At 69.2% G+C, this 56,869-nt stretch carries 48 protein-coding genes, 1 tRNA gene and 10 pseudogenes (2 of these 59 cut by a window edge); 32 read left to right on the top strand and 27 right to left on the bottom strand.

All coding sequences use genetic code 11. The features are described from left to right. The 5 genes and pseudogenes from hfaB to MU852_RS18005 all read left to right on the top strand — a co-directional run. A protein-coding gene (gene hfaB / locus MU852_RS15210) for a holdfast anchoring protein HfaB (RefSeq protein ID WP_249750258.1) crosses the window boundary here: on the top strand, nt 1–924 show its 3' portion. The gene continues 102 nt to the left of window position 1, outside the view; the window shows 924 of its 1,026 coding nt (coding positions 103–1,026); its start codon lies off the left edge, out of view; it ends in the stop codon at nt 922–924. After that, nucleotides 851–2,115, top strand: a pseudogene (gene hfaD / locus MU852_RS18315) (holdfast anchor protein HfaD). The gene hfaB and the pseudogene hfaD overlap by 74 nt, the downstream one beginning before the upstream one ends. A gap of 107 nt (nt 2,116–2,222) precedes the next feature. Then, complete coding sequence (locus MU852_RS15195; protein WP_249750257.1) at nt 2,223–2,738, top strand: M16 family metallopeptidase; 516 nt, start codon at nt 2,223–2,225, stop codon at nt 2,736–2,738. Beyond that, a pseudogene (locus tag MU852_RS15190) lies at nt 2,735–4,651 on the top strand (M16 family metallopeptidase); the annotation flags it as partial. The gene MU852_RS15195 and the pseudogene MU852_RS15190, both read left to right, overlap by 4 nt. Next, complete coding sequence (locus MU852_RS18005) at nt 4,597–5,127, top strand: insulinase family protein (protein ID WP_347342403.1); 531 nt, start codon at nt 4,597–4,599, stop codon at nt 5,125–5,127. The pseudogene MU852_RS15190 and the gene MU852_RS18005, both read left to right, overlap by 55 nt. 131 nt (nt 5,128–5,258) lie before the next feature. Here the strand turns inward: MU852_RS18005 and MU852_RS15180 are convergent, their stop codons facing one another. Beyond that, entirely contained in the window at nt 5,259–6,155 is an 897-nt protein-coding gene (locus tag MU852_RS15180) for a hypothetical protein (protein ID WP_249750254.1), read from the bottom strand. A gap of 293 nt (nt 6,156–6,448) precedes the next feature. Here MU852_RS15180 and ileS point away from each other — a divergent pair. The 3 genes and pseudogenes from ileS to MU852_RS15165 all read left to right on the top strand — a co-directional run bounded on the left by ileS (nt 6,449) and on the right by MU852_RS15165 (nt 11,445). Further along, nucleotides 6,449–9,363, top strand: a pseudogene (ileS, locus tag MU852_RS15175) (isoleucine--tRNA ligase). A gap of 422 nt (nt 9,364–9,785) precedes the next feature. Beyond that, nucleotides 9,786–10,691, top strand: a pseudogene (locus MU852_RS15170) (NAD(P)H-dependent flavin oxidoreductase); the annotation flags it as partial. A 61-nt stretch (nt 10,692–10,752) separates the two neighbouring features. Then, entirely contained in the window at nt 10,753–11,445 is a 693-nt protein-coding gene (locus MU852_RS15165) for a TorF family putative porin (protein WP_249750253.1), read from the top strand. Here the strand turns inward: MU852_RS15165 and MU852_RS17570 are convergent. Further along, nucleotides 11,442–11,843, bottom strand: a complete 402-nt coding sequence (locus tag MU852_RS17570; protein WP_283843660.1) for a mechanosensitive ion channel family protein — start codon at nt 11,841–11,843, stop codon at nt 11,442–11,444. The genes MU852_RS15165 and MU852_RS17570 overlap by 4 nt on opposite strands. Then, entirely contained in the window at nt 11,825–12,157 is a 333-nt protein-coding gene (locus MU852_RS17565) for a mechanosensitive ion channel family protein (RefSeq protein ID WP_283843659.1), read from the bottom strand. The genes MU852_RS17570 and MU852_RS17565 overlap by 19 nt, the downstream gene beginning before the upstream one ends. On the opposite strand from MU852_RS17565, the gene MU852_RS17560 reads away from it, so the two are divergent. Further along, nucleotides 12,144–12,602, top strand: coding sequence for a hypothetical protein (locus tag MU852_RS17560; protein ID WP_283843658.1), 459 nt, complete (start codon nt 12,144–12,146; stop codon nt 12,600–12,602). The genes MU852_RS17565 and MU852_RS17560 overlap by 14 nt on opposite strands. A gap of 137 nt (nt 12,603–12,739) precedes the next feature. On the opposite strand, the gene MU852_RS15155 is transcribed toward MU852_RS17560, so the two are convergent. After that, on the bottom strand, nt 12,740–13,903 hold the full coding sequence (locus MU852_RS15155) for a cystathionine gamma-synthase (RefSeq protein ID WP_249750252.1): 1,164 nt from the start codon (nt 13,901–13,903) through the stop codon (nt 12,740–12,742). A gap of 4 nt (nt 13,904–13,907) precedes the next feature. Next, nucleotides 13,908–15,308 carry a pyridoxal-phosphate dependent enzyme gene (locus tag MU852_RS15150; RefSeq protein ID WP_249750251.1) on the bottom strand — a complete coding sequence of 467 codons (1,401 nt, stop codon included), beginning with the start codon at nt 15,306–15,308 and terminating at the stop codon, nt 13,908–13,910. Between the two features lie 103 nt (nt 15,309–15,411). On the opposite strand from MU852_RS15150, the gene rnr reads away from it, so the two are divergent. Continuing rightward, complete coding sequence (rnr, locus tag MU852_RS15145; protein ID WP_249750250.1) at nt 15,412–17,742, top strand: ribonuclease R; 2,331 nt, start codon at nt 15,412–15,414, stop codon at nt 17,740–17,742. Nucleotides 17,743–17,881: 139 nt separating this feature from the next. Continuing rightward, nucleotides 17,882–18,589, top strand: coding sequence for an NUDIX hydrolase (locus MU852_RS15140; protein WP_249750249.1), 708 nt, complete (start codon nt 17,882–17,884; stop codon nt 18,587–18,589). 4 nt (nt 18,590–18,593) lie between these two features. Here MU852_RS15140 and MU852_RS15135 read toward each other — a convergent pair whose 3' ends face one another. Continuing rightward, entirely contained in the window at nt 18,594–19,160 is a 567-nt protein-coding gene (locus MU852_RS15135; protein ID WP_249750248.1) for a hypothetical protein, read from the bottom strand. Between the two features lie 126 nt (nt 19,161–19,286). Between MU852_RS15135 and rpmG the strand changes: the two genes are divergently transcribed. After that, nucleotides 19,287–19,454, top strand: a complete 168-nt coding sequence (gene rpmG / locus MU852_RS15130) for a 50S ribosomal protein L33 (RefSeq protein WP_181543575.1) — start codon at nt 19,287–19,289, stop codon at nt 19,452–19,454. 87 nt (nt 19,455–19,541) lie between these two features. On the opposite strand, the gene MU852_RS15125 is transcribed toward rpmG, so the two are convergent. The 3 genes and pseudogenes from MU852_RS15125 to MU852_RS15115 form a co-directional block, all read right to left on the bottom strand. Next, a complete protein-coding gene (locus tag MU852_RS15125) occupies nt 19,542–19,997 on the bottom strand; it encodes a VOC family protein (RefSeq protein WP_249750247.1) in 456 nt (151 codons plus the stop codon). Nucleotides 19,998–20,007: 10 nt separating this feature from the next. Beyond that, nucleotides 20,008–21,370 (bottom strand): annotated as a pseudogene (locus MU852_RS15120) (PleD family two-component system response regulator). Next, nucleotides 21,367–21,732 carry a response regulator gene (locus MU852_RS15115; RefSeq protein WP_249751978.1) on the bottom strand — a complete coding sequence of 122 codons (366 nt, stop codon included), beginning with the start codon at nt 21,730–21,732 and terminating at the stop codon, nt 21,367–21,369. The pseudogene MU852_RS15120 and the gene MU852_RS15115 overlap by 4 nt, the downstream one beginning before the upstream one ends. 107 nt (nt 21,733–21,839) lie before the next feature. Between MU852_RS15115 and MU852_RS15110 the strand changes: the two genes are divergently transcribed. Beyond that, entirely contained in the window at nt 21,840–23,108 is a 1,269-nt protein-coding gene (locus MU852_RS15110) for a DNA polymerase IV (RefSeq protein ID WP_249750246.1), read from the top strand. A gap of 3 nt (nt 23,109–23,111) precedes the next feature. Here the strand turns inward: MU852_RS15110 and MU852_RS15105 are convergent, their stop codons facing one another. The 5 genes from MU852_RS15105 to MU852_RS15085 are packed head-to-tail and all read right to left on the bottom strand — an operon-like array spanning nt 23,112 to nt 27,173. After that, on the bottom strand, nt 23,112–23,906 hold the full coding sequence (locus tag MU852_RS15105; protein ID WP_249750245.1) for an MBL fold metallo-hydrolase: 795 nt from the start codon (nt 23,904–23,906) through the stop codon (nt 23,112–23,114). Continuing rightward, on the bottom strand, nt 23,903–24,688 hold the full coding sequence (locus MU852_RS15100) for a TatD family hydrolase (protein WP_249750244.1): 786 nt from the start codon (nt 24,686–24,688) through the stop codon (nt 23,903–23,905). Before MU852_RS15100 ends, MU852_RS15105 begins: the two co-directional genes overlap by 4 nt. Then, complete coding sequence (locus tag MU852_RS15095; protein ID WP_249750243.1) at nt 24,688–25,680, bottom strand: DNA polymerase III subunit delta'; 993 nt, start codon at nt 25,678–25,680, stop codon at nt 24,688–24,690. The genes MU852_RS15100 and MU852_RS15095 overlap by 1 nt, the downstream gene beginning before the upstream one ends. After that, a complete protein-coding gene (gene tmk / locus MU852_RS15090; RefSeq protein WP_249750242.1) occupies nt 25,677–26,309 on the bottom strand; it encodes a dTMP kinase in 633 nt (210 codons plus the stop codon). The genes MU852_RS15095 and tmk overlap by 4 nt, the downstream gene beginning before the upstream one ends. A gap of 48 nt (nt 26,310–26,357) precedes the next feature. Further along, nucleotides 26,358–27,173, bottom strand: coding sequence for a septal ring lytic transglycosylase RlpA family protein (locus MU852_RS15085; RefSeq protein ID WP_249750241.1), 816 nt, complete (start codon nt 27,171–27,173; stop codon nt 26,358–26,360). Between the two features lie 95 nt (nt 27,174–27,268). On the opposite strand from MU852_RS15085, the gene MU852_RS15080 reads away from it, so the two are divergent. The 8 genes and pseudogenes from MU852_RS15080 to MU852_RS15045 all read left to right on the top strand — a co-directional run bounded on the left by MU852_RS15080 (nt 27,269) and on the right by MU852_RS15045 (nt 37,265). Then, a tRNA-Ser gene (locus MU852_RS15080) sits at nt 27,269–27,358 on the top strand. 265 nt (nt 27,359–27,623) lie between these two features. Next, nucleotides 27,624–29,897: a beta-glucosidase family protein gene (locus MU852_RS15075; protein WP_249750240.1), complete on the top strand. Its 2,274-nt coding sequence runs from the start codon at nt 27,624–27,626 to the stop codon at nt 29,895–29,897. Between the two features lie 47 nt (nt 29,898–29,944). Then, nucleotides 29,945–30,301, top strand: a complete 357-nt coding sequence (locus tag MU852_RS15070) for a hypothetical protein (RefSeq protein WP_249750239.1) — start codon at nt 29,945–29,947, stop codon at nt 30,299–30,301. Continuing rightward, complete coding sequence (locus tag MU852_RS15065; protein WP_249750238.1) at nt 30,232–32,433, top strand: outer membrane beta-barrel protein; 2,202 nt, start codon at nt 30,232–30,234, stop codon at nt 32,431–32,433. Before MU852_RS15070 ends, MU852_RS15065 begins: the two co-directional genes overlap by 70 nt. Next, the gene (locus tag MU852_RS15060; RefSeq protein WP_347342402.1) at nt 32,331–33,107 is read left to right on the top strand and encodes a TonB-dependent receptor domain-containing protein; all 777 of its coding nucleotides are present in this window, start codon (nt 32,331–32,333) and stop codon (nt 33,105–33,107) included. The genes MU852_RS15065 and MU852_RS15060 overlap by 103 nt, the downstream gene beginning before the upstream one ends. A gap of 73 nt (nt 33,108–33,180) precedes the next feature. Further along, nucleotides 33,181–34,697, top strand: a pseudogene (locus tag MU852_RS18310) (tryptophan halogenase family protein). A gap of 20 nt (nt 34,698–34,717) precedes the next feature. After that, nucleotides 34,718–36,250 (top strand): tryptophan halogenase family protein, encoded by a 1,533-nt coding sequence (locus MU852_RS15050; RefSeq protein WP_249750237.1) that lies wholly within the window; start codon nt 34,718–34,720, stop codon nt 36,248–36,250. Between the two features lie 67 nt (nt 36,251–36,317). After that, nucleotides 36,318–37,265 carry a LacI family DNA-binding transcriptional regulator gene (locus MU852_RS15045; protein ID WP_249750236.1) on the top strand — a complete coding sequence of 316 codons (948 nt, stop codon included), beginning with the start codon at nt 36,318–36,320 and terminating at the stop codon, nt 37,263–37,265. A 100-nt stretch (nt 37,266–37,365) separates the two neighbouring features. Here the strand turns inward: MU852_RS15045 and MU852_RS15040 are convergent, their stop codons facing one another. Continuing rightward, a complete protein-coding gene (locus MU852_RS15040) occupies nt 37,366–37,602 on the bottom strand; it encodes a hypothetical protein (protein ID WP_249750235.1) in 237 nt (78 codons plus the stop codon). 211 nt (nt 37,603–37,813) lie between these two features. Beyond that, the gene (locus MU852_RS15035; RefSeq protein ID WP_249750234.1) at nt 37,814–38,191 is read right to left on the bottom strand and encodes a hypothetical protein; all 378 of its coding nucleotides are present in this window, start codon (nt 38,189–38,191) and stop codon (nt 37,814–37,816) included. 451 nt (nt 38,192–38,642) lie between these two features. Between MU852_RS15035 and MU852_RS15030 the strand changes: the two genes are divergently transcribed. Together MU852_RS15030 and MU852_RS15025 are read left to right on the top strand one after the other, a co-directional pair. Continuing rightward, nucleotides 38,643–39,248, top strand: coding sequence for an LOG family protein (locus tag MU852_RS15030; protein WP_249750233.1), 606 nt, complete (start codon nt 38,643–38,645; stop codon nt 39,246–39,248). Between the two features lie 93 nt (nt 39,249–39,341). Beyond that, on the top strand, nt 39,342–39,647 hold the full coding sequence (locus tag MU852_RS15025; protein ID WP_249750232.1) for a DUF8200 family protein: 306 nt from the start codon (nt 39,342–39,344) through the stop codon (nt 39,645–39,647). A gap of 18 nt (nt 39,648–39,665) precedes the next feature. Here MU852_RS15025 and gltX read toward each other — a convergent pair whose 3' ends face one another. The 3 genes and pseudogenes from gltX to MU852_RS15010 all read right to left on the bottom strand — a co-directional run bounded on the left by gltX (nt 39,666) and on the right by MU852_RS15010 (nt 42,242). After that, a complete protein-coding gene (gltX, locus tag MU852_RS15020) occupies nt 39,666–41,000 on the bottom strand; it encodes a glutamate--tRNA ligase (protein WP_249750231.1) in 1,335 nt (444 codons plus the stop codon). A gap of 220 nt (nt 41,001–41,220) precedes the next feature. After that, nucleotides 41,221–41,634: an RNA polymerase-binding protein DksA gene (gene dksA, locus MU852_RS15015; RefSeq protein WP_249750230.1), complete on the bottom strand. Its 414-nt coding sequence runs from the start codon at nt 41,632–41,634 to the stop codon at nt 41,221–41,223. Nucleotides 41,635–41,802: 168 nt separating this feature from the next. Continuing rightward, nucleotides 41,803–42,242, bottom strand: a pseudogene (locus tag MU852_RS15010) (flagellar assembly protein FliX). Between the two features lie 179 nt (nt 42,243–42,421). On the opposite strand from MU852_RS15010, the gene MU852_RS15005 reads away from it, so the two are divergent. From MU852_RS15005 to MU852_RS14990, 4 genes are all read left to right on the top strand, one after another. Then, a complete protein-coding gene (locus MU852_RS15005) occupies nt 42,422–43,537 on the top strand; it encodes a flagellar basal body P-ring protein FlgI (protein WP_249750229.1) in 1,116 nt (371 codons plus the stop codon). A gap of 2 nt (nt 43,538–43,539) precedes the next feature. After that, a complete protein-coding gene (locus tag MU852_RS15000; protein ID WP_249750228.1) occupies nt 43,540–43,839 on the top strand; it encodes a rod-binding protein in 300 nt (99 codons plus the stop codon). Next, nucleotides 43,836–44,273: a flagellar basal-body protein FlbY gene (locus MU852_RS14995; protein WP_249750227.1), complete on the top strand. Its 438-nt coding sequence runs from the start codon at nt 43,836–43,838 to the stop codon at nt 44,271–44,273. Before MU852_RS15000 ends, MU852_RS14995 begins: the two co-directional genes overlap by 4 nt. A 66-nt stretch (nt 44,274–44,339) precedes the next feature. Beyond that, nucleotides 44,340–45,908, top strand: a complete 1,569-nt coding sequence (locus MU852_RS14990) for an EAL domain-containing protein (RefSeq protein WP_249750226.1) — start codon at nt 44,340–44,342, stop codon at nt 45,906–45,908. Here the strand turns inward: MU852_RS14990 and MU852_RS14985 are convergent. Together MU852_RS14985 and MU852_RS17555 are read right to left on the bottom strand one after the other, a co-directional pair. Further along, nucleotides 45,905–47,473: an ABC-F family ATP-binding cassette domain-containing protein gene (locus tag MU852_RS14985; RefSeq protein WP_249750225.1), complete on the bottom strand. Its 1,569-nt coding sequence runs from the start codon at nt 47,471–47,473 to the stop codon at nt 45,905–45,907. The two genes, MU852_RS14990 and MU852_RS14985, sit on opposite strands and share 4 nt — an antisense overlap. Beyond that, nucleotides 47,439–47,573: a hypothetical protein gene (locus tag MU852_RS17555; RefSeq protein WP_283843657.1), complete on the bottom strand. Its 135-nt coding sequence runs from the start codon at nt 47,571–47,573 to the stop codon at nt 47,439–47,441. The genes MU852_RS14985 and MU852_RS17555 overlap by 35 nt, the downstream gene beginning before the upstream one ends. A 148-nt stretch (nt 47,574–47,721) precedes the next feature. Between MU852_RS17555 and MU852_RS14980 the strand changes: the two genes are divergently transcribed. Next, nucleotides 47,722–48,219 carry a group III truncated hemoglobin gene (locus tag MU852_RS14980; protein ID WP_249750224.1) on the top strand — a complete coding sequence of 166 codons (498 nt, stop codon included), beginning with the start codon at nt 47,722–47,724 and terminating at the stop codon, nt 48,217–48,219. A 13-nt stretch (nt 48,220–48,232) separates the two neighbouring features. On the opposite strand, the gene MU852_RS14975 is transcribed toward MU852_RS14980, so the two are convergent. Further along, nucleotides 48,233–48,832, bottom strand: a complete 600-nt coding sequence (locus tag MU852_RS14975) for a hypothetical protein (protein WP_249750223.1) — start codon at nt 48,830–48,832, stop codon at nt 48,233–48,235. Between the two features lie 190 nt (nt 48,833–49,022). Between MU852_RS14975 and uvrA the strand changes: the two are divergent. Then, a pseudogene (uvrA, locus tag MU852_RS14970) lies at nt 49,023–51,954 on the top strand (excinuclease ABC subunit UvrA). Here uvrA and MU852_RS14965 read toward each other — a convergent pair. Further along, nucleotides 51,951–52,148 carry a hypothetical protein gene (locus MU852_RS14965; protein ID WP_249750222.1) on the bottom strand — a complete coding sequence of 66 codons (198 nt, stop codon included), beginning with the start codon at nt 52,146–52,148 and terminating at the stop codon, nt 51,951–51,953. The pseudogene uvrA and the gene MU852_RS14965 sit on opposite strands and share 4 nt — an antisense overlap. A 121-nt stretch (nt 52,149–52,269) precedes the next feature. After that, nucleotides 52,270–52,458 (bottom strand): annotated as a pseudogene (locus MU852_RS14960) (CPBP family glutamic-type intramembrane protease); the annotation flags it as partial. A 172-nt stretch (nt 52,459–52,630) separates the two neighbouring features. On the opposite strand from MU852_RS14960, the gene MU852_RS14955 reads away from it, so the two are divergent. Then, nucleotides 52,631–52,795, top strand: a complete 165-nt coding sequence (locus MU852_RS14955; RefSeq protein WP_249750221.1) for a hypothetical protein — start codon at nt 52,631–52,633, stop codon at nt 52,793–52,795. A 129-nt stretch (nt 52,796–52,924) separates the two neighbouring features. On the opposite strand, the gene MU852_RS14950 is transcribed toward MU852_RS14955, so the two are convergent. Both MU852_RS14950 and MU852_RS14945 read right to left on the bottom strand, forming a co-directional pair. Continuing rightward, nucleotides 52,925–53,707: a hypothetical protein gene (locus tag MU852_RS14950; RefSeq protein WP_249750220.1), complete on the bottom strand. Its 783-nt coding sequence runs from the start codon at nt 53,705–53,707 to the stop codon at nt 52,925–52,927. 117 nt (nt 53,708–53,824) lie between these two features. Next, a complete protein-coding gene (locus MU852_RS14945) occupies nt 53,825–54,163 on the bottom strand; it encodes a hypothetical protein (RefSeq protein ID WP_249750219.1) in 339 nt (112 codons plus the stop codon). Here MU852_RS14945 and MU852_RS14940 point away from each other — a divergent pair. Beyond that, nucleotides 54,141–54,545: a hypothetical protein gene (locus tag MU852_RS14940; RefSeq protein WP_249750218.1), complete on the top strand. Its 405-nt coding sequence runs from the start codon at nt 54,141–54,143 to the stop codon at nt 54,543–54,545. The two genes, MU852_RS14945 and MU852_RS14940, sit on opposite strands and share 23 nt — an antisense overlap. Before the next feature lie 185 nt (nt 54,546–54,730). Here MU852_RS14940 and MU852_RS14935 read toward each other — a convergent pair whose 3' ends face one another. After that, nucleotides 54,731–55,519, bottom strand: coding sequence for a hypothetical protein (locus MU852_RS14935; RefSeq protein WP_249750217.1), 789 nt, complete (start codon nt 55,517–55,519; stop codon nt 54,731–54,733). 76 nt (nt 55,520–55,595) lie between these two features. Between MU852_RS14935 and trmFO the strand changes: the two are divergent. Next, nucleotides 55,596–56,869, top strand: a pseudogene (gene trmFO, locus MU852_RS14930) (methylenetetrahydrofolate--tRNA-(uracil(54)-C(5))-methyltransferase (FADH(2)-oxidizing) TrmFO); it runs 120 nt beyond the window's last position.

Genomic DNA, 56,869 nt, shown 5'->3' with positions numbered 1-56,869 from the left:
CCGTCGGGCCTTTACGCCACGCCGATCGGCAATGCGCCGGTGACGTCGAACCCGACGCCCTACTCCACGGCCCTGTACTGCCTGGCGGACTACGCCCGGCGCTACAATCTGCCCTCGCCGCGCATGGCGGTGGGGCGGATCAGCGACTACACCGGCACCGTCTCCTCGGACGGCGGCCGCCAGATCACCGGCGGCGCCTCCCTGATGGCGACCTCGGCCCTGGCCAAGGCCGGCGCGCGGATCGTCGAACGCTACGACACCTCGGTGTCCGAGCTGGAGCTGCGCTACGCCAACAACAAGCTGATCGGCGACCAGGCCCCGGACGCGCCGGAGGACACCCAGTACCGCCGCATCCTGGCCGGCCAGGTGCCGGGCTCGGACTTCTACGTCGTCGGCGGCGTGACCGAGGTGAACTACAACATCCGCTCGGGCGGCTTCGACGTCGCCGGCGGCGAGGTGGACAGCGACACCCCCGGTTCGGGCATCGTCACCCACCGCGTCTTCGTCATGAACATCGCCATGGATCTGCGGTTGGTCCAGACCACCACGTTAGAGGTGGTCGACGTCGTCTCCTACCAGAAGCAGATCATCGGCCGCGAGATCTCGGCCGGCGTGTTCGACTTCCTCAACGGCAACGTCTTCGACATCTCGGCCGGCACGGGCGGGTTCGAACCCGTTCAACTGGCCGTGCGCGCCCTGGTGGAACGCGCGACGGTGGAGTTCATGGCCAATCTCTATGGCGCGCCAGGCCCCGAGATCTGCCTGAACCCGGCGAACGATCCCCTGGCCGATTCCACGGTCGGCCCGACCGGCGGCTACTACCCCGCCTATCCCAACACGGACACGAACAATGGCCAGACACGCGCCGATCCGTCTCGCTGGCATGATCGCCGCGACGGCGACGTTCGCGGCAGCCGCTACTGAGGCGTCCGCCCAGCAGGCGGCGGTCTGCGATCCGCTGACCGGCGCAGCCTGTTCCAGCAACCAGGTCCAGACCGGCGACGTCCTGTCGTCGGTTAATCTCGACGTGGCCGTCGGCCAGCTTCAGGTCTCGGTCGAGACCCAGGGAAATGTCCTGCGCGGCGGCGTGGAGGGCGCGTCCGGGGCCATGATCTCGCGCCAGGACAACCGCGGCCTCGTTCGCGGCGACGTGGTCGTGGCCGTGTCCGGCGCCGAGAACGGCGCGGCGGTCGACACCCACGTGCGGGGCAATAATTTCGAGGCCTATACGGGCGACGCCGTCTTCACCGTGGACGCGGCCCAGGTCGCCGCCGGCCCGGCCGTCCAGGCCAGCACCGATATCCAGGCCGGCGACAGCGCCATCACCGGCGGCGGCTATGTGTCCACCTCGGCCACGGCCAACAACGTCGCTGTCGGCGGCCCCCGCTCCCAGGTGCTCGGCGCCATCGACCAGACCGCCCAGACCACCGTCTTTTCCGAAACGGTCGCCGACATCCGCTACGTCCCGGCGACGGCCTCCTTCTCCAGCCGCGCGACCGCCAACTCCGCCCAGGCCGGCACGACGGGTTCGTCGCACCAGAATCTGTCCATCCGGCAGGAGAACCGCCCCTCGACTACCGTCGCGCAGACCGACGTCTATATCGACAACGCCTGGGACGTCTCGGCCGATGCTCAGGCCCGCGGCAACTACGCCAACGCCGGCAACGAGGGCGGTTCGATGGTGATCCGGGCCGACCAGTCCAACGCCGGCGCGTCCGGGCCGAGACGCGCCTGCGGACCGACCTCTACGGCGCCGCCGTCGCCTCCGCGCGGGCCGTGGCCAATGAGACCGTCGCCGGCAACGACGACATCTACCTGTCGCTGGACAACACCCAGATCAACACCGGCGGCGTCGAGGCCGTCGCGACCTTCCAGGGCAATACGGGATATGACGCCTATGTCGGCGCGGACGCCATCGGCAACGCCGTCAGCGGCTACGTCTGCTCCACCTGCGGCGGAGAGGTGAACGTCGCCAACACCCAGGTGAACTCCGGCGACGTCTCGGCCGTGGTCAACGTCGGCGCGGGCCGGACGGGCGGAAGCCGCGCCGCCGTCGTCGGCGCCAACGCCGCGGGCAACAGCGCCACCTTCTACGTCTCGCGACCCGGCGGCTGATCGGCGCCGTCGTTCGCGACGATCCACGGCGCGCTTGCCGCCGTCCGTCGTCTCGCCTACTCCCTCAGGGCCGCTCCATCGGGGGTTGCGGCCTGGGGAGTGAACTGATGCGTTCTGCACGCCGCCTGCTTCTTGTCGCCGTCTCGGGCTTGGCCCTGACCACGGGAGCCTTCGCGGCGCCCGCCTTCGCCTTCGACCAGGCCGCGCCCGCCGCCGCGACGACGGCGCAGGTCGCGCCCTCCGACCCCTGGCCCCAGGCGGCCAGCGACATTCCCGCCGACCCCGCGGTGCGATTCGGCCTGCTGCCGAACGGGATGCGCTACGCCCTGCTTCGCAACGCCACGCCGCCGGGTCAGGCCTCGTTCCGCCTGCGGATCGACGCCGGCTCGCTGATGGAGACCGACGAACAGAAGGGCCTGGCCCACTTCATGGAGCACATGGCCTTCAACGGCACCAAGGACATCCCCGAGAACGAGATGCTGCGCATCCTCGAACGTCTCGGCCTGGCCTTCGGCGCGGACACCAACGCCTTCACCAGCTTCGACCAGACCGCCTATGTGCTGGAACTGCCCAACACCAGGGACGAGACGGTCGACCCTCCCTGCACGTGCTGCGTCAGATGATGGGCGACGCCCTGATGGCGCCGGACGCGATCGACGCCGAGCGCGGCGTCATCGTCGGCGAGGAGCGCACCCGCAACACCCCGCAACTGCGCGTGCTCAAGACCCAGCTGGGTCTGCTGGCGCAGGGCCAGCGCCTGGCCGAACGTCTGCCCATCGGCGACCTGGACATCATCCGCACGGCCCCGCGCGAGCGGTTCGTCGCCTTCTATGACGCCTACTACCGTCCCTCGCGCGCGACCTTCATCGCCGTCGGCGACTTCGATGTCGATGCGATGGAAGCCAAGATCCGCCAGGCCTTCGGCGACTGGACGCCCAAGGCGGCCGACGGCCCCGAGCCCGACCTGGGAACCGTCGCCCCGCGCCAACCCGAGACCGCCATCATCGTGGAGCCGGGCGTGCAGTCGACGATCCAGATCAACTGGATCAAGGCGCCCGACCTGACGCCCGATACGGTGGCCCAGCGCACCGTCGACCTGCGCCGCAGCCTGGGCCTGGCCGTGCTGAACCGCCGGCTGGGCGAGATGGCGCGCGCCGACAACCCGCCCTTCCTCGGCGCCGGCGGCTCGTATCAGTCGCTGTTCAACAGCCTGGACGCCGGCACGATCGCCGTCAGCTTCAATCCCGGCGAATGGAAGCGCGCCCTGGAAGCCGTGGAGCAGGAGGGCCGCCGTCTGGCCGAGCACGGCGTCACCGACGCCGAACTCCAGCGCGAGATCACGGACTATCGCACCGCCCTGCAGAACCAGGTGGCCGCCGCGGCCACGCGCTCCACGCCCGCCCTGGCCAACAGCCTGCTGGGCGCCGTGAACGACGACGAAGTCTTCACCACCCCGCAGGAAAGTCTGGCCCTGTTCGAGGCCGGGGTGAAGGATCTGACCGCCGCCCAGGTCAACGCCGCCGTCGCGCCGGTGTTCGAGGGCCAGGGGCCGCTCGTCCTGTTCTCGTCCCCCGTCCCGGTCGAGGGCGGCGAGGCCGCCGTCACCGCCGCCTTGGAGGCCTCGCGCCAGGTTCCCGTCAGCGCGCGCGCCGAACAGGCCGCCCTGGAATGGCCCTACACCGACTTCGGCGCCGCCGGCGTTCCCGCCGAACGCACCGAGGTCGCCGACCTGGGCGCCACCCTGGTGCGCTTCCCCAACGGCGTGCTGCTGAACATCAAGCCGACCGACTTCCGCGACGACCAGATCCTGGTCAGCGCGCGCACCGGCATCGGCGAACTGGGCCTGCCCGCGGACCGGGTCACCGCCCTGTCCCTGGCGAACCCGGTCCTGACGCCCGGCGGCGTGGGCAAGCTGACCCTGGACGAGATGACCCGCGTGCTCAGCGGCCACGTCTATAGCGCCACGGCCCAGCTGGGCGGCGACGCCTATGTCTTCAGCGGCGCCACCCGGCCCGAGGACCTGCAGCTTCAGATGCAGGTCCTGGCGGCCTATCTGACCGATCCCGGCCTGCGCGCCGCGCCGTTCGAGCAGATCAAGGCCTTCTTCCCGCAACTGCTCCAGCAGTTGAGCGCGACCCCCGCCGGCGTGTTCCAGCGCGACGGCTCCGGCCTGCTGGCGTCGGGCGACCGTCGCGAGACCCTCCCGACCGCCGAGGAGGTCGCGGCCATGAGCATCGACGAGCTGCGCGCCGGCGTGCCCGCCGCCCTGGCCCACGGCCCGATCGAGATCACCGTTGTGGGCGATGTCGACGTGGACGCCGCCATCGCCGCGGTGGCCTCCACCTTCGGCGCCCTGCCCGCGCGCGGCCCGGCGCCGACGCCCGCCCCGGCCTCGGCCCAGCGCCGCTTCCCGGCGCCGGACGCCGCGCCGGCCCGGCTGACGCACGACGGCCCCGCCGACCAGGCCCTGGGCTTCGTCGCCTGGCCGACCACCGACCAGATCGGCGACCGCACCGCCGCGCGCCAGCTGTCGATCCTGTCCGACGTCCTGCAGCTGCGGCTGAACGACGAGATCCGCGAAAAGCAGGGCCTGGCCTGGCCTATTCGCCCAACGCCGGCTCGAACAGCTCGGACATCTATCCCGGCTATGGCTATGTCTCGGTCACGGCCCAGACGCCGCCCGAGGCCCTGCCCAAGCTGTTCGAGACGGTGGACGCCATCGCGGCCGACCTGCGCGACACGCCCGTCAGCGAGGACGAGCTGAACCGCGCCCGCCTGCCCGCGGTCGAGCGCATCCGCCGCAGCATGGCCGACAACGCCTACTGGCTGCAGCAGCTGTCCGAAGCCCAGTCCGAGCCCGCCTCGCTGGACCAGACGCGCAACCAGATCGCGGTGCTGGAGGCTGTCACGGCCGCCGACCTGCAGCGGCTGGCCCGTCAGTACCTGACCCCCGCCGCCGCCTGGCGCCTGGAGGTCGTCTCCGACAAGGCGGGCGCCGCCCCGGCTCAATAGGCGACGCACGAAAAAGGCCCCGGTCCAGCGCGGACCGGGGCCAGTCTTCAGGATCGTCGACGGAGAGCCGACGGTCGCATCCTCTCATCCCGCGCGTGAGCCGGGCCTGAACGACGCCGTTCGGCTCCGGTTCAGAAAACCCGGCCGCCGACGCCGCCGTCCAGGGTGATGGTGCCGGTCATGACCGCCGTGCCCTGCACCTGCTCCTCGCGGTATTCGGTGTATTCCTCCTCGCGGTACAGCGTCAGGATCTTGATCCCCGCGCCGTAGCGCCGCAGCAGCGAGCGCTCGTTGCAGTCGCGCTCGGGCTTCTCGGGCCGGCATTCCAGCTTGCCGCCGGCGCCGAACCACAGGGCCTCGTGCTTGCGGCACGTCAGCGTCTCGCCGTGGTCGAAGCTGACGTCGCCATCGTAGTCGGCGATGGTCGCCTGCAGCCAGGTCCCGGCCAGGCAGCGGTACAGTTCGCCCTCGTAGCCCTCGCCGACCTCGCGGTCGGGCCGGACCTGCGAGGCCGGATGCGGCACCTGGCGGTCGTCGATGCAGACCGCCTGGATCACCACCCGCTTCATCATGCTGCGAAAGGCCGTGTAGGGCGTGCGCACGGTCTGCATGGCCATGCCTTCGACCGCCAGACCCTGGATGGTCGTCGGCGCGGGCGATTCGACGCTGACATAGGCCGAGCCCCCGCCGTAGCCGTAGCCATAGCCCGAACCGAAGCCCCGGCTGCTGCTGAATCCGCCCGCGCGCGCATTGACGTAGGAGCTGGCCCCCGCATTGGCGTTGGCGTAGGCCCCGGCGTTGACGTTGACGTTCACGTTCACATTGCCGCCGCCGGGCGGATAGGTCGGCGGATAGGGCGTGCAGCCGCCGTCGCACGACGGCGGGGGCGGAGGAGGCGGCGGTTCGCAGCACGGCGGCGTCGGCGGCTCGCAGCCGGAATCGCACTGCGCCGCCGCGGCGCCGGCCGTCGCCGTGAAGGCGAATCCCGCCCCCAGCGCCAGCATCCAGTTTCTGATCCGCAGCCTCATGGGCAGGGCTCCCGAGCGTGTTCAAGGCGTCGGCCAGGCGCAACCCGGCCGATCATCGTTTAACCAAAACGCCAAAAGCCTTTCGTTTCCGTTGAGACGCCGCCGCTTTCCGGGATGGCGCAATGCCGCACGGGTCTGCTAGACCGCCCGCACAATGACCGTCCGCGTTTTCCTTCGCCTGATTTCGATTAGCCGCCCGGCGTAGCGCCGCAGGGCCTGGCCCAGCGCACGTCGGGACGACCGCCCACCGGGCGAATGAAACAGCGAATGCTCACCCTACGCCGAGACCCTTCATGGCCGACGCCACCGACACCCCCTCTGGCCGCGACTATCGCGACACCGTCTTCCTGCCCGAGACGCCCTTCCCCATGCGCGGCGGCCTGCCGCAGAAGGAGCCGCTGATCCTGGAACAGTGGGGCGACCTCTACGGGACCCTGCGCGCCGAGCGGCAGAAGCAGAACGCCCCTCTCTACGTCCTGCACGACGGCCCGCCCTACGCCAACGGCGACATCCACATCGGCCACGCCCTGAACAAGACGCTGAAGGACTTCGTGGTCCGCAGCCGTTTCCTGCTGGGATACGACGTCGACTACGTCCCCGGCTGGGACTGCCACGGCCTGCCGATCGAGTGGAAGATCGAGGAGCAATTCCGCGCCAAGGGCCGCCGCAAGGACGAGGTGTCCAAGGACGAATTCCGCGCCGCCTGCCGCGACTACGCCGGCAAGTACATCGACCTGCAGCGCGACCAGTTCCAGCGCCTAGGCGTCGTCGGCGACTTCGTCAACCGCTACGCCACCATGGACTTCGCGTCCGAGGCGGCCATCGTCGCCGAATTCCACAAGTTCAAGAACTCGGGCCAGCTCTATCGCGGCTCCAAGCCGGTCATGTGGTCCCCGGTCGAACGCACCGCCCTGGCCGACGCCGAGGTCGAGTATCACGACCACGTCTCGCCCACGATCTGGGTCAAGTTCCCGGTCACGGGCGCCTCGGACGACCATCCGGACGATCTGCTGTCCTTCCGCAGCAGCACCCCGTCCATCGTCATCTGGACGACCACGCCCTGGACCATCCCGGCCAACCGCGCCATCAGCTACGGCCCCGACATCGCCTATGGCCTCTATGAGGTCACGGCCATGGAAGAGGGGCTTGAGTTCGAGCCCTGGGCCAGGCCGGGCGACCGCCTGATCGTCGCCGACAAGCTGGCCGAGGACGTGTTCAAAGCCGCCAAGATCGCCGCCTGGACGCGCGTCTATGACATCAACCCCTCGGGCCTGGAGACCGCCCACCCGCTGGCGGCGCTGGACAGCGGCTACGGCTTCTCCGTGCCGCTCTTGGCCGGCGACCACGTCACCGACGATGCGGGCACCGGCTTCGTCCACACCGCGCCGGGCCACGGCGCCGACGACTTCGAGGTCTGGAAGGCCCACGGCCATCACGAGGTGCCGGACACGGTCGACCCGGACGGCGCCTATTATCCGACCGTCCCCCTGTTCGCCGGCCTCAAGGTGCTGGAGACCGAGGGCAAGAAGACCGGCAAGTTCGGCCCCGCCAACGGCGCGGTGATGGAAAAGCTGATCGAGGCGGGCAATCTGCTGGCGCGCGGCCGTCTGGAGCATTCCTATCCGCACAGCTGGCGCTCCAAGGCCCCCATCATCTTCCGCAACACCCCCCAGTGGTTCATCCGCATGGACGAGCCCTTGAAGTCGGGCGACACCCTGCGCGAGACGGCCCTGAACGCCATCGACGCCACCGCCTTCCACCCCGCCGGCGGCAAGAACCGCATCCGGAGCATGGTCGAGGGCCGCCCCGACTGGCTGGTCAGCCGACAGCGCGCCTGGGGCACGCCCCTGGCCATGTTCATCGACAAACAGACCGGCCAGCCCCTGCATGACGACGCGGTCGACGCCCGCATCGTCGCCGCCGTCGCCGAACACGGCGCCGACGTCTGGTTCACCGCCCCGGACAGCGACTTCTTGGGCGCCCACGACCCGGCCCGCTACGAGAAGGTTCAGGACATCCTGGACGTCTGGTTCGACTCCGGCTCGACCCACGCCTTCACCCTGGACCCGCGCACGGCCGAGCACGGCTACAGTGGAAACCGCCCGGCCCACTGGCCCGCCGACCTCTATCTGGAAGGCTCCGACCAGCACCGCGGCTGGTTTCAGTCCTCCCTGCTCGAGGGCTGCGGCACGCGCGGCCGCGCCCCGTTCAAGGCGGTCCTGACCCACGGCTTCACCCTGGACGAGAACGGGGAGAAGATGTCCAAGTCGCGGGGCAACACCACCGACCCCCTGACCATCATCACGGAGAGCGGCGCCGACATCCTGCGCCTGTGGGTCGCCCTGGTCGACTATTCGGACGACCAGCGGATCGGCAAGCAGATCCTCCAGACCACGGTCGACGCCTATCGCAAGCTTCGGAACACCGTCCGCTATCTGCTGGGCGCCCTGGCCGGCTTCGACGAGGCCGAGCGTCTGACCGACTACGACCAGTTCCCGCCGCTGGAAAAGTTCATCCTGCATCGCCTGTGGGAGCTCGACGCCCAGGTCCGCCAGGCCTACGCCGAATACCGCTTCCAGGACGTGGTCCGCCCGGTGCTGGAGTTCTGCTCGGGCGACCTGTCGGCGCTCTATTTCGACATTCGCAAGGACGCCCTCTACTGCGACCGGCCCGATCGGTCCGCCGTCGCGCCGCCCGCACCGTGATGGACGAGGTCTTCGCCCGTCTGACCGCCTGGCTGGCCCCGCTGACGCCCTTCACGATGGAAGAGGCGTGGACCACGCGCTTCCCCGACGCCGGGACCAACTGCGCCCGCGTCATCCCGGAAACGCCCGGCCAGTGGCGCAACCCCGCCGAGGCCGAACGCTGGGCCGGCGTGGAGACCGTTCTGGAGGTCGTCAACGAAGCCCTGGAGGCCGCTCGCCGCGACAAGATCATCGGCGGCGCCCTGGACGCCTGGCCGACCGTCACCGCCCCGGCCGAGCTCCTCGCGCCGTTCGACGGCCTGGACGCCGCCGAGGTCTTCCGCACCTCCGGCGCCGAACTGGTCACGGGCGGCGAGGCGGTCACGGTCGCGGTCAACCTCGCCGACCACCCCAAATGCGCCCGCTCCTGGCGCCGCGTCCCCGACGTCGGCTCCGATCCCGCCTACCCCGACCTGTCGGCCCGCGACGCCGACGCGGTGCGCTTCTGGGACCAGACGCACTAACCGCTCGACGCATCCCCTCTCCCCACAGGGAGAGGGGCTCAGGCGCAGGCGGGAGCGTGCGAGGTCGATGTCGCCGACCCCTCAGCAACGGCGGACATGACTCCAACGATTTCAACCGATTGCCTGATTGTCGTCGTCTTCAGCCCGCCTGGGTTGGAAACCGTGCCATCCTCCCTTGTCCGGTCGCGCCAGAGGGCTCGTGAAGCATGGTTCACCCTGAGGAAAATCCACGCCCATCGCATTCCGGCGACCCAAGGGATGCTAGGCTCGCGATCGCGCGCTTCGGCGCGGCGGCGCGCATCCGCTCGCCGATTTCACACTATTCATACTGTTCATACCCTCTTTTTCCGCCGCCTGGCCCGATTGCCTTCCCCGGCGACAGCCCGCTATCCGTAGCGAAACGAAACCCATAGGAGACGCCCGTGGCCATTCCCGCTTCGCTGCAGAAGGGCCTGACCCTGCCGGTCATCGCCTCGCCCATGTTCCTGGTGTCCGGCCCGGACCTGGTGGTCGAGACCTGCAACGCCGGCGTGATCGGCACCTTCCCGTCGCTGAACCAGCGCACGACCGAGGGCTATCGGGAGTGGGTGCGCGACATCAAGGCCCGGCTGAAACCCGAGGCCGCGGCCTTCGGGGTGAACCACATCGTCCACCCGACCAATCCGCGCCTGATGGCCGACATGACGGTGTCGGTCGAGGAGCAGGTGCCCCTGATCATCACCTCGCTGGGCGCCGTGCGCGACGTGGTCGATGCGGTGCACGGCTATGGCGGCGTGGTCTTCCACGACATCGCCAATGTCCGTCATGCGCGAAAGGCCGCCGAGGCGGGCGTCGACGGCCTGATCCTGGTCGCGGCCGGGGCCGGCGGTCACGCGGGGATCGTCAATCCGTTCGCCCTGATCAACGAGGTGCGGTCCTTCTACGACGGGACCATCATCCTGGCCGGCGCCATCTCGACGGGCCAGGACGTGGCCGCCGCCCTGATGATGGGCGCCGACTTCGCCTACATGGGCACCCGCTTCATCAACACCACCGAGGCCCTGGCGCCCGAGCCCTACAAGCAGATGATCGTCGACAGCGGCTCGGCCGACATCGTCCATACGCCGGCCGTCTCGGGCATTCCGGCCAACTTCATGGTCAAGTCCCTGGTCGAGAATGGCGTCGACCCCAAGCACCTGCCCGAGCACAAGCTGGACATGGGCGACGAGGCCAAGGCCTGGAAGACCGTCTGGTCGGCCGGCCAGGGCGCGGGGGCCATCCACGACGTCGTGCCGGCCGCCGCGCTGGTGGAACGCCTGCGACATGAGTTCGCTCAGGCCACGGATCAATCGCCATCAAGGCCGGAGCGCGCTAAGGGCACCCGCGCGCCTTTCGCGCGTTGGAGGCTCCATGACCAAGACCGCCCTGCTCTGCCTGCCCGCCTTCGCCCTCGCGACGCTGGCGGCCGCCCCGGCCCTGGCCCAGTCCGCCAGCCCCTGGTCCTTCGAGGTCGGGGCGGGCACCGACAACCGTTCCAAGGGCACGTCCAAGTCGGGCAATGACCCCTATGTCTTCGGCTCGGCGACCTGGGAAAGCGCGGACGGCCGCTTCTACGTCTCGCCCGCCGCCGAGACGATCGATCTGGGCGGTTCGGACGTGGAGGCCGAGATCGCCTTCGGCTATGCGCCCGAGGCCTATGGCTACGTCTTCGACTTCAACGTCGCCTACAAGAACCGGCTGGACGCCGAGGCCGGCTATGACGAGGACACGGTGGAGGTCTCCGGTTCGGCCAGCCGCTCGATCGGCCCCGCCAGCGGCCGGCTTCTGGTGCAGTATTCGCCCGACGCCGCGGGTTCGACCGAGGCCTTCACCTGGGTCGAGGGGCGCGTCGGCTGGTCCTTCACCAACCGCCTGGACGCGACCGTCGCCCTGGGCCGCCGCGAGCAGGACAACGCCCCGGACTACACCGCCTGGAACGCCGGCGTGACCTACGGCCTGACCGACGCTCTGGACCTGGACGTGCGCTGGTATGACACCGACGCCCGCGAGTTCGGCGACCAGTACAAGAGCGCCCTGGTCGCCCAGATCGCCTACGCCTTCTAGGCCGCGCGCAGGGTCTCCAGGGCGCGGGCCACGTCGGCCCCGCCCGGCTGCTGGTACAGGCCCAGTCCGAACTCGGGCAGGATCGCCAGCAGGTGGTCGAAGATGTCGGACTGGATCGCCTCGTACTCGCCCCACGCCACGGTGGAGGTGAAGCAGTAGATCTCCAGCGGCAGCCCCGTCTCGGTCGGCTGCAGCTGGCGCACCAGCAGGGTCATGTCCTTGCGGATGCGCGCGTGGTGGGTCAGGTACTGCTCCACATAGGCGCGGAAGGCCCCGATGTTGGTCGAGCGGCGCATGTTGACCGGATCGCGGCCGTTGGCGACCAGCTCGGCGTTCCACCGCTCAAGCTCCGCCGCCTTGTCGGCTAGGTAGTCGTCGATCAGCAGGAAGCGGCGCATCCGCTCTCGCTCCTCCCCGTCAGGAAGCGCACGCTGGTCTGGTCGATCAGCAGCGACCGCTTGATCCGCCGCCCCCCGCTCTCCTGCATCCCGCGCCAGTTCTTGTAGCTCTCGTTGATCAGCCGCCATGTCGGGATGGTGGTGATCGTCTTGTCCCAGTTCTGGACCTTGACCGTGTGCAGGGCGATGTCGATCACGTCGCCGTCAGCGTTGACCTGAGGCATCTCGATCCAGTCGCCGACCCGCAGCATGTCGTTGGAGTTCAGCTGCACCGACGCCACCAGCGACAGGATGGTGTCCTTGAACACCAGCATCAGCACCGCCGCCAACGCCCCCAGCCCCGACAGCAGCAGCAGCGGCGACCGGTCGATCGGTCGCGATCACCAGGATCGAACCGATGGCGTAGAAGGCGATCTTCAGGACCTGAAGATACCCCTTGATCACGCGGCGGTGCCCGCGCGGCGAGCGCGAATACAGGGTGTTGACCACGTCCATCGCCGCCGCCAGCGCCATCACCACCACGACGATGGCGAAGGCGTTGGCCACATTCTGCGTCAGCTTCACCATGACCGGCGCCAGGTGCGGGACGGCGGCGATCCCCTGATGAACGATGATGGCCGGCGCGATCCGCGCCAGCGTCCCGACCGCCGGCTTCAGCAGGTCGTCCATGTCGGTCCGCCCGCCCCGGTCGATGACCTTGAGCAACAGGCGAATGAGCACGCGTCGAACCAGGAAGTCGGCCAGGAAGGCGGCGAATAACAGGAGACAGAGCCCGATCAGCGTTTCCGCGACCGGGTGCTCCGCCAGGCGATCCCGCATGGCGTTGAAGTCAGGCATGGCCACAGCCTAGGCAATGCCGCCGCGGATTTGAACCCCGTCGCGGCGATGCGCCGCCCTCAGCCCAGCGCCTGGTCCAGATCGGCGATCAGGTCCGCGACATCCTCCACGCCCACGGAGAGGCGGATCAGGCTGTCGGTGATCCCGCCCTTCTCGCGCACGTCCTTGGGCACCGAGGCGTGGGTCATGATCGCCGGGTGGTTCACCAGGCTCTCCACCCCGCCCAGCGATTCCGCCAGGGTGAAGACTTGGACCTGTTCAAGCACCCGCTTTGTCCGCTCCAGGTCGCCGTCCAGGATCACGGTCACCATGCCGCCGAAGCCGCCGTGCATCTGGCGCGCCGCCAGCTCGTGCTGCGGGTGGGCGATCAGGCCGGGATAGATCACCTTGGCCACCCCCGCCCGCGTCTCCAGCCAGCGGGCGATGGTCAGGGCGTTCTCGCAGTGCGCCTTCATCCTGAGCGCCAGCGTCTTCAGCCCCCGGTTGGCCAGGAAGGCGTCGAACGGCCCCATGACCCCGCCGACCGAGTTCTGCAGGAACTTGATCCGCGTCGCCAAGTCCGGATCGGCCGTCACCAGCGCCCCGCCGATGATGTCCGAGTGGCCGTTCAGGTACTTGGTCGCCGAATGCATCACCACGTCCGCGCCCAGGCTCAGCGGCTGCTGGCAGAAGGGGGTGGCGAAGGTGTTGTCGACCACCAGGATCAGCCCGTGCGCCTTGGCCGCCTTGGACAGGGCGGCGATGTCGGCCAGCTTCATCAGCGGATTGGTGGGCGTCTCGACCCACAGCATCTTGGTCCTGGGCGTGATCGCCGCCTCGACCGCGGCGATGTCGCTGAGGTCCACATAGGCGAAGTCCAGGCCCATCGACCGACGGCGCACCCGCTCGAACAGCCGCCACGAACCGCCGTAAAGGTCGTCGCCCGTGACCACGTGGTCCCCTGCGTCCAGCAGTTCCAGCGCCGTCGAGGTCGCGGCCATGCCCGAGCCGAAGCCGAAGCCGTGGGTTCCGCCCTCCAGGTCGGCGATGCAGGCCTCGAACGCCTCGCGCGTCGGGTTCTTGCCGCGCGCATACTCGTACCCCTTGTTCACCCCCGGGCTTTCCTGGGCGTAGGTCGAGGTGGCGTAGATCGGCGTCATCACCGCGCCGGTGGTCGGGTCCGGATGCTGACCCGCATGGATGGCGCGGGTGGAAAAGCCTTGGCTGTTCTTCTTGTCGGCCATGATCTTAGCGGTTCAGGCTGAGGTGGTTGATCAGGTCGGTGCGGGTGATCAGGCCGACGAACGTCTCTCCATCCAGCACGATGGCCACGCGGTCGCGGTCGAAGACGGGGATCAGCGCGTCGAGAGACTCGGACGCCTGGACCGTATCCAGATCGCGCGTCATGGCCGACGCCACCGGCTTGGCGAACCGTTCCTTGCGGGTGATCTCGTCGGTGTTCATGATGTGGACGATGTCGCTCTCGTCCAGGATGCCGACAAGGCGGCCGTCCTCGATGATGGGCAACTGCGACACGTCGGCGCCGCGCATCCGCTTGAACGCCGTGTCCAGGGTGTCGCCCGGTCCGGCCGTGACCACGTCGCCCTTGGCGTATTTGCGGGTGATCAGGTCCGAAAGGTCGCCATGCAGCTCACGCTCGCCCAGCCCCTGATCGGCCAGCCAGGCGTCGTTATAGACCTTGGACAGGTACTTGGCCCCCGTGTCGCAGACGAAGGTGACGCAGGTCTTGGGCTCGGTCTGCTCGCGGCACCAGCGCAGCGCCGTCGCCAGCAGGGTGCCCGACGACGAACCCGCCAGTATGCCTTCCTTCAGCAGCAGCTCGCGCGCGGCGCCGATCGCCTCGGCGTCCGGAATCGAATAGGCGCGGTCGATCAGGCTCATGTCGGCCGTATCGGGCACGAAGTTCTGACCGATCCCTTCGACGGCGAAGCTGCCTTCGGGGCTGGGCACGCCGTCGTTGACGACGCCCGCCAGGGTCGATCCGACCGGATCGGCCAGGATGATCTGGGCCTTCGATCCCTGGCTTTTCAGATACCGCGCCGTGCCGGTGATGGTGCCGCCCGACCCGATGCCGGCCACCAGCGCGTCGATCCGGCCGCCGGTCTGCTCCCAGATTTCCGGCCCCGTGGTCTTCACATGGGCCTCGGCGTTCGACGGATTGGCGAACTGGTTGACGTAGAAGCCGTCCGGCAAGGCCTGCGCCAGCCGCTCGGCCATGTCGGTGTAGTATTCCGGGTGCCCGTGCGGCACGTCCGAGCGCGTCAGGCGCACATCCGCCCCCATCGCCCTGAGATGCTGGATTTTTTCCTTCGACATCTTGTCCGGGATGACCAGAAGCACCTTATATCCACGCGCCCGGCCCACCAGGGTCAGGGCAAGACCGGTGTTGCCGGCGGTGGCCTCCACGATGGTCCCGCCGGGCTTGAGGAAGCCCTCCCGCTCGGCCGCGTCCAGCATCTCCACCGCGATCCGATCCTTGATCGACCCGCCGGGATTCTGAGACTCCAGCTTCAGCAGCAGCCGGCACGGCCCGGTGTCGATCCGCGTCACCTCCACCATCGGCGTCTTGCCGATCAGATCGAGCGGCGACGAGACGATCGCGCTCAGGGCGGGGGCGTTGAGGGACATCGGAGACTCCATTGAGGCCGGCGGAAGCTGAGGCCTCGCATTCATATGGTCAACCTGCGCAAGATTTGACCCAAGGGCGCGGTTCCGCGCTACGAAAGACGCAATGACAAAATCATCCAAGAGGCCGCCCGCCGGTCTCCCCGACAAAGACACGCTGCTCGCCTATCTGCGCGAGACCGGTTCGGCCGAGAAGACCGACATCGCCCGCCACTTCGGCCTGAAGGGCGGCGACCGCCGCGCCTTGCGCGAAATGATCCGCGAGCTCGAGGCCGAAGGCCGGCTGGGCAAACGCGGCCGCAAGGGCTTTTCCGAGGCCGGCGCCCTGCCCCCCGTCGGCGTGGCCGACGTGATCGAACGCGACGGCGACGGCGAACTGTATGTCCGCCTGGTCGAGGCCAGCCCTGACGCCCCGCGGGCCCTGCTGATGCCGGACAAGGGCAAGCCTGGCCCGGCCCCCGGCCTGGGCGACCGGCTGCTGGTCAAGTTCTTCCGTTCCGACGACCAGTGGGAGGCGCGGCTCATCAAGAAGCTGGACGCCGGGACCAATCGCGTCCTGGGCGTGATCCGCAAATCGGCGCGCGAGACCCGCGTGGAGCCGGTCGACCGTCGCTCCAAGGACGTGCTGCTGGTGCCCCAGGCCCAGTCCGGCGACCTGCGCGACGGCGACCTGGTGCTGGCCGCCATCGAGAAGGGCGAGCATCGCTATGGCCCCAAGCGCGGCAAGATCCTGGAGCATATCGGCAAGGAGGACGATCCCCGCGCCGCCTCCCTGATCGCCATCCACGCCCACGGGGTGCCGACCGGCTTTTCCGAGGCCGTCGAGCGCGAGGCCGAGGATCAGGCCCTGCCGACCCTGAAGGGCCGCGAGGACCTGCGCGAAATCCCCTTCATCACCATCGACCCCGCCGATGCGCGCGACCACGACGACGCCGTCTTCGCCCAGCGCGACGAGGACCCGAAGAACCCCGGCGGCTGGATCGTCTGGGTCGCCATCGCCGACGTCGCCGCCTATGTGCGCCCCGGCACGGCGCTGGACCGCGAGGCGCGCGAGAAAGGTAACTCCACCTACTTCCCCGACCGCGTCGAACCGATGCTGCCCGAGGTGCTGTCGAACGGCCTGTGCAGCCTGAAAGAGGGCGAGAATCGCGCCTGCATGGCCGTGCGGATGGTGTTCGACAAGGACGGCCGAAAGACCGGCCACAGGTTCGTGCGCGGCCTGATGCGGTCGCACGCCAAGCTCAGCTACGAGCAGGCGCAGGCCGCCATCGACGGGCCGGAAAAGGGGGATGGGCCGGATGACGTGACCGGCCCGATCATGCAAGCGATCCTTTACCCGCTGTGGAACGCCTACCACACGATGCTGAAGGGCCGGCTGAAGCGCAGCCCGCTGCAGATCGAATCGGCCGAGCGCCGCATCCGCATGACGCCGGACGGCGGCATCGCCTCCATCGAAAAGCGCACCTCGCTGGAGGCGCACCGGCTGATCGAGGAGATGATGATCCAGGCCAACGTCTGCGCCGCCGAGACGCTGGAGCAGAAGAAGACGCCGCCGATCTACCGGATCCATGACGCGCCCAGCCAGGAGAAGATCTTCAACCTGGCCGACTTCCTGTCGACCATAGGCAAGCCCTGGAACAAGGGCGAGCCGGGCACGACCAAGCGGTTCAACAAGCTGCTGGACGAGACCCGCGACGGCGAGCACGCCGAGGTGGTCAACGAGGTCGTCCTGCGCACCCAGATGCAGGCCATCTATTCGACCGAGAACGTGGGCCACTTCGGCCTGAACCTGGACCGCTACGCCCACTTCACCTCGCCGATCCGGCGCTATTCCGACCTGATCGTGCACCGGGGCCTGATCCGGGCGCTGGGGCTGGGCAAGGACGGGCTGACGGACCGCGAGATCGCCGAACTGCCCGCCATCGCCGAACAGGTGACCGCCACCGAGCGTCGCTCCATGGCCGCCGAGCGCGACGCGATGGACCGCTACATCGCCGCCTTCCTGGAGGACCGCGTCGGCGCGACCTTCACCGGCCGCATCACCGGCGTGACGCGCTTTGGCCTGTTCGTGCGGCTGGACGAGACGGGGGCCGACGGCCTGGTCCCGGTCTCGACCCTGGGCGGGGAGTATTTCACCCACGACGACCGCGCCCACGCCCTGGTGGGCGAACGCACGGGCCAGCGGTTCACCCTGGGCCGCCGGGTCGAGGTCAAGCTGATGGAGGCCACGCCCGTCACCGGCGGCCTGGTGTTCGAGATGCTCAGCGACCCCGAGCCGCGCGATCCCAACGCCCCCGCCCCTCGCCTGGGGATGCGCGGCCGAGGCGGCGACGGACCGGTGAAGCGCGGCCAGAAACGGCCCGGCGGTCCCAAGTCCCGCAACGGCTCCAAGCCCTCCGGCGGCCTGAAGGGCGTCAGGAAGGGCAGGCGGAAGTGACTCAAACATCCGCTCATCCCGGCGAAAGCCGGGACCCAGTTCTTTGGGCGATAGGCGTTCGAGCTGATTTGCGAGCCTTGATCCCAGTCGCCAGTGCGAACGAAAGCACTGGGTCCCGGCTTTCGCCGGGATGAGCGGGATGAGGGAGCAGCCCTTCGACGCCGCGCAGGATCTGACCGACGCCCCGCGTGTCGGCGGCACCCAGCGGCCCAGGGACGCCGCCACGCTTATTCTGACGCGAGGAGGATCACGGCCCGAGGTGCTGATGGGGCGGCGCGCGCCGGGTCATGTCTTCATGGCGTCGAAATGGGTGTTTCCGGGCGGGCGGATCGACCGAAGCGACTTCACCGCCGCCAGCGCCGGCGACCTGGCCCCTGGCGTCGCGCGCCGCCTGGAGGGGGAACTGCCCGCCCGACGCGCCCGCGCCCTGGCCCTGACCGCCGTGCGCGAGACCTTCGAGGAGACCGGGCTGGTTCTCGGCCGCGCCGCGCCCGCCGCGTCGGTCGCCGGACCGTGGCGCGAGTATCGACAGGCCGGCGCCCTGCCCGATCTGTCGGTGCTGTCCTATGTCGCCCGCGCCATCACGCCGCCGGGCCGCAGCCGCCGCTTCGACGCCCGCTTCTTCATGGCGCCGGCCGAGGCCCTGCTGTCGCCGGAGCCGACCGCAGGGTCCGGCGAACTGGACGAGATCGCCTGGCTGCCGCTGGACCAGGCCCGTGCCTTGGACTTGCCGGCCATCACCCGTTTCGTGCTGGGTGAACTGGCCGAGCGGCTGGATCATCCCGACCGTCCCCTGCCCTTCGTCCGCATGGTGCGCGGACGTCACGTCGTGGAGCACAGGGACTGAGGCCCTAGTCGGCGACCGGCTTCGTCAGGTCGAACTCGACGCGGAAACGCCGGTTCGCGCGGCGCAGTTCATAGGCGAACGTCTGGCCGGGACGGACCTCCATCGCCCAGACATTCGTCGTCGACACCGAGGCGTCGTTGGCGTTGAACAGGGCGATCGATTCGGCGTCGACCGGGAATTCCTGCCGCTCGGCCGTTCCCGCGCTGGCCGTGTCGCCGCCGTACCAGTGAAGGACGTGAGGCGAGCCGTCGTCGTGGCGGTGATCATGCTTCAGCCGCAGGCCTGTTTGCGTGCGCGTCACCACCCAGGTCCGCGACCGATCCGGGCCCACCCAGAAGGGAATGCGCACCTCTTGCGCCGAACAGTCGCGCACCTGCATCAGCAGGCGCTGGTTGGCGAAGCCGGCGTCGGCGGGATCGGTGGTCACGACCCGCCCCTCGAAGCGCTGGCCGCACAGGGCGTTCAGACGGCCCATGAAGGCGTCTTGCGCAGCGGGCGTCTGGGCCTGGGCGGCGCCCGCCGCAGCGGCGGTCAGGACGGCGGCCGACGCCGCCAGGGACAGGATTTTCATGCCCGTGAACCTAACGCCGCAAAACCGCGCCACAACGCGGCATCGCGCCCGTTGACTTTGGAGCGCGCCTGAGTATGTTCCGCGCCTCTTATTTTAGCGGCTTTCGCCGTCGCAGAGGTAATTCCGATGGCCAAACCGGCTTCCATCAAGATCCGCCTGAACTCCACGGCCGACACCGGCTTCTTCTACGTCACCAAGAAGAACGCCCGCACCATGACCGAGAAGATGGTCGTCAAGAAGTACGACCCGGTCGCGCGCAAGCACGTCGAATTCAAGGAAGGCAAGATCAAGTAACCACTTGATCGGCTGAGAAATGGAAACGCCCGGCTGTCCGCAGCCGGGCGTTTTTCGTTGCGCGGGAGGCCGCTTCTAGAATTACGGCTAGAAATACGGCTCCGGGATCAGGCGCTGCGACACCCACCAGATGTTGCCCGCAGTGTCGCGAACCCCGCCCTGCCGATCTCCATAAGGCATATCCGCGACGTCCATGATCCGTTCGGCGCCGGCGCGCTCCGCGGCCTGAACGGCGGCGTCAGCATCGGCGACATAAAGAAGATAAAGCGCGGCGCGACTGGCCGGAAACTGGGCCGAGGCTTCGCTGATCATGATGGTCGCCGAGCCGAACCGAAGCTGGCTATTGGCGATCCGCCCGTCCTTGCCGACGCTGCGGCCCGTTTCGTGCGCGCCGAACGCGGATTCGAGAAAACGCACATAGTCTTCGGCCTTCTCCACGAAGATGTAGGGCGTTACGACCGCGAACCCTTCTGGGACATACATCGCATAGCTCCGAGCGTCGGAGACAGACTGCTCGCGCCCGCAGACCAGATCAAGACGCAAAACGTCGGTATCAGGCCGCCTTGGCGATGACCTTGTTGCGGCCGCCGGCCTTGGCCTCATAGACGCCCTCGTCCGCCCGCTTCAGCAGCAGATGGGGCGTATCGCCCTCGCCGGTGGTGGCGGCGACGCGCGATCGAGATGGTGATCGACAGGCTTTCGCGTCCGCCCATGATGCGGAACGGCGCCGCGGCCACGTCGCGGCGTATGCGCTCGGCCACACGCTGGGCGTCCTCCAGCGCGGCGCCCGGCATGACCACCACGAATTCCTCGCCGCCCATGCGGCACGGCAGGTCGACGGCGCGGACGTTGGTGGCCAGGCGCACCGCGAATTCGGTCAGCACCTCGTCTCCCGCGTCGTGGCCGAAGCTGTCGTTCACCGACTTGAAGTGGTCGATGTCCATCAGCAGCACCGCGACAGAACTGCCGCCATGCACAGCGCGATTGACCAGCGCCTGAAGCTGACCGGCCATGTAGCGGCGATTGTGCAGGCCGGTCAGGGCGTCGGTGACGGCCATCTCCAGGCTGTTGTCCAGCTTCTCGCGCAGGAAGTCGCTGTAGCGCTTGCGCCGGATCTGCGTGCGGGCCCGCGCCGACAGTTCCTCGACGTCGATCGGACGCGGCAGGATGTCGGTCGCGCCCAGTTCCAGCGCCTTGACCATCCGCGCCCGCTCCGTGGGCTCGACCACCGCCAGGATCGGCGCGCGCCGCGCGTCGCCGGACTTGGACAGGGCCACGACCCGCAGTCCGTCGAACGCTTCCGCCGCCACATTGACGATGATCAGGTCCAGCGGCCCCTTGATCGCCGCCAGGGCCTTGTCCGGGTCGGTCTCGACCGTGACGCGGTGTTCGCGCGCCAAGGCCTCGGCGATCACCGCCGCCTGACGTTCGTTGTCGTCGACGATCAACACCCGCCCGCCCTCGGCGCGCAGACGCCGCGCGCCGTCGCCGCCGACGCCCATGCGCCGGCTGCTTTCCTCGCGCTCGCGCAGTTCGTCCATGACCTGCTTCAGACGGGTCAGCGACCGCACGCGGGCGAACAGGATCACGTCGTCGATCGGCTTGGTCAGGAAGTCATCGGCGCCCGCCTCCAGCCCCCGGATGCGGTCCTCGCGGCCGTCCAGGGCCGTGACCAGGACCACAGGGATGTGGCGCGTCTCGGCCTGGGCCTTCAGGCGGCGGCAGGTCTCGAACCCGTCCATGCCCGGCATCATCACGTCCAGCAGGATCAGGTCCGGCTGGCTCTCGGCCGCCAGTGTCAGGGCGGTCTGACCGTCCTGGCACGTCAGGACGTCGAAATACTCTATCGTCAGTTTGGCTTCGAGCAGACGGACGTTGGCCTCGACGTCGTCCACGACCAGGACGCGCGCGCTCATGTCAGGTGCTTCCTCACGGTTTCGAGGAAGTGCATCACCGAGATGGGCTTGGAGATATAGGCCTCGCAGCCGCCCTGCCGGATCCGCTCCTCGTCGCCCTTCATGGCGAAGGCGGTGACGGCGATGACGGGGATGTGGTTCAGCTCCTCGTCGTCCTTCAGCCACTTGGTGACTTCCAGGCCGGAGATTTCGGGAAGCTGGATGTCCATCAGGATCAGGTCCGGCTGGTGCGCGCGCGCCAGCGCCAGCGCCTGCATCCCTTCGCGGGTCTGCAGCGTCTCATAGCCCTGGGAATCGAGCAGATCATGAAAAAGCTTCATGTTCAGCTCGTTATCCTCGACGATGAGGACCTTCTTCGACATCATCACCCAGCCCGCGCGTCCCTGAACGTGGGGACGGCTTCCTTGATGCGATACTGGCCGACCAGTCTTAAGTTGGGATGAAGCCAAACTTACGGAGAGCTTAAAGCGTGGCCATCAAGGCCGTCTGCCGCGACTGTCTGTGGACCGGCCAGGACCCCGCCGGGCCGCCGGATCGGCGCTGTCCGACGTGCGGTTCGCGCCGCATCGTCGCGGACCCCGAACTGGACCAGCTGTCGATCGCCCACATGGACTGCGACGCCTTCTACGCCTCGGTGGAGAAGCGCGACCGGCCCGAACTTCGTGACAAGCCGGTCATCGTCGGCGGGGGCAAGCGCGGGGTGGTCTCGACGGCTTGTTATGTGGCGCGCCTGTACGGCGTCGGTTCCGCCATGCCGATGTTCAAGGCGCTGAAGGCCTGTCCGGACGCGGTCGTGATCAAGCCGGACTTCAGCAAATACACCTTCGAATCGAAGCGTATCCTGGGCGCGCTGGGCCGTCTGACGCCGCTGATCCAGCCGCTGTCGCTGGACGAGGCCTGGGTCGACCTGTCGGGCACCGAGCGCCTGAACGGCGGTCCGCCCGCCGTGCAGCTGATCCGCTTCCAGAAGGCCGTCGAAGACGAGACCGGCCTGACGGTTTCCATCGGCCTGGCGCCCAATCGCTTCCTGGCCAAGATGGCGTCCGAGATGGACAAGCCGCGGGGCTTTTCCGTCATCGGCCGCGCCAACGCCCAGGCCCTGCTGGCCGACAAGCCCGTCACCGCCCTGCCCGGCGTCGGACCGGTCTTCGGCCGGGCGTTGCGCAGCGACGGCTACGCCCTGATCGGCGACCTGGCCAGGGCCGACGTGCGCGATCTGGTGAAGCGCTACGGGGAATCGGGTCTGCGCCTGCACGACCTGGCCCACGCCCGCGACGCGCGCGCGGTGAACCCCGAACGCGACCGCAAGGGCATGAGCGCCGAAACCACCTTCAACGAGGACCTGGCCGACCAGGAGGCGCTGGAAGCCGAACTGTGGCCTCTGTGCGAGAAGCTGGCGGCCAAGGCCCGCCGCGACGGGGTGGCCAGCCGCGTCCTGGTGCTGAAGCTGCGCCGCACCGACTTCAAGATCGTCACCCGCCGCGTGACCCTGTCCGAGCCGGTCCAGACGGCGCGCGCCCTGTTCGCCGCCGGTCGCGATCTGCTGAAGCCCGAACTGGGCCGGCCCTATCGCCTGATCGGCATCGGCATGGCCGACATACAGGACGCCGAGGACGCCCCCGCCGGCCTTTTCCAGACCGCCGAGACCCGCGCCCTGAAGACCGAGCGCGCCATCGACAGGCTGCGCGAGAAGTTCGGCGACAAGGCCGTCGTGGCCGGCCGGGCCCTCAAGAGCTGACGCTCAGTCCAGCCGCGCGGTCCAGCCGTCGAAGGCGACCTCCACATGGGCCGGCAGCTGGGCCGACAGGGTGCGATAGTCCATATCGATGTGCAGGTTGGTCAGGACCGCGCGCTTCACCTCGGCGGCGGCGATCCATTCCAGCGCGCGGTCAAGATGCGCATGGGTCGGGTGCGGGGCGTAGCGCAGGGCGTCCACGATCCACAGTTGACAGCCGCGCACGGCGTCCAGCGCCGCCTCGTCCAGGTCCGACACGTCGCTGGAATAGGCCATGTCGCCCAGCCGATAGCCGACCGAGCGGATCGGTCCGTGCGCCTGGTCGAAGGTCACGACCGGGACGGCGCCGCCGGCGCCTTCCACGCTCCAGGGCTGGCCGTGCGGCGGGATCACCCGCGCGTCCAGCAACGGCGGGTAGCCCAGCTTCATCTCGAAGATGTAGTCGAACCGGTGGGTCAGCGAGGCCTGGGTCGCCGCATCCATCCAGGCGGGTATGCGCCGACGCGACCGCGCCGCGAAGGTCCGCAGATCGTCGACGCCATGCGTCTGGTCGGCGTGGTCGTGGGTGTAGAGCACCGCGTCGACATGGGTCGTCCCGCTGGCCAGCATCTGTTCGCGCAGATCCGGCGAGGTGTCGATCAGGACGTTGGTGACGCCCTCCGGCCCGGTCTTGCGCGCCAGCATCGTGCAGCGCGTGCGCCGGTTGCGGGGCTCGGCCGGGTCGCAGGCGCCCCAGTCGCCGTCGGCGCGCGGCACCCCGCCCGACGAACCGCAACCCAGGATGACGACCTCCAGGCTCATGCCGCCGGCCTCGGGATGCGGTCGAACAGGGCGAAGAAGGCGTCGGTGGTGCGTGCGTCGGCCTCCTCGGCGCTCCAGCCCCGGATTTCCGCCAGCTTGTCCAGCACCAGGCCGACATAGGCCGGCTCGTTGCGGCGCCCGCGATGCGGGATCGGCGCCAGATAGGGGCAATCCGTCTCGACGATGATCCGGTCGGCCGGCATGTCGCGGATCACCGCCCTGACCTCCTCCGCCGCCTTGAAGGTGGCGATGCCGGACACCGAGAACCACGCCCCGAGGTCCGCCGCCGTCGCGGCCAGCTCGGCCCCGCTGGTGTAGCAGTGCATCAGCATCCGGAACGGCCCGGCGGCGTATTCCTCCCGCAGGATCGCCGCCATCACGTCGTCGGCCTCGCGCGTGTGGACCACCAGCGGCAGGCCGGTCTCGCGCGCCGCCTTCACGTGCTGTCGGAACACCGCCGCCTGAACCTCGCGCGGGCTCAGGTCGTAGTGGAAGTCCAGGCCGCACTCGCCGATCCCGACCACGCGGGGTCGGCCGGCCAGGTCGATCAGCGTCGCCGCCGTCAGGTCCGCCGCGTCCTTGGCCTCATGCGGATGGACGCCGACCGTGCACCAGATGTCGTCGTTGGCCATCGCCAGGCCGTGCGTCGCCTCAAAGGTCGTCAGCCGGTCGGAAATCTCGACCATCAGACGCACTCCGGCCGCACGGGCGCGCTCAATCACGGCGTCGCGGTCCTCGTCGAACTGGGGGGCGTGCAGGTTCACATGGCTGTCGATCAGCATCAGCCGGCCGCCTCCGTCTGGGCGCGAGTCCGCCGGACGTCGGCCAGCGCGCCGGCCAGCACGTCGCCGCGATCCAGGTTCAGGCCGGCTGCACGGTCGGGCAGCGGGCTCAGCCGCTCCCACAGCTCGGCCCAGCGGTTCCCGGCGCCCGGCGCGGCGTCCAGCGCCCGCACCCGCACCGCCGCGATCAGCCGGTCCATCAGGGTCTCGAACCGTTCCTGCCCCTCGGCCCCGCGGAACTTGTCGGCGACGGCCAGGGCCTCGGCCCGGTCGATGTCGCCCGACACCCACTGGCGCGCCAGCTGGTCCATCTCGAAGGTCGCGCCAGACGCCAGGGCCAGGGCCGCGCCGGGCGATCCGCCCGCCATCGCCGCCGCATGGGCCGCATCCCCGGGCTCGGCGCCCGTCCGGTTCCGCACCAGCGCCTCAAGTCTGTCCTGCGGCCAGATCGGAAAGCTCAGGCGTCGGCATCGCGACCGGATCGTGGCCAGCAGCCGCCCCGGCGCATGGGTGACCAGGAACAGGACGCCGCGCTCGGGCGGTTCTTCAAGAACCTTCAGCAAGGCGTTGGCGGCGTTGACGTTCAGATCGTCGGCCGCATCGATGATCGCCACGCGGTAGCGCGCCTGCGACGGGCTCTTGGAAAAGAACTCCGGCAGTTGGCGCGCCTGATCGACCGAGATCGACTTCTTGACCTTGCCGCCCTCGACCGCCCGCTCGAGCACCAGCAGGTCGGGATGGGCCTGGGCCGAAATCAGGCGGCTGACCGGATCGTCCCTCAGCGCCCCCAGCGGTCCGCGCGACGGATCGGCCGTCGCTCCCATCAGACGACGCGCGGCGCGATAGGCGAAGGTGGCCTTGCCCGCCCCCTCGACCCCGCACAGCAGCCAGGCGTGATGCAGCCGGCCGCGCGTCCAGGCGTCCATGAAGGCCGTCTCGGCGGCCACGTCGGGAACCAGATCGAACCGGTCGCGGGGGTGATCCTCGCTCACAGCAGCCGCTCCTGCACCGCGCGCCACACCCGCTCCTCGACCGTGTCGAGGTCGCCCACGGCGTCGATGCGGACGCAGCGGGCCGGGTTTGTCTCGACGATCTTCAGGAAACCCTCGCGCAGCCGCTGGTGGAAGGCCAGGCCCTTGGACTCGAACCGCGTCTCGAACAGCCCCCGCCCGAAGGCCCGCTCCAGCCCCACCTCGACCGGCAGGTCGAACACCAGGGTCAGATCCGGCTGGTCGTCACCCACCACGGCGGCGTCGACCTGTTCGATGAAGCCCGGCGCCACGCCCCCGCCCGCGCCCTGATAGGCGCGGCTGGAGTCGGCGAAGCGGTCGCACACGACCCAGTCGCCCGCCGCCAGGGCCGGCCGGATGGTGTTCTCCAGATGGTCGGAACGCGCCGCATACATCAGCAGGGTCTCGGTCATCGCCGACCAGGGCTCGGCCTCCGTCGCCACGACCAGGTTGCGGATCACTTCCGCGCCCTTGGAGCCGCCCGGTTCGCGGGTGCGGACCACCGCGCGTTCGTTCAACAAGGGTTGCAGCCGGGCGACCAGCCGACCGACCTGGGTCGACTTGCCGGCGCCCTCTCCGCCTTCGAAGGTGATGAACTTGCCTCGGGACACAGGGCTTCATGGCGCCCCGGCGCGCCCGGACGCAAGCCCGCGCGACGATCAGCTTCCCGATATCAACAGGGCGTCGGCGTAACCCCGCGCCACCACGGCCTGGCGGCCTCGCTCGGCGGCGTTGGCGTCGTCCCACGGCCCCACGACGACGCGGAAGCGCGCCGCGCCGGCGTCGGCCCGGACCCAGCCGCTCAGCCTGTCGGCGATTCGCCGCGCCTCCCCGGCGTCTGAGAAGCTTCCGGCCTGGACCCAGAACGGCCCGGCCTGGGCCGACGAGACCGACGCCGCAGGCGCGGAAGACGTCGCCAAGGGCGTCCCCGCCTCGGCCGTCAGCACCGTCCCGCCGCCGCCCAGACGCGGCGCCCGGCCCAGATACCGCACCCGCACCCGCCCCACGCCCTTGGCCAGAAGGCCCAATTCGTCGGCCGCCTCCCGCGATAGGTCGATGATGCGCCCCTCCGCGAACGGGCCGCGGTCGTTGATCCGCACCACCACCCGCTGGCCGGTCTCCAGGTTCGTCACCTCGACCAGGCCGGGCAGCGGCAGCGTCTTGTGCGCCGCGGTCAGGGCGGTCATGTCGAACCGCTCGCCAGTCGAGGTCGGGCGCCCGTCGTGGGCCGAGCCGTACCACGAGGCCATGCCGACCTCGTCGTAGTTCGGCTGCTCCTCGGGCCGATACCAGCGCCCGCGCACCTGATAGGGCCGCATGGTCCCCGAAACGATCGGCGCCGGGTCACGCACCACCGGCGCCTGGGATGCGGGCGGACGCGCCGAGGGCCGCGCTCCGCCCACGCTGGAACAGGCCGCCAGAAGCGCGACGCCGGCCAGCGCCAGCACGCCGCGCATCAGGTCGCGCGCCCTCATCGATCGTCTCGCCGCCGCTTTCATCCGCTCAGGATGCCGCCGGACATTTCCCCTTTGGTTAATGCCGGGTTCGTTTGCTATGGCGGGCGCGCCGCGGGTGGTTGGCAGAGCGGTTTAATGCACCGGTCTTGAAAACCGGCGAAGCTGCGAGGCTTCCGAGAGTTCGAATCTCTCACCACCCGCCATCCTCTTCCGGTTGTTGCACAGCGTGATCGCCGTTACGCGGACGCGTCGTTGTGAACGTTCTCATTTCATGCTTCAAAGCGACTCGAGAAGGGCGTCAGACTCTTCCGCTCAGGGAGGAATATCGAAGCGACGGATCGGGCCGGCGGCCGGATCGGTGCGCTTCACCAGGCCGCACACCCGTCGCCGCGCGACGCGGCGCGGCTGTTTCTCCTGACAACTGAAGGCCGCGAGGGGCGGTCTGTCGATGTCTTCAGGGGAGTTTCCATGCGTTCTCGTTCGCTTCTGCTCGGCGTTTCCGTCTTCGCCGTCGTCCTGGCGACGACGCCGTCCGCCTGGGCCCAGGCGCAGCCGTCGCCGGCCGCCTCCCACGTCCAGAGCGCGGAACGGGCGGACGCCCTGCTGGCGCGGATGACGAAGGACGAGAAGCTGCAGCTGATCCACGGCTATTTCCCGCCGCTGGCCGAGCGGACGCCGGGCGCGCCGGTCGAGGACATGATCCCGTCGGCCGGCCATATCCCGGGCATCCCGCGCCTGGGCATCCCCGACATCCGCGAAAGCGACGCCAGCCTGGGCGTCGCCAACCAGGTCGAGCAGCGCAAGGGCGACGTCGCCACGGCCCTGCCCGCCAGCCTGGCCACCGCCGCCAGCTTCGACCCCGAGATCGCCTACGCCGGCGGGGCCATGATCGGCGCCGAAGCGCGCGCCAAGACCTTCAACGCCCTGCTGGCCGGCGGGGTCAACCTGACGCGCGATCCTTGGGCGGGCCGCAACTTCGAATATCTGGGCGAGGATCCGCTGCTGGCCGGCGTGCTGGCGGGCGAGCATATCCGGGGGGTCCAGTCGAACGCCGTCGCTTCAACGATCAAGCATTTCGCCTTCAACTCCCAGGAGACCGGGCGAATGATCATGGACGCCCGCCTGGACGAGGCGGCGCTGCGCGAGAGCGACCTCCTGGCCTTCCAAATCGCCATCGAGCGGGGCGACCCCGCCTCGGTCATGTGCGCCTACAACAAGGTCAACGGCGACTGGTCGTGCGAGAACGACTTCCTGCTGAACCAGGTGCTGAAGCGCGACTGGGGCTATGAAGGCTGGGTCATGTCCGACTGGGGCGCGGTCCATTCCACCGTCAAGGCGGCGATGGCGGGTCTCGACCAGGCTTCGGGCCAGGAACTGGACAAGGCTCTCTACTTCGACGCGCCGTTCCGGGAAGCGCTGGAAGCCGGCCAAATTCCGCAGGCGCGGCTGGACGACATGGTCCGTCGCTTCCTGACCGGCCTGATCGGGGCGGGCGTGCTGGACGCGCCCGTGGTGACCGAACCGCAGGACATCGACTACGCCGCCCACGCCGAAGTCGCCCAGCGCGCCGCCGAGGCGGGCATCGTCCTGCTGAAGAACGAGGGCGGCGTCCTGCCGCTGGCGACGAACGCCCGCACCATCGCCCTGATCGGCGGCCATGCCGATGTCGGCGTCCTGTCGGGCGGCGGGTCGTCCCAGGTCCGCTCGGTCGGCGGCGCGCCCGTCGAGGTGCCGCTGACGTCGGGGGCGGCGGCCTCTTTCGCGCGATACACCTATCATGCCTCTTCGCCGCTGAATGCGATCCGCGCGCTGGCCCCGCAGGCGACGGTGAGCTTCGCCGCCGGTGATGATCTGGAGGCGGCCCGCGCGGCGGCGGCGGCGGCCGACGTCGTGGTGGTCTTCGCCACCAAATGGAGCACCGAGGCGGTCGATTCCGAAAACCTGGACCTGGCCGCCGAGCAGAACGCCCTGATCGCGGCGGCCGCCCAGGCCAATCCCCGGACTGTCGTGGTGCTGGAGACCGGCGGCCCGGTGCTGATGCCCTGGATCGATCGGGTTCCGGCCGTCATCCAGGCCTGGTACCCCGGACAGCGCGGCGGCGAGGCCATCGCCCGCATCCTGTTCGGCCAGGTCAATCCGTCGGGTCGCCTGCCGATCACCTTTCCCGCCGCCGCCGACCAGCCGCCCCGTCCGGTCCCGCCCGGCCTGGACCTGCTGAAGGCGGCCGACAGCGCCGCCGCGGACGCCGCCGCCAACCCCGGCGCCCCGCCCGCCCCCGGCATGCAGGACTTCGCCGTCGACTATGTCGAAGGCGCCGACGTCGGCTATCGCTGGTACGAGCGTCAGAGGCTGAAGCCGCTGTTCCCGTTCGGCCACGGCCTGTCCTACACGAGCTTCGCCTACGACAAACTGGCCGTTTCGAACGACGACGGCCTCAGCGTCAGCGTCGACGTCACCAACACCGGCCGCGTCGCCGGCGTCGACGTGCCCCAACTCTACGTCCGCCCTGCCGGCGGCGAACGCCCGCGCCGCCTGGCCGGCTGGTCGCGACTGTCGCTCCAGCCCGGCGAAACCCGACGTGTGACCATCAAAGCCGAGCCCCGCATCATCGCCGACTACGACACCAGCCTGCCCGGCTGGCGCATCGAGGCGGGGGAGTACGCCGTCGCCATCGCCCACGACGCGGGCGATCCCGGCCTGACGGGCCGGACCACCATTTCAGGGACCACCACAAGGCCCTGAGAAATGCCGCCAACGCACGCGGCGCTGCAAAGAGGGACGAAGAGACAATGAGACTACACCAGCGACCCCTGGTCGCGGCCCTGCTGGCCAGTTCGGCGCTCGTCGCGCCGGCCTACGCCCAGACGGCGGACGCGCCCCAGGAACAGGTCCCGATGGACCAGAACGTCGCCGAGGTCGGCGAGATCGTCGTCACCGGCATCCGGGCGTCACAGGCCCAGTCGATCGACATCAAGCGCAACGAGACCGCGCTTGTGGACGCCATCTCGGCCGAAGACATCGGCAAGCTGCCCGACGTCACCGTGGCCGACGCCCTTAGCGCATTCCGGGCATTCAGGTGCAGCGCACGGCGGGCGAAGGCTCGACCGTCAACATCCGCGGTCTGCCCCAGGTCATCACCCTGCTGAACGGCGAACAGTATCTGGCGCCCGGCAACCTGGGCACGGCCCAGCCGAACCTGAACGACGTGCCGTCGCAGTTGATGAGCTCGATCGTCGTGTTCAAGTCGCAAGACGTGTCGAACGCCCTATCGGGCATCTCGGGCACGATCGACCTGCGCACCCGCCGGCCGATGGACTTCGACTACGGCCCGACCGTCTTCACCGCCGCCGAGTATCAGACGGGCGAGCGCACCAGCGAGTCCGACTATCTGTTCAACGGCCTGCTGAACTGGCGCGGCGACCGCTTCGGCGCGATGCTGTCCGGCGTCATCAGCAATTCGAACCTGGGCAACAACTACTCCGGCATCAGCCAGAGCGTGCTGGGCAACAACGACTGGGGCGGCGGCGGCGACAACTGGATTTCGCCCCACGGCTACGACAGCTTCAGCCGCGTGGTCGAACGCGAGCGCGAGAGCCTGAACGGCGCCTTCCAGTTCGACATCGAGGACGGCATCCGCCTGACCGGCGAGGTCTTCTACACCCACCAGCAGGAATACAACCGCGCCGCCGGCCTGAACATCTCCAATCGCTGGAATGGGCTTGGCTGGACCACCCCGACCGACTTCGTCGAGACCGGCGTGACGAACCCGAACCAGGAGATTCCGCAGCCCTGGCTCAACGTCAGCGAGTACGACCTCGACGTCTGGTGGATGAACTCCTTCACCGTCAACCGCGCGACCGAGAACGAGTCGATCAACTTCAATCTGGAGTTGGACTACGACAAAGGCGGCCCGTTCACCTTCAGCGCTCGAGCCATCAAGGCCGAAGCGAGCCTTGAAAGCATCAACGGCCAGGTCCAGGGCGACCTTTCGAACTGGCAGTACGGACCCGACCGCGCCTTCACCCGGTTCCGCCAGGCCGGCGACCGAACACGGGGCACCTTCTATCCCGCCGAAATCGCGGCGATGTATCCCGCCTCGCGCTATTCGAACGGCGTGGTGGGCAGCCAGGGCGGGCGATATATCGATCCCAACCCGTTCGGCTACGGCGCCGATCCGCAACTGCACATCAACCTGACCGGCGACAGCCTGGCCTGGAGCGGTTTCGACACGCCCCTGCCCGGCGGCCTCGGGACCGTGCCGCTGACCGACTACATGTCGAACCTCGACAGTTACACGGTCGGCGCCTATTCGTCCGAAAGCAACCAGCGCAACAATTCCGACCTGACGGTGGTGCGCTTCGACGGCTCGTACGAGTTCCAGGACGCGCCGTTGTTCGGCGTCATCACCCGTGTCGACGGCGGCGTGCGCCACAGCGCCCGTGAAGTCGAGATCCGCAGCTTCCACCTGTTCTCGGACTTCTACGCCGGTCAGGGCGCGGGCAATCAGGCCGGCTGCTCGGCTCAGTGGAAAGCCATCGACGTCGTGATGGACAACTCGCTGTGTCGGTCGGGCGAGTTCGTCTCCAACCCGTCGTTCGACCCGACCCTTCCGATCGTCGATCCCACAAGCTGCACGGGCGGCACGCCGGGCAACGCCCCGACCTGCTTCCAGGGCTATACGGTGAACCGCCCGACGCTGCTGCGCGAGAACAACAACACCTATTTCCTGACCGACTACGGCTCGATCACCTCGGGTCTGCCGGGTGTTTGGGTCGCCGATCCCCGGGACTTCGACGACGCTCGCGCCTTCCAGGAACGCGTGTTCGGCAACGCCTATGAGGTCATCATCCCGGGCAACACCTATGACGTGGACCTGTTTGAGGACGCGGCCTACGCCAACTTCGTTCTGGGATACGGGAACCTGTCCGGCGATGTCGGCGTGCGCATGGTCCGAACCGAACTGCGCGCGCGTCAGAACCTGACCGATCCGACGCCGCGTCCCTATGGCGACACGAACAACGATATCGGCGACGTCACCTCCAGCCGCAGCTACACGGACTGGCTGCCGACGGTGAACCTGCAGTATGACTTCAGCGACAAGCTGAAGCTGCGCTTCGCCTACGCCAAGACCATGATCCCCCTGGATCTGGGCAACTACGGCGGCGGCGTTTCGATATCGACTGTGGATTCGCAAGGACCTACGGACGAGGATCCGACCGCACCCCGGTCGGCGTCAGACGCGTCACCGGCGCCAGCATCGGCGGCACGGTCGAACTGAATCCCTGGCGGTCGGACAATTACGACCTCGCCCTGGAGTACTATTTCGGCCCCGCCACCATGTTCAACGTCGGCATCTTCCGTCTGAACATCGACAGCTTCGTCACGCGGGAAACGGTGCCTCTCAGCGGCGAATATCCGGACGGCGACGGCGTCGTCCGTCGTCTGGTGGATGTGAACCGGCCGGTTCAGGGCGAGGGCGGCGAACTCCAGGGCGTCGAGGTTGGGGCCAAGGTCGGCCTGTCTGACTTCATCGACACGCCCATCTGGAGGGACTTCGGCTTCGACGGCAGCTACACCTATTCCGACAGTTCCCAGAACGCGCAGAACCTGTCGGGCGAGGATCTGCCGTTCCCGGACAACTCGGAACAGTCGATGAATGCGGCCGTCTGGTACCAGGGCGACCGTCTGCAGGCCCGCGTGGCCTGGAACTATCGTACGCGGCGCCTCTCGGCCACCTACGGCGCAATCCCGATCTATCAGGATGACGCGCAGTACGTGGACGCCAACATCACCTACGACATAACCGACATGGTGACGGTCTACGCCAACGGCTCGAACATCTTCGGAGAGATCGAGGATTACTTCTTCGAGTTCGAGCCGGGACAGGAACAGTTCCACAGCCGCAATCAGTTCGAGCCGCGATACTCCGTCGGTATCCGCGCTCGCTTCTGACCCTTTCCTGAGCGACTGGGCCGGCGACGCATCCGTGTCGCCGGCCGCCTTTTCCGGTTATTCAGGATCAGACATGCAAGACCATCGCATCCGGTCTGTCGTCATCGTCGGCGGAGGAACCGCGGGCTGGATGACGGCCGCCGCCCTGGTCCAGCACTTCCGCTCGACCCCGGTGAGCATCACCCTGATCGAGTCCTCCGAGATCGGCGCCGTCGGCGTCGGCGAAGCGACCATCCCCACCATCCGCCGCTTCTACGCCCAGTTGGGCATGACCGACGACGCGGTGATGCGGGCGACCCAGGCGACCTGCAAGCTGGGCATCCGCTTTCTGGACTGGAGCGCGCCGGGCTCCGACTTCATCCATCCGTTCGGCCACTACGGCCAGGACGTGCGAGGGACCGGCTTTCACCACTACTGGCTGAAGCAGCGGCAGGCTGGCGACGACACGCCCCTGGCCGCCTATTCGCTGGGCGCCGCCCTGGCCGCCGCCGGCAAATTCGCCCTGCCCGCCCCCAATCCGCCGACCCAGTTGTCGGTGTTAGACTGGGCCCTGCATTTCGACGCCGCCCTGTTCGCCCAGCACATGCGGGCCTATGCCGAGGCGGGGGCTGCACGCGCATCGACGCCCGCATCCGCTCGGTGGAACAGCGGCCGGAGGACGGCTTCATCCGCGCCGTCACCCTGGACGACGGCCGCGAGGTCGAGGGCGACCTGTTCGTCGACTGCTCCGGCTTCCGCAGCCTGCTGCTGGGCGAGGCGCTGGGCGTGCGCTTCGAGGACTGGGGCCGTTGGCTGCCGTGCGACGCCGCCTTCGCGGTGCAGAGCCGCAACCGCCCCGGCGACGCCCCCGCCCCGTTCACCCGCGTCACCGCCCGCTCGGCCGGCTGGCAATGGGGCATTCCGCTGCGCCACCGCGCCGGCAACGGCCTGGTCTTCTCCAGCGCCCATCTCAGCGACGATCAGGTGCTGGCCGAACTCATGCCCCATCTGCTGGGCGATCCGCTGACCGAGCCCCGCCGCATTCCCTTCCGCCCCGGCCGTCGCGCCCAGGCCTGGTCCAGGAACTGCGTCGCCATAGGCCTTTCGGCGGGGTTCCTGGAGCCGCTGGAAAGCACCAGCATCGCCCTGATCGAAACCGGCGTCGCGCGGCTGAAGCAACTGTTCCCCGACCGCCGCTTCGCCCCGGCGGTGATCGACGAATACAACGACCAGAGCGCGCGCGAGATGGAGCGGGTGCGCGACTTCATCATCCTGCACTACAAGCTGAACCGGCGGACGGATTCCGCCTTCTGGCGCGACTGCCGCGAGATGACCGTGCCCGACACCCTCCAGCGCAAGATCGACCTGTGGACCGCCCGGGGCGAGTTCGTCCGCTATCGCTGGGAGATGTTCCATCCCGCCAGCTGGCTGGCGATCTATGACGGCTTCGGCGTCCATCCGGACGACTACGATCCCGCCGTCGACGCCATGACCCCCGCCGACCTGGAACGCGGCCTGCGGGACATGCGCGACAACATCGCCCGCCTGGTCGCGTCCACGCCCGACCACGCCCAGTATCTGGCGGCCCTCGATCGCGGACAGGCCGCATGACAAACCCAACGAGCCCTTCCATGGACCAGTCCCGCCGCCCCCTGAAGAAGATCTGCATTATCGGCGGCGGCTCCGCCGGCTGGATCGCGGCGGCGCTGATGTCGGAGCATTTCAAGGGGAAGCTGGCCGAGATCGAACTGGTCGAATCCGACGACATCGGCATCGTCGGCGTGGGGGAATCCACCATCCCGCCCTTCCTGCAGATGCTGACCCGCCTGGGGATCAACGAGCAGGACTTCCTCAAGGAGGTCCAAGGCTCGTTCAAGCTGGGCATCCTGTTCAAGGACTGGAAGCTGAAGGGCGACGATTACATCCACCCGTTCGGCCGTTTCGGCGTCCCGGTGGAGATGGACGACCTCTATCAGGTCTGGCTGAGGGCGCGGGCCCAGGGCTACGACGGCCCGCTGCAAGCCTTCGCCGCCGCCTCGGTCATGATCGAGCAGGACCGCTTCACCCTGCCATTCAAGGCCCCGCGCACCCCGGTCGCCTCGGCCGCCTACGCCGTCCACATCGACGCCCGCCGCATGGCCCGGTATCTGCGCCGCTTCTCCGAAGCGCGTGGGGTGACGCGCACCGAAGGCATCGTCGACCAGGTGGTGACCCGCCCCGACGGCTTCGTCGAGGGCGTGGTGCTGAAGGACGGCCGCCGCATCGACGCCGACTTCTTCATCGACTGCACGGGCTTTCGCGCCCTGCTGATCGGCAAGACGATGGGCGTTGGCTATCATGACTGGTCGTCCTGGCTGCCCTGCAACCGGGCGGTCGCGCTTCAGGTGACCAACCCGACGCCGCCCGGCCCCTACACCCTGGCGCACGCCCAGGACCACGGCTGGTGCTGGCGCATACCCCTGCAGCAGCGCAGCGGCGTCGGCTACGTCTTCTGCGACCGCCATGTCAGCGACGACGAGGCCCTGGCCAATCTTCTGGCCCAGGCCGAGGGCGAGCCGATCGTCGATCCCTGGATCATCCCCTTCAAGACCGGCATGCGCGAGCGGCTGTGGGAGAAGAACGTCCTGTCGCTCGGACTGGCCGGCGGCTTCATAGAGCCGCTGGAATCGACCGCCCTGCATCTGATCTACCGGGGCATGGACTTCTTCCTGCGGTTCCTGCCGGACGCCGACTGCGATCCCGCCCTGATCGCCGAATACAATCGGCGGATGACCCAGGACTACGAGGAGATCCGCGACTTCGTCATCATGCACTACGCCACGACCCAGCGGGACGACAACGACTTCTGGCGTCAGTGCCGCACGATGGAGATGCCGGAATCGCTCAAGAGCAAGATCGAGCTGTTCCAGGTCAACGGCACGGTCCGCGAGGGCGTGGACCTGATGTTCCGCAGCGTCAGCTGGCAGTCGGTGCTGGAAGGCATGGGCGTGCATCCCCGCGCCTATCATCCCCTGATCGACCGCATCCCGTTCGAGGGCATGCCCGCCTATCTGGATCAGGCGGCGACGGCCATACGACGCGCGGTCGAGGGCCTGCCCCGCCATGCCGACTTCCTGAAGGATCACTGCACCGCCCCGTCGCCGGATTGGGCGGCGCCGGTGTGACGGCTTCCCCTTGCTTCGAAACGGTCAAGGCTGACACAATGGCGTCGGGGTGCAGAGGACCATCGGCTTGCGGCGCGCGGTAACCATCAAGGACGTCGCCGCCGAGGCCGGCGTCTCCCTGCAGACGGTGTCGCGGGTCATCAACGACGGACCCAACGTGCGGGCCGAGGTCAAGGCGCGCGTCAACGCCGCCATCGCCAAGCTGGGCTACACTCCCAGTCTGGCCGCCCGCCGCATGGGGGGATCGCGGTCCTATCTGCTGCTGGCCCTGAACGACCGTGACCGCACGATCGAAGGCTGGACATCCGGCGAGGGCACGGACTGGGTCGACCAGATGCTGATGGGCGGAATGCTGGAGTGCGCCCGACGCGGTTACCGCATGATCTTCGAGCTGGTCGACACCCATTCCAGCCATGTCGAGCGCGAGGTCGCCGGCGCCCTCGCGGCCCTGAATCCCGACGGGGTGATCCTGACGCCGCCGCACTCGGACAATCCGCTGATCACCGATCTGCTGGAGCGCCGCGGCCTGCCGTTCGCCCGGATCGGCTCCCAGACGCCAGGGGCCGGCTTCGCCATCGCCATGGACGACGCCGAGGCCGCCCGCGTCGCTGCCCGGCGGCTGATCGACCTGGGCCACCGGCGGATCGGCTTCATCACCGGCAGCGACGAATACGCTCTCAGCGCCGCGCGCCTAGACGGTTACGCGGACGCGCTGAAGGCGCACGGCCTGTTCGATCCCGCCCTGGTGACGCCCGGCGATTTCAGCTTTCAATCCGGCGAGGCCGGCATGACCGCCCTGCTCGCCCTGGCCCAGCCGCCGACGGCCGTGGTGGCCAGCAACGACCAGATGGCGCTGGCGGCTCTGCGAGTGGCGAATGGGCGCGGCCTGTCGATTCCGCAGGATCTGTCCATCATCAGCTTTGACGACACCCCGATCGTGCGCTTCAGCCACCCGCCGCTGACGGCCATCCGCCAGCCCGTCGCCGCCATGACCGCCCAGGCGGCGATCTGCTGATGCGGGCCAAGGCCGGAGAGACGGACCTTCCCATGGGCCGCCTCGTGCCCTTCTCCCTGATCGAACGCGCCTCCACCGGGCCCGCCCCGGCGTGAGCCCGCTATTCCAGCAGCCCGCGGCGCTGCATGTCGACCACCACGGGGTCGCTGAGCGCGGCGATGACTTCCAGGTCATAGGCGTCCTCGGCCTGGTCGCGGTCGTCGAACAGCCAGACTCCGTGGCGGCGCAGGGTCGAGACGCTGAACTGGAGCGCCGCCTTCTGGCGCGCGCCCAGCCGTTCGATCCGCTGCAATCGGACCCCGGCCTCGGATCGGATCAAGGTCTTGCGCGTCGGCATTCGATCCCCCCTTCGCCTGCATGCTTTCACAGAAAACAGAGGTTGGGAGTCGGCCGGCGGCCGGCGTCTTCACATCTGCGTAACCTTTCGCGCGCGCAAAAAAAGGCCCGGCGAAGAGGGCCGGGCCGATGAAAGGTTCGGTGATGGTGGCCTCCAATACGCAGAGGTCGCCTTCTTCCTTAACTGAATTGGTGAACGAACCCTTAAGTCCTCAGTCCGGCAGCCAGGATTCCTGCCGGCCCTGGGGCGGCGTCGGCCAACCGATCCGCCAGCCGTTGCCCGCGCGCGCCAGGGTGGTCCCCTCCGGCGCGCCGACGCCCGGATAGGCGTAGGTCCGGCCGCCGACGACGATCGAACGCGCGCCCCCGCCGCTGACCAGCACGCGCCAGCGCCCGTCGGACAGCCGCGTCACGGCCTCGGGCGCGCCGTCGACTACGACCGTCGGCGGCGCGCCCTGCGGCGACGCCCGCCCCACGATCTGAAGCGCGGCCCCGTCGGAATCGATCGCGTCCAGCGGACCGGCGGCGTCGAGCCGCCGCGTCGCCTCCCCCGCCGCGATCAGGGCCGCCGGGCCGCCCGGTATCAGCACCAGTCGATCCGGCGAGACCGGCGTCTTCCCCGATCTGAACCTCGGGCGTCAGCAGCACGGGGGCGCTGGGGGCGGGGATCCTCAGCTCGAACCGCCCTTTCGAATCCGCCGCGGCCGCCACGGCCTCTCCGTCCGCGCCGCGCAGCACCACGCGCGCGCCCGGCCCCGCGGCGCCGCGCACCAGGCGATCCGTCCCGTCGGCGGCCAGGGCGTCGATCCGGGGCGGCTGAATCCACGCCGAGGCGGCCGGCGCCTCCGACGCCTGCGGCGCCGCCTCGTCCTTGCCCGAACACGCGCCCGCGCCGGCGACCAGCACGGCCATGATGACGATCCGAAGTTCCATCCCGCGCCTCGACGATATAGGACTGGCGACCCAGCGTTCGGCTCGTGTTAGCTCGACCGCCGCCGGTTTGGCCATGCCTGCCGCGTCCCATCCAGTTCCAGAGGCCCCATGTCGCTGCCCGACGTCTCCATCCAGCCGTTCGCCGGTCCCTCCGTCTGCCTGTTCTGCGCCTCGTCCGACGGCGCCGATCCCGCCTATCTGCAGTCGGCCCGCGATTTTGGAGCGGCGACGGCGGCGGCGGGCTGGCGGTTGGTCTATGGCGGGGGCGGCGTCGGCCTGATGGGCGCCTCGGCCCGCGCCGCGCACGAAGCGGGCGGCCGCGTGCTGGGCATAATGCCGGCCTTCCTGCGCAGCCGAGAGCGGCTGTTCGACGACGTGGAGACCATCGTCGTCACCTCGATGCACGAGCGCAAGCAGCTGATGTACGACCAGTCCGACGCCTTCGTCGTGGCCCCTGGCGGCATCGGCACCCTGGAGGAGATCGTCGAACTGCTGTCGTGGAAACGGTTGGACCTGCATCACAAGCCGGTCGTCTTCCTGAACATCAACGGCTTCTGGAACGGCTTCTTCGAACTGATGCGTCACAGCGTGGCCGAAGGGATGACCCCGGCCAGCTTCCTTCAGGCCTGGACGGTGGCCGACACGGTCGAGGACGCCATGGCCCAGCTGGCCGCCAGCGACGACACGCCGCAGGTCCGACATGACCTGCGATAACTGAACGCCGATCATTCGGCATTGACAGTTTTCTAAAAAGACGGTGAGAGGCGGGAACGATCGGCAAGCGATCGTCCCCGTTTGGAGATTCCCATGCGCGCTCTCATTCTCGCCGCCGCCCTGCTGGCCGCTCCCGCCGCGGCGCAGTCGCCCGCCCCGACCAGCCTGCCTCCGACCCGCCTGACCCTGGCCGACGCGGCCGACGCCCCGTCGCGGCCGCTGATCCTGGACGGCGCCCGCTGGGCCTGCGAAGGCGCGGTCTGCACCGCGTCGGGCGGGTCCGAACAACCGGCGACCCGCGCCTGCCGCCGGGTGGTCCAGCGTCTGGGCCCGGTGACCGCCTTCTCCTGGAAGGGCGTGAGCCTGACCGACGAACAGATCGCCGCCTGCAACGCCTGACCGGGCGCGAGGCGGCCGTCAGGCCGTCTCGCCTCTCAGACGGCGAACGATGGTCTCTCGGCCGATCAGCGGGGCCAGGGCGGCCATGTCCGGCCCATGCGCCTGTCCGGTCAAGGCGAGGCGCAGCGGCATGAACAGCGCCTTGCCCTTGGCCCCGGTCTCGGCCTTCACCGCGCCGGTCCAGGCCGACCAGGCGGTCTCGTCGATGGTGTCGGGCAGCAGGCCCAGCGCCGTCTCGGCGAAGGCCGCATCCTCGATCACCGGCGTGATCGGTCCCTTCACGATCTTCGCCATTTCGACGACGTCGGCGAACTTGTTCAGGTTGGGCCGCACCACGTCCCAGAAGGTCTCGCCCAGGTCCGCGTTGACCGCCGCCAGACGCGGCCGCGCGGCCTCATAGGACAGGGCGTGCAGCGCCTGGGCGTTCAACCGGTCCAGGTCCGCCGTGTCGTATCGCGCCGGCGAGCGACCCATCTTGGAGAAGGCGAAGCTTTCGCCTAGCGCCTGGACGGAGGCGGCGACTTCCAGCGGGTCCGACGTGCCGATGCGGCCCAGATGGCTGGTGATGGCGATGGGCTCGTAGCCTTGGTCGCGCATCTCGCTGATCGACAGCGAGCCCAGCCGCTTGGACAGGGCCGCGCCGTCCGCGCCGACCAGCAGCGGCATGTGGGCGAAGCCGGGAACCGGCGCGCCCAGCGCCTCGAAGATCTCGATCTGGGCGCCCGTATTGGTGACGTGGTCCTCGCCCCGGATGATGTGGGTGATCGCCATGTCGATGTCGTCCACGACGGACGGCAGGGTGTAGAGGAACAGGCCGTCCTCGCGGATCAGCACCGGGTCGGACATCGACGCCGTATCCACCTCGGCGTGCCCGCGCGCCAGGTCTTCCCACGACACCCGCTTGCCTTCCAGCTTGAAGCGCCAGTGCGGGCGACGCCCTTCGGCCTCGTAGGCCGCCTTCTGCGCGTCAGTCAGGTCCAGCGCGGCGCGGTCGTAGATCGGCGGCAGGCCGCGCGACAGCTGCACCTTGCGCCGGCGATCCAGTTCCTCGGCCGTCTCATAGGCCGGATACAGCCGCCCCGACGCCTTCAGGCGCTCGGCCGCCTCCTCATAGCGGTCGAACCGCTTGGACTGGTTGTAGCGCTCGTCCCAGGTCAGTCCCAGCCAGGCCAGATCGTCCTCGATCCCCTGCTCGAACGCGGCGGTCGAACGCGCCAGGTCGGTGTCGTCGATGCGCAGCACGAACGATCCGCCCTGCCCTTTCGCGAACAGCCAGTTCACCAGGGCGGTGCGGACGTTGCCGACGTGCAGCTTACCCGTCGGCGACGGGGCGAAACGAACCTTGACGGACATGAAGACCTAGACCTCGAAAGCGAGGCGGCTAGGTCGCGCCGCAACCCGGCGAAGTCAAGGCGCGGCTTGGCAGGCGGCGGCGAAACCCGGCGCGAACGCTCGCGTCGCCTTCGACAAAGATCGCCAGACCGACCAAGGCGACGGTCTCGCCTGCCCCGCCGAGCCAGGATCAGCGGTGACGACCTGGCGCGAAAGACGCCGGTCGGGCGCCCGACGCCGATCAGTCGTCGCGGTGCACGCGCTCGCGGCGTTCGTGGCGTTCCTGGGCCTCGACCGACAGGGTCGCCGTCGGACGGGCTTCCAGTCGGCCCAGGCCGATCGGTTCGCCGGTGTCCTCGCAATAGCCGTAGGAGCCGTCCTCGATCCGGCGCAGCGCGTCGTCGATCTTGGAGATCAACTTGCGCTGGCGGTCGCGGGTCCGAAGCTCCAGCGCGCGATCCGATTCCGACGACGCGCGATCCACCAGGTCGGGGTGGTTCTCGGTCTCGGCCTTCAGATTGACCACCGTCCCGCGCGACTCGCGCAGGATGTCGTCCTTCCACGCCAGCAGCTTCTTCTTGAAGTAGGCAAGCTGCCGTTCATTCATGAACGGCTCGTCGTCGGATGGCCGGTACGCAGCCGTTTCGTCGGACATTACGGACGCCAATGCGTTCATCGCACTCACGCTCTAATAGCACGCCCCCCTGTGGCGTAGGGGCCGTATAGCACCCGCGCGAGTCGCGGCAACGCGGCTCGCGATTCCGTGATCGCAATTCCGCCGACAGGCGTACGGGCGTGACAATTGTCACGCAATGCAAAGGAGTTACGATCTCGTACGCGGGTCGGCCCGGCGCATCTCGGCCTTGGCCAGTTCAACTGAGGCTCGAAGATCGATCTCGTCCAGGACGGCGTTCAGCCCGGCCTCTTCGCCGGCCTCGGGGCGCTCCTCCTGAAGCGCGCGGGAGAGACGCCGGAGCGCGGCCTCGTCGGCCTCGCCGCCCAGCAGCGCCAGCTTCAGCTCGTCCAGCCGATCCAGCAGCCCCCGCCCCTCCGGACCGCCCGGCGGCGACGCTCCAGCGGGCCCTCCACCCCCTGCAACGCCATCAGGGCCGAGACGTCCGAAACGCCCGAGGTCGAGGCGGTCGGCGCGGCCGCGCCGGTCGCGCTGGCGCTGGGCGCGCTCCCCAGCGAAAAGCCCGAGGCCGGACGGGAAGGTCGGGCGCTGGACGAGGCGCCGGGCGCGGCGGGGCCGGTGATCTTCATGCGACTCTCCGGATCATGATCCGATGTTTCGCCGCCCGACATGAGCGTTTGGTTAACGACGCGGCAAAACTTGCCGCAAGGACGCGGGACCGACGGGCGGGGTCATTGCTTTTGCTGAGCATTTTTTCCGGCACGATCTTCGCAACGAACGGGGCGAATTGCGTACGGACCCCGCACCCATGCAGAAAATGCTCGGCCGACTCATCGCCCCGCTCGTCCTGGCCGCCGCGTTCGGCGGCGCAGCCGCGCCGGCGATGGCCCAGTCGCGGATCAAGGACATCGCCGCCGTGGAGGGCGTCCGCTCCAACCAGCTGGTCGGCTACGGCCTGGTGGTCGGGCTGAACGGCACCGGCGACAGCCTGCGCAACTGCCCCTTCACCCGCCAGTCGCTGGAGGGCATGACCGAACGGTTGGGCGTCAACATCCGCGGGACCAACGCCAACTCCAAGAACATGGCCGCCATCATGGTGACGGCCGATCTTCCGGCCTTCGCCACGCCCGGCTCGCGCATCGACGTCTCGGTCTCCTCCATGTGCGACGCCAAGAGCCTGCTGGGCGGCACCCTGCTGGTCACCAGCCTGCAGGGTGCGGACGGCCAGGTCTATGCGGTCGCCCAGGGATCCATCCAGACGGGCGCCGTCTCGGCCTCGGGCGCCTCGGGCTCGTCGGTGACGCGCGGCGTGCCGACCGCCGGCCGCATCGCCTCCGGCGCCACCGTCGAACGCGAGACCGGCTTCCAGCTGACCAATATGAACGAGGTCCGGCTGACCCTGCGCAACCCGGACTTCACTACGGCCCAGCGGGTCGCCGGCGTGATCAACGGCGCCTATCCCGGTTCGGCCCTGGCCGAGAACGGCTCGGTCGTGGCGCTCCGCTCGCCGGGCCAGATGGGCATGGCCGGCTTCATCAGCCAGATCGAGAACCTGCCGATCACCGTCGATTCTCCCGCCAAGGTGATTATCGACGAGGTCAACGGCGTGATCGTCATGGGCGAGGCGGTGCGCATCTCCCAGGTGGCCATCGCCCAGGGCAATCTGACCATCTCGGTCGACGAACGTCCCTTCGTCAGCCAGCCCGCCCCCTTCAGCCAGGGCCAGACCGCGGTCGTCCCCGACAGCGGCGTCAGCGTCGAGGAGGACCTGGGCACCCAGATGCGGCTGGTCGGCGGAGCGGCCAACCTGTCCACCCTGGTCAACGGCCTGAACGCCCTGGGGGTCAGCCCGCGCGACATGATCTCCATCCTTCAGGCCATCAAGGCCGCCGGCGCGCTTCAGGCCGACATCGAGGTGATGTGACCATGGCCGACCTGACCCTGCCCACCGACCTGCTAAAGCCCGTCGGCCAGGCCGTCGGCGCCGTCTCGGATAAGGCGCGCGAAACCGCCGAGGCGTTCGAGGCCACCTTCCTGGCCCAGATGATGAAGCCGATGTTCGAGGGGCTTTCGACCGACGGCCCCTTCGGCGGCGGCAGCGCCGAACAGACCTGGCGCAGCTTCCTGGTCGACGAAATGGCCAAGAAGACCGTCGCCGCCGGCGGCATCGGCCTGGCCTCGTCGGTGATGAGCGAGATGCTGAAGATGCAGGAGCAGTCCCAATGAGCGACGCCGACCTGGCCCGGGCGCGCGTGCGCCAGCTGATCGACCTGACCCGCCGGCTGGGCGAGCGCCTCTCGGCCGAGACCGAGGCGCTGGAAACCCATCGCCCGCGCGACATCGCCGCGGGCCTGGCCGACACCCAGGAGATGGCCAATCTCTACCGCCGCGACACGGCCCAGGTGAAGGCCGATCCCGGGCTGCTCTCGGCCGCGCCGGCCGCCGACAAGCGCGAACTGGCCGAGGCCACCCGCGTCTTCGACGGCGTCCTGAACCGCCACGCACGGGCCGTGGAGGCGGCACGGACGATCTCGGAGGGGCTGGTGCGCACCATCGCGCACGAGGTCGCGGCGTCGCGCACCCCCGCGGCCGCCTACGCCGCCGACGGCCGCGCCGCCCAGGGCGACGGCCGCGCCGTCGCCTTCAACCGCACGGCCTGACCCGACGCCCCGCGCCGGCGCGTTGCCGATTTTTTAAGCGCGCGCGTGCTCAATGGGGTCATGACCATGACCACCCGTCTGCTGGGCCTCGCCTTCGCATCCGCTGATGCGTTGATCGAGGTCGATTCAGGCGGGACGATCGCCTTCGGCATCGGCGTGGGGCCGGTGTCCGGCCAGGACGCCGCCGCCTGGACCGGCAAGGCGCTGGGCGACCTGCTTCACGAGGGCGGCGCCGTGGTGGCGACCGTGCGCGCGCTCCAACCCGGACAGAGGACGCCCGCCGTCTCGGTCTTACTGCGCGCGGGGCCGGACCGGCTGCGACGCGCCACCCTGCGGGCGTTCGTGCTGCCGCAACTGGCCCCGGCCGTCTCGTGCGGCCTGACCTATGAAGGCCCCGCCTTCATGGCGTCCGAACTGCAGACGCGTCCGCTGGTCGACGCCGAGACCTTCATGGCGGAAGCCGCGCCCGTGGTCGAGAGCGCCACGGGCCTGGCCCTGGCCTTCCTGGACGTCCAGGGTCTGGAAGGTCTGACCGACGACGTGGCCGCGCGGATGAACCGGCGCATCGAGGCCACCCTTCAATCCGCCGCCGTGCAGGGATCCAGCGCGGCCCAGCTGACGCCCGAACGCTTCGCCCTGCTGCGCGCTCCGGACGACCGCCGCGATATCGCCGCCGAGATCGTCGAGGCGGGCCGCGCCGAAGGCGTCGATCTTTCGGCCCGCAACTTCGCCTCGGAAGTGCCCAAGGGCGCCGAATCCCTGTGCGTGCTTCGCGCCATGCGTTTCGCCATCGAGGGCTGCCTGAAGAACGACGGCCTGGCCAATCCGCAGCTGGCGTTCGCCGACTCGCTGAAACGCACCTTCCGCGAGGCCGAAACCTTCCGCACCCTGGTCAAGGCGCGAGAGTTCCAGGTCCACTACCAGCCCATCGTCCATCTGGATTCGCGCGCGGTGCATCATTTCGAGGCCCTCGCGCGCTTCAGCGCCAACAGCGGTCCCGGCGAGGCGATCCGCATGGCCGAGGAGCTGGCCCTGATCGAATCCTTCGACCTGGCGGTCGCCGAGAAGGTCCTGAAGCGGATGCGCCAGCCCGGCGCCGGGCTGCTGAAGATGGCGATCAACGTCTCGGGCGGTTCGCTGGGCGACGACGCCTATGTCGAGAACCTGCTGCACATGACCAGCGGCGCCACGGCCGAACGGAAGCGGCTGATGGTCGAAGTCACCGAGACCGCCGCCCTGGCCGATCTGGAAGCCGCCGACCGGCGCCTGGGCGCCCTGCGCGAGGCCGGCATCAAGGTCTGCATCGACGACTTCGGCGCCGGCGCGGCCTCCTATGACTACATCCGTCGCCTCTCGGTGGACGCGGTCAAGATCGACGGCGCCCTGATCCATGATATCGAAACCGACGAACGCTCGGCCACCATGCTGCGCAGCATCGTGGAGCTGTGCCAGTCCCTGAAGCTGGAGATCATCGCCGAGATGATCGAGACAGAAAGCCTGGCCAAGGCGCTGCAGGGCATGGGCGTCCAGTTCGGCCAGGGATGGCTGTTCGGCCGCGCGGAGGCCGAGCCGCGCACCCAGTTGGCCTCCGTCGCGCCCGTCCGCCGACGCGGCGCCGTCGAGGCCTGGGGCTAAAGGGCCAGCGTCCGCTCCACGCCCACCGCGGTCAGGAAGTCGGCGTCGTGGCTCACCACCACCAGCGCGCCGTCGTAGCCCGCCAACGCCCCCTCCACCGCCTCGACCGAGGCCAGGTCCAGGTGGTTGGTCGGCTCGTCCAGGATCAGCAAAGGCGGCGGCTCGGCTCCGGTCATCACGCGCGCCAGCGCCCCGCGCAGCCGCTCCCCGCCCGACAGGTCGCCGACACGTCGATGCGCCGCCGCGTTGCGGAACAGGAAGCGCGCCAGCGCCGCCTGGGCGTCATTGAGCCGGCCCGCCGGGTTCAGCCTCAGCCACGCCTCCGCCAGGGTCTCCTCGGGCCGCAGGATGTCCGCCTGCTGATCCAGCATGACGCCCCTGACCGGTCGTTCGACCGTCCCCGACGTCGGCTCGATCCGCCCGGCGATCAACCGCAGCAGCGTGGTCTTGCCCGCGCCGTTCGCGCCGGTCACCGCGACCCGCTCCGGGCCGGTCAGCCCCAGGGAGATCGGCCCCAGCACGACCCGTCCGTCAGGCGCCGCCCAGGTCGCGTCGCGCAAGGTCGCCACGGTCCGGCCCGGCGGCAGGCGGGTCGGCGGCAGGGCGATGGACAGGGCCCGCACCCGCTCGACCCGGGACCGCGCGGCCGCCAGGGCGGCTTCGGCCGCCTCGGCCTGGCGCGTCGCCAGCCGATGATCGCGCGCGCCGCTGTTTTCCGCCTGCTCGGCCCGCGCGCCGATCAGGATGCGGGGCATGTCGCCGCGTCCGGCCTTGCGACGGCCGGCGGCGTCGCGCCGCGCCTTCGCCTCGACGCGGCGCTGCGCCTCCGCACCCGCGCGCGACACGTCCCTTTCCGCCTCGGCCAGCGCGCGCTCGGCCGCCGTCCGCGCGTCGGCCTTTCGGGCGGCGTAGAGGTCATAGCCGCCGCCGACGATCTCCACCCCCAGGCCCGAGACGTCGACGATCCGGTCCATCCGGCGCAGCAGATCGCGGTCGTGGCTGACGACCACGACGCCGCCCTCCCATCGCTCCACCATCTCGGCCACCCGCCGGCGCGCCTCCTGGTCCAGGTGATTGGTCGGCTCGTCCAGAAGGATCAGATCGGGCTTTTCCAGCATCAGCCGCGCCAGTCGCAATCGCGTGCGTTCCCCGCCGCTCAGCGCCGCGGTCTGGCGCGACATCGGCAGGGCGGCCAGCCCCACCGCCGCCAGCGCTTCGTCGATCCGCGCCTCCAGCGTCCAGTCCGCCTCCGCCAGGTCGTCGCCGGCGGCATCGCCCGCCAGGACGCGCTCGATCAGGCGCAGGCCCTTCGCCGCGCCCAGGGCGTCGGCCGCGCTTTCGCCGGGCGGACCTTCGGCGCGCTGGTCCAGCACGCCGACCGAGCCGGCGCGTGCGACCACGCCTTCGGCCGGCGCCTGACGGCCCGCGATCAGGCGCAGCAGGGTGCTCTTGCCCGCGCCGTTGCGACCGACCACGCCGGTGCGTTCACGCGCGAACGTCAGGCTCAGATTATCGAAGAGGGTGACGCCTTCAGGCGTCCGTGCGGCGACCTTGTCGAGCGTCACGAGCGCGGACGCGGACCCGCTTGGGCTTGGGCTGGTTGGCATGGAGGATCACGAGCAGCATGGCGGACAGGGCGGAACCGGTTGCCAGTGCGATGATCATGATCGTCGAGCCTCCTTGCTCAAGTGCTCAGGGAACTGAGGATGGCGTGTCCGGGTCCGCCGCGCAAGGGCGAGACCGCACACGGGCGCGTGAACATGGGCAAGTCGTCCAGTGGATCGCCCGCGCCGGACAGCCTACATGGAGCCTCATGCAGCCCCCGTTCCGTGTCGAGGATTCCGCCGGCGCCGCCGAACGCCGCGCGGCCGCCGTCCAGCGACAGAGAGAGATGACCGGCGTGGACGAGGCCCTGATCGATCGCGTGGTCGAGGCCTTCTACGCCCGTGTCCGCGACGACGCCCTGATCGGCCCGATCTTCGCCGATCGTGTCGGGGATTGGGGACCGCACCTGGCCCAGATGAAGCGGTTCTGGTCGTCCGTGGTCCTGGCCAGCGGCGTCTATCAGGGCCGTCCCATGCCCAGGCACCTGCCCCTGCCCATCGACGCCCGCCATTTCGACCGCTGGCTGACGCTGTTCCAGGACACGGTGCGCGACCTGTGTCCGCCGCAGGCGGCCGCCGCCTTCATGGAGCGGGCGCGCCGCATCGCCGAAAGCCTGGAACTGGGCGTAGCCAACGCGCACGGCGTCCTGCTTGCGCCCGGAGAGCGCTTTCGCGCCCCTTCCCCGCCCTGGACCGAGGACGCCTGACGCCGATCCGGCCCTACGCCTTGTCCGTCGACGCTTCGAGCAGGGCGCGCCACACGGCGTCGCGGTCGATGGAGGCCGGTGCCACGAACTCGGCCATTCGGTCGTGCAGGGCGACTGGCTTCAGGATCTCCTCCACCGGGTGGTAGGTCGGGCGGCCGGCGTAGTCGTCGAACAGGATGCGCGTTCCGGGCCAGGCGAACAGCAACGAGGCGTAAAGGCACGCCCGGCGGAAGCGCCCGTCGATCAACACCAGGTCGGGAACCAGACCGCGCGCCCGGCACGTCTCCCAACCCAGCAGCGGATAGGCGTGCCAGCGGCGCCACTGCGCCTCCGACACGGGATGCCCCCATTCCCCCGTCGGTCCGATGTCGGCGTGAAGCAGGATGCGTTCGCCGGCCGCGCCGTCCAGCGCCTGTCGTAGCGCCGCCAGCCAATCGCCGTCGCTCTCGACGCTGACGGTGAAGGGCGCTCCCATTTCGCCGGCCATCACCGTGGACCCGCCCGAGCCGTATTCCAGATAGCCCCGACAGCCGTCCAGCAGGCCGCGCAGGCGGGCCGCGGCGGCCTCCGGCAGGTGCGGCGTGCGCGGGATCGCTGGCGAAGGCGTCGTCATGGCGGTCTCCGCCAGCCGATTGGAGCGATCAGGTGACAGGAGGCGGGGCGTCGCGTCAACGGACGCCGTCGCGCACGTCCCGGTGGCGGGTTAGCGTTCCTTATTTGTTCTTGCTTAAATCCCGCAAATCATCCCCATATACCGCTGTCGCTCCGGAGCCGCCGGGGCCTCCCCGCGTTCCCGATCAGGCATGACCGAAAAACACAACTTCATCCGCGTTCGCGGCGCCCGCGAGCACAATCTCAAGGGCGTGGACGTCGATATTCCGCGCGAGCAGCTGGTGGTGATGACCGGCCTGTCGGGCTCGGGCAAGTCGTCGCTGGCGTTCGACACCATCTACGCCGAGGGCCAGCGCCGCTATGTCGAGAGCCTGTCGGCCTACGCCCGCCAGTTCCTGGAGCTGATGGGCAAGCCGGACGTGGACCTGATCGAGGGCCTGTCGCCGGCCATCTCGATCGAGCAGAAGACGACGTCCAAGAACCCGCGGTCCACCGTCGGCACGGTGACCGAGATCCACGACTATATGCGCCTGCTCTGGGCGCGCGTGGGCGTGCCCTATTCGCCCGCCACCGGCCTGCCCATCGAGAGCCAGACCATCAGCCAGATGGTCGACAAGCTGACCGCCCTGCCTGAGGGAGAGCGCATCCTGCTGCTGGCCCCGGTCGTTCGCGGGCGCAAGGGCGAATACAAGAAGGAAATCGCCGAATGGCAGCGCCAGGGCTATCAGCGGCTGAAGATCGACGGCCAGTTCTATCCGATCGACGAGGCGCCGACGCTGGACAAGAAGTTCAAGCACGACATCGACATCGTCGTGGACCGGATCGTCACCAAGGACGGGCTTGAAGGCCGCTACGCCGACAGCCTGCAGACGGCGCTGGGCCTGGCCGACGGCCTGGCCACCGCCGAATGGGCCAGCGTCGCCGAAGGCGAGACCGCGCCGCGCACCCTGGTCTTTTCCGAACGCTTCGCCTGCCCCGTCTCCGGCTTCACCATCGCCGAGATCGAGCCGCGGCTGTTCTCGTTCAACAACCCCTTCGGCGCCTGCCCGGTCTGCGACGGCCTGGGGGTCAAGCTGGCCTTCGACGCCGACTTGGTGATCCCGGACCGCGACAAGAGCCTGCACAAGGGCGCGGTCGCTCCCTGGGCGCGCGGGCCCTCGCCGCTCTACACCCAGACGCTGCAGTCGCTCGCCCGCCACTACGGCTTCTCGATGGACAAGGCTTGGCGCGACCTGCCGGCCCAGGCGCACAAGGCGATCCTGCACGGCACCGGCTCCGAGAAGATCAAATTCACCTACGACGACAACGCCCGCAAGTACGAGGTCTCCAAGCCGTTCGAAGGGGTGCTGCCGAACCTGGAGCGCCGCTGGCGCGAGACCGACAGCGCCTGGGTGCGCGAGGAACTGGCCCGCTATCAGTCGGAAACCCCGTGCGAGGCGTGCGGCGGCAAGCGGCTGAAGCCCGAGGCCCTGGCGGTCAAGGTCGGCGGCGAGGACATCGCCGACATCTCCATGCTGTCGATCTCCAAGGCCTATCTCTGGTTCTCCACCCTGGAGCAGAGCCTGACCGACAAGCAGATGGAGATCGCCCGGCGCATCCTGAAGGAGATCACCGACCGGCTGCGCTTCCTGAACAATGTCGGCCTGGATTATCTGAACCTGTCGCGCTCCTCCGGCACCTTGTCCGGCGGCGAGAGCCAGCGCATCCGCCTGGCGTCGCAGATCGGCTCGGGCCTGACGGGCGTGCTTTACGTCCTGGACGAACCCTCCATCGGCCTGCACCAGCGCGACAACACCCGCCTGCTGGACAGCCTGAAGGGCCTGCGCGACCTGGGCAACTCGGTCCTGGTGGTCGAGCATGACGAGGAAGCCATCCTGACCGCCGACTACGTCATCGACATGGGTCCGGCCGCCGGCGTCCACGGCGGCTCGGTCTGCGCCGAGGGCACCCCCGAGCAGGTCATGGCCAACCCGAACTCCCTGACCGGCAAATATCTGACTGGCGAGCGCGAGATCGAGATACCCGCCGACGGCCGGCGCCCGGTCGACCGCAAGCGGATGCTGAAGATTTCAGGCGCCAGCGGCAACAATCTGAAAAGCGTGACCGGCGAGATCCCCGTCGGCGTCTTCACCTGCATCACCGGCGTGTCCGGGGGCGGCAAGTCCACCTTCACCATCGAGACGCTCTACAAGGCCGCGGCGCGTCGCCTGAACAATGCGTCCGACGCCCCCGCCCCCTTCGACCGCATCGAGGGGCTGGAGCATTTCGACAAGGTCATCGACATCGACCAGTCGCCCATCGGACGCACCCCGCGCTCGAACCCCGCCACCTATACCGGCGCCTTCGGCCCCATCCGCGACTGGTACGCCGGCCTGCCTGGAATCCAAGGCGCGCGGCTATGGTCCCGGTCGGTTCAGCTTCAACGTCAAGGGCGGCCGCTGCGAGGCCTGCCAGGGCGACGGCGTCATCAAGATCGAGATGCACTTCCTGCCCGACGTCTACGTCACCTGCGACGTCTGCAAGGGCAAGCGCTACAACCGCGAGACCCTGGAGATCGTGTTCAAGGGCAAGTCCATCAGTGACGTGCTGGACATGACGGTCGAGGAGGCGGCGACCTTCTTCAAGGCCGTGCCGCCGATCCGCGACAAGATGCTGACGCTGGAGCGGGTGGGCCTGGGCTACGTCAAGGTCGGACAGCCGGCGACCACCCTGTCGGGCGGCGAGGCCCAGCGGGTCAAGCTGTCCAAGGAACTGTCCAAGCGCGCGACCGGCCGCACCCTGTACATCCTCGACGAGCCGACCACCGGCCTGCATTTCGAGGATACGCGCAAGCTGCTGGAGGTGCTGCAGGAACTGGTCGAGGCCGGCAACACCATCGTGGTGATCGAGCACAATCTGGATGTCATCAAGGTCGCCGACTACCTGCTGGACTTCGGCCCCGAGGGCGGCGACGGCGGCGGCGAGATCGTCGCGGTCGGCACCCCCGAACAGGTCGCGGCGAACAAGGCCAGCTGGACCGGCAAATACCTCAAGGAGGTGCTGGATCGGCACGAGACGCGGCGCAAGGCGCGCGTGGCCCAGCTGACGCCCGCCAGGAAGACGCGCGCCAAGGCGTCGGCCTAGGCCGACGGCTCGGTCGGTTCCGCGATCACCCCATGATCGCGGCTGCGGCCGCGCACGGCCAGGACGATCGAGCCGACCAGCAGCACGACCGTGACGACCACGCTGCCCTCGGGTCCGAAGGCGGCGCCGGTCATCCACCACGGCAGTTCCGGCCGCGTCGCCAGGTCGACCACCAGCGGCGGGGCGTCGATCACCTGGCCCGAGACCTCCAGCCCGAACCCCAGCCCCAGCAGCCAGTTCCAGGCCGCGTGCCAACCCGCAGACGCCCCACAGCGACCCCTCGCGCGCGGCGTACAGGCCGATGAAGACCCCGAACAGGGTGACGTTGGTCACCCCCATGGCCAGGGCCGGCGACGGATCGATGTTGGCCGCGTGCAACAGGCCGAACAGCGCCGAGCTCAGCCCAACGCCCCACGCCAGGCCGTGTCGCGAGGCGATGACCTGCATCAGCCAGCCGCGCGTGACGATCTCCTCGGTGGAGCCCTGGATGACGAAGCCCGCCATCAGCACCAGGATGGGAACCAGCCCTGCGGCGGCCGAAGGCCCGGAGAACACGCCGCCCCCCTCGATGCGATAGCCGCCCAGGGCCGCGATGATCCCAACCACGCCTACCAGGAAGGCCAGCCCGATGGCGTAGCCGCGCGCGAAGCGCTTCAGGCCCGAGCCGTTGAAGCCGATGGTCGCCAGGCTCCGCCGCTCGAACAGCGTCACCCAGCCGATCACGATCAGGGCGATGAAGGCGAAGCCCGCCAGCGTCCAGGCCGTGCCCAGCCAGCCCACATCCGCGCCGTCGGGCGTCATCAGCCCCAGCAGCATCCCCGGCACGAAGGCCAGGGTCTGACCCACGGCGATGAAGACGATCGCCAGCACCAGGGCGGCGGCCGTCCAGGTGCGGCGATGTCGCGCCCGACGCGGCGCATAAAGCTCGATGCCGGCCATGTCCCTGGTCCTTTCCGTCGAGCGACGCGCCTCAGCCGTCGCGCAGGCCCTGCCAAGCCGCCGAGAACGGCGCATAGAGCACCGCCAGCTGCAGCGCCGACAGGATGGCGTTGATCACCGACCAGCTGATGATGGCCACCCACGACTGCTGCAGCATCTCCGCCGCCGACGCGCCGTCGAAGGCCGCCAGGCTGTTCAGGCCGCCGGTCATCAGGGTGATCGGCATGGCGACGATGGATCCCAGCAGGCTGACCACCATGGTCATGATGAAGACGATCACGCTCATCCCCAGCAGCGGCCAGAACCGGCCGCGCGTGGCCTTGAAGGACTCGAAGATGACGATCCGGCCCTGATCCAGGGTCATCGGCACGGCCAGGCTCAGCCGCACGGCCAGCCAGATCAGCCCGGCGGCGAGCGCCAGGCCCAGCAGCAGGGCGATCAGGAACAGGACGGCCTGGCCCGAGGCGGCGCCCGCCCCGCCGATCATGCCGATCACGACGAAGCCGACCGCGCCGGACAGCCCGAACAGCAGGCTGATCACGACGCTGACCGCCACCACCCGCAGCTCGTCCTTGCCCAGCCGCAGATAGCCCCAAGCGTCCTGGGCGGGCCTCAGCACCGACCGGGCGACCGCCGCGCTGAGCACCGCGCCGACGACCAGGCCCACCGGAATCAGCCAGCTCATGCCGGCATAGGCCATGCCCAGCTGGCGCACGTCCTCCATCGACGGCTCGGCCGACTGCTCCACCGCCTGAGCCAGAGCCATGATCCGCGCGAACGAGCCGGCGCCCACGCCGAACATCGCCAGAAACATCGCCGATAGACCGCCCCCCACAGCAGCACCACGACGGGTTTGCGGCGGACGACGCGGAAACCTTCGAATGCGGCTTCGGTGGCGGAAAAACTCATCGACGGGCTCCGGAACGACTCGTCACGCTTCTAGCGCACCTTGCGGCGAACCATCGAGCAATTGTCGACAGGCCGAGGCGAAGGGCGCGCACAGTAAGGTCATCACCGCCCCGTAGAGGAAGGCCCCCGGCCCCAGCAGCAGGACCACCAGGCCCGCCAAGACGCCTGGCGACGGCATCAGGTCGCGGAACGTCAGGGCGTCGCCCGCCGCCTGCATATGGGCGAAGACGCCGCTGGCGAAGAATCCCAGGATCGCCAGGAAGGCGATGACGAAATACATCGCCATGTAGATCAGCCAGGTGCAGACCAGCAGGCCCAGCAGCGATCCCATCCGCCCCTTGGCCAGGGTCCAGCCCTCCACGAAGGCGAACCGTTCCAGGATCAGCGTCGCCGGCGCGATCAGCGACAGCGCCCATGGCGTAGATCACCGCCGCGATCAGCCCCAGGACCATGACGAAGCCCAGCACGACCGCCAGCGCCTCGTTCGCCTGCCACGCCACCGCGCCGATGGCCACGCCCAGCAGCACCAGGACGATCACGGCGATGTAGGCGCCGACGAACAGGGCGATGCCCACCACGCCCACCCGCAGTTCATCCATGCCGGCGCGCATGAAGAAATACCGGTCGGGGCGGCCTATCCTCAGGGCCGCCCGCATCGTCGCGGTCCAGATGATCACGCTGAGGGCGAGTTGGCCGAGATTGGCCAGCATCGACACGCCCTGGAGGGCCATCATCCGCCCTAGCAACTCGGGCGACGCCTCGGCGCTTCCGTCGGCCGTCAAGGGCAGGTCGGCCAGCGACCCGAAGATCAGGCCCGACAGCACCAGGCTGAAGACCACCATCGTCAGGCCCCAGACAAACACCGCCAGCGGATGGCGCCGGATCACGCGCACGGGCGCAGCCAGGGGCCTCGCCGATGGAAAAGGTCTCAGCCATGCGCGTTCTCCCGCGGCGAAATCGAAACGAGCTGGCGATAGGCCGCGCCGAGGAAGGCCAGGGTCAGCGGCGCCTGGACGCCGTTCACCACGACCGCCCAGACGATCCAGCCCGCCTCGCCCCTCAGCACGCCCAGCCCCCAGCCCACGACCAGCGCCAGCTTGGGCGCCGCCGTCACGATCACTCCGCCCAGCAGCGGCCAGAATCCGCGTTTGGTCAAGCCCATGACCTGCAATGACACGATGCGTCCCTCGGCCGCCGTGGCCGGGACGAACAGCGACAGGCGCGCGGCCAGGGCGACGACGGCGTACAGGGCCGCGGCGGTGATCGCGCCCAGCAGCGCCAGCTTCCACGGCGCGCCGACGCCCGCCCAGTCGCGCGCCCGGATCGCCTCGGCGTCCAGACCGGCCAGGCCGTAAAGCGCCAGCAGGGCCAGCGCCGCCACCGACAGGATCATGGCCATGAACACCCCGCACAGGGCGAAGCCCGCCAGCAGCCGCATCTCGGTCGCCCCGAACTGCAGCCCCGCCGGCCCCAGGCCCAGCGTTCGCGCGCCGGCGACGTCGTTCGAGACGGCGATGCGCGCCAGGGCGCCCGCCAGCACGAGGGTGCAGAGCGCGGCCGCCACGGCGGCGACGCCCGTCGGCAGGAAGGGCCAGGCGCTCCAGGCCAGCGCCGACAGCACGACGGCGCCCGGCGCCTCGCGCCGGCCGCGCACCAGGCCGCCGCCGGCCTGCGCCAGGACCCCGCCCCATCCCGATGCGTCGCGCGCCTGCCCCAAGGCCTGAACTCCCCAACCCGCCCGCGCTATAGCAGGGGATCATGACTTGCGGCCAGACGGGCGCTAGAAGGCCGCGATGACTTCCTCCCCCGCTTCCGTTTCCCCCGTCCACGTCATCGGCGGCGGCCTGGCCGGCTCCGAGGCCGCCTGGCAGATCGCCCAGGCCGGCGTGCCCGTCATCCTGCACGAGATGCGCGGCGTCCCGGGCGTGAAGACCGACGCCCACCAGACCGACGGCCTGGCCGAGCTGGTCTGCTCCAACTCCTTCCGTTCGGACGACTGGGAATACAACGCCGTCGGCCTGCTGCACGCCGAGATGCGCGCCCTGGACTCGATCATCATGGCCTCGGGCGACGCCAACCAGGTGCCCGCCGGCGGCGCCCTGGCCGTCGACCGCGACGGCTTCTCCCAGGCCGTCACCGCCCGTCTCGAAGCCCACCCCCTGATCACCATCGTCCGCGAGGAGATCGCCGGCCTGCCGCCGGAGGACTGGGACAATGTCATCGTCGCCACCGGCCCCCTGACCTCCCCCGCCCTGGCCGACGCCATCCTGAAGGCGACGGGCGAGGAAAGCCTGTCCTTCTTCGACGCCATCGCCCCCATCGTCCACGCCGATTCGATCGACTTCGACATCGCCTGGCGGCAGTCGCGCTATGACAAGGAAGGCCCGGGCGGGGACGCCGCCGCCTACGTCAACTGCCCGATGGACAAGGCCCAGTACGAGGCCTTCATCGACGCCCTGCTGGACGGCCCCAAGGCCGAGTTCAAGGACTGGGAGAACGTCCCCTATTTCGACGGCTGCCTGCCCATCGAGGTGATGGCCGAACGCGGCCGCGAGACCCTGCGCCACGGCCCGATGAAGCCCGTCGGCCTGACCAATCCGCGCGATCCGAAGGTAAAGCCGCACGCCATCGTCCAGCTGCGCCAGGACAATGCGCTGGGCACCCTGTTCAACCTGGTCGGCTTTCAGACCAAGCTGAAGCACGGGGCCCAGGCCGAGACCTTCCGCATGATCCCGGGCCTGCAGAACGCCCAGTTCGCGCGACTGGGCGGCCTGCACCGCAACACCTTCCTGAATTCGCCCAAGCTGCTGGACCGACAGCTGCGGCTGAAGGCCCTGCCCCGCCTGCGCTTCGCCGGTCAGGTCACGGGGGTCGAGGGCTATGTCGAGAGCGCGGCCATGGGCCTGCTGACCGGTCGTCTGGCCGCCGCCCAGGCGCTGGGTCGCGACCTGTCGGCCCCCCGCCCGAAACCGCCATCGGCGCCCTGGTCGAGCACATCACCGGCGGGCATCTGGAAGGCTCCAAGTTCCAGCCGATGAACATCAACTACGGCCTGCTGCCGCCGCTG

This window comes from Brevundimonas albigilva (assembly GCF_023503965.1).
Taxonomy (GTDB): Bacteria; Pseudomonadota; Alphaproteobacteria; order Caulobacterales; family Caulobacteraceae; genus Brevundimonas; species Brevundimonas albigilva.
Note: the sequence above shows the minus strand (reverse complement) of the source record. Positions and strands in the feature narration are given on the sequence as shown.

Bases quoted from the DNA above. Each gene is read 5' to 3' on its own strand.
- MU852_RS15195 (WP_249750257.1), top strand. From the start codon at position 2,223: ATGCGTTCTGCACGCCGCCTGCTTCTTGTCGCCGTCTCGGGCTTGGCC.
- MU852_RS15180 (WP_249750254.1), bottom strand. From the start codon at position 6,155: ATGAGGCTGCGGATCAGAAACTGGATGCTGGCGCTGGGGGCGGGATTC.
- MU852_RS15165 (WP_249750253.1), top strand. From the start codon at position 10,753: ATGACCAAGACCGCCCTGCTCTGCCTGCCCGCCTTCGCCCTCGCGACG.
- MU852_RS17570 (WP_283843660.1), bottom strand. From the start codon at position 11,843: ATGCGCCGCTTCCTGCTGATCGACGACTACCTAGCCGACAAGGCGGCG.
- MU852_RS17565 (WP_283843659.1), bottom strand. From the start codon at position 12,157: ATGCTGGTGTTCAAGGACACCATCCTGTCGCTGGTGGCGTCGGTGCAG.
- MU852_RS15155 (WP_249750252.1), bottom strand. From the start codon at position 13,903: ATGGCCGACAAGAAGAACAGCCAAGGCTTTTCCACCCGCGCCATCCAT.
- MU852_RS15150 (WP_249750251.1), bottom strand. From the start codon at position 15,308: ATGTCCCTCAACGCCCCCGCCCTGAGCGCGATCGTCTCGTCGCCGCTC.
- rnr (WP_249750250.1), top strand. From the start codon at position 15,412: ATGACAAAATCATCCAAGAGGCCGCCCGCCGGTCTCCCCGACAAAGAC.
- MU852_RS15140 (WP_249750249.1), top strand. From the start codon at position 17,882: ATGAGGGAGCAGCCCTTCGACGCCGCGCAGGATCTGACCGACGCCCCG.
- MU852_RS15135 (WP_249750248.1), bottom strand. From the start codon at position 19,160: ATGAAAATCCTGTCCCTGGCGGCGTCGGCCGCCGTCCTGACCGCCGCT.
- rpmG (WP_181543575.1), top strand. From the start codon at position 19,287: ATGGCCAAACCGGCTTCCATCAAGATCCGCCTGAACTCCACGGCCGAC.
- MU852_RS15115 (WP_249751978.1), bottom strand. From the start codon at position 21,732: ATGTCGAAGAAGGTCCTCATCGTCGAGGATAACGAGCTGAACATGAAG.
- MU852_RS15105 (WP_249750245.1), bottom strand. From the start codon at position 23,906: ATGAGCCTGGAGGTCGTCATCCTGGGTTGCGGTTCGTCGGGCGGGGTG.
- MU852_RS15100 (WP_249750244.1), bottom strand. From the start codon at position 24,688: ATGCTGATCGACAGCCATGTGAACCTGCACGCCCCCCAGTTCGACGAG.
- MU852_RS15085 (WP_249750241.1), bottom strand. From the start codon at position 27,173: ATGAGGGCGCGCGACCTGATGCGCGGCGTGCTGGCGCTGGCCGGCGTC.
- MU852_RS15075 (WP_249750240.1), top strand. From the start codon at position 27,624: ATGCGTTCTCGTTCGCTTCTGCTCGGCGTTTCCGTCTTCGCCGTCGTC.
- MU852_RS15070 (WP_249750239.1), top strand. From the start codon at position 29,945: ATGAGACTACACCAGCGACCCCTGGTCGCGGCCCTGCTGGCCAGTTCG.
- MU852_RS15050 (WP_249750237.1), top strand. From the start codon at position 34,718: ATGGACCAGTCCCGCCGCCCCCTGAAGAAGATCTGCATTATCGGCGGC.
- MU852_RS15040 (WP_249750235.1), bottom strand. From the start codon at position 37,602: ATGCCGACGCGCAAGACCTTGATCCGATCCGAGGCCGGGGTCCGATTG.
- MU852_RS15030 (WP_249750233.1), top strand. From the start codon at position 38,643: ATGTCGCTGCCCGACGTCTCCATCCAGCCGTTCGCCGGTCCCTCCGTC.
- MU852_RS15025 (WP_249750232.1), top strand. From the start codon at position 39,342: ATGCGCGCTCTCATTCTCGCCGCCGCCCTGCTGGCCGCTCCCGCCGCG.
- gltX (WP_249750231.1), bottom strand. From the start codon at position 41,000: ATGTCCGTCAAGGTTCGTTTCGCCCCGTCGCCGACGGGTAAGCTGCAC.
- dksA (WP_249750230.1), bottom strand. From the start codon at position 41,634: ATGTCCGACGAAACGGCTGCGTACCGGCCATCCGACGACGAGCCGTTC.
- MU852_RS15005 (WP_249750229.1), top strand. From the start codon at position 42,422: ATGCAGAAAATGCTCGGCCGACTCATCGCCCCGCTCGTCCTGGCCGCC.
- MU852_RS15000 (WP_249750228.1), top strand. From the start codon at position 43,540: ATGGCCGACCTGACCCTGCCCACCGACCTGCTAAAGCCCGTCGGCCAG.
- MU852_RS14995 (WP_249750227.1), top strand. From the start codon at position 43,836: ATGAGCGACGCCGACCTGGCCCGGGCGCGCGTGCGCCAGCTGATCGAC.
- MU852_RS14990 (WP_249750226.1), top strand. From the start codon at position 44,340: ATGACCACCCGTCTGCTGGGCCTCGCCTTCGCATCCGCTGATGCGTTG.
- MU852_RS17555 (WP_283843657.1), bottom strand. From the start codon at position 47,573: ATGATCATCGCACTGGCAACCGGTTCCGCCCTGTCCGCCATGCTGCTC.
- MU852_RS14980 (WP_249750224.1), top strand. From the start codon at position 47,722: ATGCAGCCCCCGTTCCGTGTCGAGGATTCCGCCGGCGCCGCCGAACGC.
- MU852_RS14975 (WP_249750223.1), bottom strand. From the start codon at position 48,832: ATGACGACGCCTTCGCCAGCGATCCCGCGCACGCCGCACCTGCCGGAG.
- MU852_RS14955 (WP_249750221.1), top strand. From the start codon at position 52,631: ATGGTCGCCAGGCTCCGCCGCTCGAACAGCGTCACCCAGCCGATCACG.
- MU852_RS14950 (WP_249750220.1), bottom strand. From the start codon at position 53,707: ATGTTTCTGGCGATGTTCGGCGTGGGCGCCGGCTCGTTCGCGCGGATC.